The 54,810-nt window shown below is 69.1% G+C and carries 56 protein-coding genes and 1 other RNA gene (2 of these 57 cut by a window edge); 39 read left to right on the top strand and 18 right to left on the bottom strand.

The features are described from left to right. The 3 genes in view from rng to tldD are tightly spaced (at most 4 nt apart) and all read left to right on the top strand, a layout consistent with a single transcriptional unit that may run on beyond the window. Positions 1 to 1,190, top strand: the 3' portion of a protein-coding gene (gene rng, locus RAN53_RS06080) for a ribonuclease G (RefSeq protein ID WP_305795923.1). 274 nt of this gene lie to the left of the window's left edge; only the last 1,190 of its 1,464 coding nucleotides appear in the window; its start codon lies off the left edge, out of view; it ends in the stop codon at positions 1,188 to 1,190. 4 nt (positions 1,191 to 1,194) lie between these two features. Beyond that, complete coding sequence (locus tag RAN53_RS06075) at positions 1,195 to 5,028, top strand: YhdP family protein (protein ID WP_305795922.1); 3,834 nt, start codon at positions 1,195 to 1,197, stop codon at positions 5,026 to 5,028. Continuing rightward, on the top strand, positions 5,025 to 6,479 hold the full coding sequence (tldD, locus tag RAN53_RS06070; protein ID WP_305795921.1) for a metalloprotease TldD: 1,455 nt from the start codon (positions 5,025 to 5,027) through the stop codon (positions 6,477 to 6,479). Before RAN53_RS06075 ends, tldD begins: the two co-directional genes overlap by 4 nt. Before the next feature lie 102 nt (positions 6,480 to 6,581). On the opposite strand, the gene yjgA is transcribed toward tldD, so the two are convergent. Then, positions 6,582 to 7,118: a ribosome biogenesis factor YjgA gene (gene yjgA, locus RAN53_RS06065; protein WP_305795920.1), complete on the bottom strand. Its 537-nt coding sequence runs from the start codon at positions 7,116 to 7,118 to the stop codon at positions 6,582 to 6,584. Positions 7,119 to 7,230: 112 nt separating this feature from the next. Between yjgA and pmbA the strand changes: the two genes are divergently transcribed. Further along, on the top strand, positions 7,231 to 8,571 hold the full coding sequence (pmbA, locus tag RAN53_RS06060; protein ID WP_305795919.1) for a metalloprotease PmbA: 1,341 nt from the start codon (positions 7,231 to 7,233) through the stop codon (positions 8,569 to 8,571). On the opposite strand, the gene RAN53_RS06055 is transcribed toward pmbA, so the two are convergent. The 11 genes from RAN53_RS06055 to RAN53_RS06005 form a co-directional block, all read right to left on the bottom strand. Continuing rightward, the gene (locus tag RAN53_RS06055; RefSeq protein ID WP_305795918.1) at positions 8,568 to 8,837 is read right to left on the bottom strand and encodes an HPr family phosphocarrier protein; all 270 of its coding nucleotides are present in this window, start codon (positions 8,835 to 8,837) and stop codon (positions 8,568 to 8,570) included. The two genes, pmbA and RAN53_RS06055, sit on opposite strands and share 4 nt — an antisense overlap. A 2-nt stretch (positions 8,838 to 8,839) precedes the next feature. After that, positions 8,840 to 9,745: an RNase adapter RapZ gene (gene rapZ / locus RAN53_RS06050; protein WP_305795917.1), complete on the bottom strand. Its 906-nt coding sequence runs from the start codon at positions 9,743 to 9,745 to the stop codon at positions 8,840 to 8,842. Between the two features lie 34 nt (positions 9,746 to 9,779). Continuing rightward, positions 9,780 to 10,247, bottom strand: a complete 468-nt coding sequence (ptsN, locus tag RAN53_RS06045; protein ID WP_305795916.1) for a PTS IIA-like nitrogen regulatory protein PtsN — start codon at positions 10,245 to 10,247, stop codon at positions 9,780 to 9,782. 7 nt (positions 10,248 to 10,254) lie between these two features. After that, positions 10,255 to 10,563: a ribosome hibernation-promoting factor, HPF/YfiA family gene (gene hpf, locus RAN53_RS06040; RefSeq protein WP_213313052.1), complete on the bottom strand. Its 309-nt coding sequence runs from the start codon at positions 10,561 to 10,563 to the stop codon at positions 10,255 to 10,257. 100 nt (positions 10,564 to 10,663) lie between these two features. Beyond that, positions 10,664 to 12,079, bottom strand: coding sequence for an RNA polymerase factor sigma-54 (locus RAN53_RS06035; protein ID WP_305795915.1), 1,416 nt, complete (start codon positions 12,077 to 12,079; stop codon positions 10,664 to 10,666). A 142-nt stretch (positions 12,080 to 12,221) separates the two neighbouring features. After that, positions 12,222 to 12,947: an LPS export ABC transporter ATP-binding protein gene (lptB, locus tag RAN53_RS06030; RefSeq protein WP_305795914.1), complete on the bottom strand. Its 726-nt coding sequence runs from the start codon at positions 12,945 to 12,947 to the stop codon at positions 12,222 to 12,224. A gap of 8 nt (positions 12,948 to 12,955) precedes the next feature. Then, positions 12,956 to 13,489, bottom strand: coding sequence for a lipopolysaccharide transport periplasmic protein LptA (gene lptA / locus RAN53_RS06025; protein WP_305795913.1), 534 nt, complete (start codon positions 13,487 to 13,489; stop codon positions 12,956 to 12,958). After that, positions 13,486 to 14,070: an LPS export ABC transporter periplasmic protein LptC gene (gene lptC, locus RAN53_RS06020; RefSeq protein ID WP_305795912.1), complete on the bottom strand. Its 585-nt coding sequence runs from the start codon at positions 14,068 to 14,070 to the stop codon at positions 13,486 to 13,488. Before lptC ends, lptA begins: the two co-directional genes overlap by 4 nt. 4 nt (positions 14,071 to 14,074) lie before the next feature. Then, on the bottom strand, positions 14,075 to 14,632 hold the full coding sequence (locus RAN53_RS06015; RefSeq protein ID WP_305795911.1) for a KdsC family phosphatase: 558 nt from the start codon (positions 14,630 to 14,632) through the stop codon (positions 14,075 to 14,077). A 21-nt stretch (positions 14,633 to 14,653) separates the two neighbouring features. Then, positions 14,654 to 15,643, bottom strand: coding sequence for a KpsF/GutQ family sugar-phosphate isomerase (locus RAN53_RS06010; protein ID WP_305795910.1), 990 nt, complete (start codon positions 15,641 to 15,643; stop codon positions 14,654 to 14,656). Positions 15,644 to 15,675: 32 nt separating this feature from the next. Further along, complete coding sequence (locus RAN53_RS06005; protein ID WP_305795909.1) at positions 15,676 to 16,632, bottom strand: calcium/sodium antiporter; 957 nt, start codon at positions 16,630 to 16,632, stop codon at positions 15,676 to 15,678. 151 nt (positions 16,633 to 16,783) lie between these two features. Between RAN53_RS06005 and RAN53_RS06000 the strand changes: the two genes are divergently transcribed. The 9 genes from RAN53_RS06000 to hisD all read left to right on the top strand — a co-directional run bounded on the left by RAN53_RS06000 (position 16,784) and on the right by hisD (position 23,618). Next, complete coding sequence (locus RAN53_RS06000; protein ID WP_305795908.1) at positions 16,784 to 17,596, top strand: ABC transporter ATP-binding protein; 813 nt, start codon at positions 16,784 to 16,786, stop codon at positions 17,594 to 17,596. Next, the gene (mlaE, locus tag RAN53_RS05995; RefSeq protein WP_305795907.1) at positions 17,593 to 18,375 is read left to right on the top strand and encodes a lipid asymmetry maintenance ABC transporter permease subunit MlaE; all 783 of its coding nucleotides are present in this window, start codon (positions 17,593 to 17,595) and stop codon (positions 18,373 to 18,375) included. Before RAN53_RS06000 ends, mlaE begins: the two co-directional genes overlap by 4 nt. A 36-nt stretch (positions 18,376 to 18,411) precedes the next feature. Continuing rightward, positions 18,412 to 18,876, top strand: coding sequence for an outer membrane lipid asymmetry maintenance protein MlaD (mlaD, locus tag RAN53_RS05990; RefSeq protein WP_305795906.1), 465 nt, complete (start codon positions 18,412 to 18,414; stop codon positions 18,874 to 18,876). Positions 18,877 to 18,920: 44 nt separating this feature from the next. Further along, entirely contained in the window at positions 18,921 to 19,559 is a 639-nt protein-coding gene (locus RAN53_RS05985) for a phospholipid-binding protein MlaC (RefSeq protein WP_305795905.1), read from the top strand. Beyond that, positions 19,556 to 19,891, top strand: a complete 336-nt coding sequence (locus RAN53_RS05980) for a lipid asymmetry maintenance protein MlaB (protein WP_305795904.1) — start codon at positions 19,556 to 19,558, stop codon at positions 19,889 to 19,891. Before RAN53_RS05985 ends, RAN53_RS05980 begins: the two co-directional genes overlap by 4 nt. Positions 19,892 to 20,022: 131 nt before the next feature. Beyond that, positions 20,023 to 20,277 (top strand): BolA family protein, encoded by a 255-nt coding sequence (locus RAN53_RS05975; protein ID WP_305795903.1) that lies wholly within the window; start codon positions 20,023 to 20,025, stop codon positions 20,275 to 20,277. A gap of 14 nt (positions 20,278 to 20,291) precedes the next feature. Continuing rightward, positions 20,292 to 21,554, top strand: coding sequence for a UDP-N-acetylglucosamine 1-carboxyvinyltransferase (gene murA / locus RAN53_RS05970; protein WP_305795902.1), 1,263 nt, complete (start codon positions 20,292 to 20,294; stop codon positions 21,552 to 21,554). Between the two features lie 39 nt (positions 21,555 to 21,593). Then, complete coding sequence (gene hisG, locus RAN53_RS05965; RefSeq protein WP_305795901.1) at positions 21,594 to 22,247, top strand: ATP phosphoribosyltransferase; 654 nt, start codon at positions 21,594 to 21,596, stop codon at positions 22,245 to 22,247. A 51-nt stretch (positions 22,248 to 22,298) separates the two neighbouring features. Then, positions 22,299 to 23,618, top strand: coding sequence for a histidinol dehydrogenase (gene hisD, locus RAN53_RS05960; protein ID WP_305795900.1), 1,320 nt, complete (start codon positions 22,299 to 22,301; stop codon positions 23,616 to 23,618). Positions 23,619 to 23,706: 88 nt separating this feature from the next. On the opposite strand, the gene RAN53_RS05955 is transcribed toward hisD, so the two are convergent. Continuing rightward, positions 23,707 to 24,975, bottom strand: a complete 1,269-nt coding sequence (locus RAN53_RS05955; RefSeq protein WP_305795899.1) for a S1C family serine protease — start codon at positions 24,973 to 24,975, stop codon at positions 23,707 to 23,709. A 120-nt stretch (positions 24,976 to 25,095) separates the two neighbouring features. Here RAN53_RS05955 and RAN53_RS05950 point away from each other — a divergent pair, with 120 nt between their 5' ends. Then, positions 25,096 to 25,857 carry a Nif3-like dinuclear metal center hexameric protein gene (locus RAN53_RS05950; protein ID WP_305795898.1) on the top strand — a complete coding sequence of 254 codons (762 nt, stop codon included), beginning with the start codon at positions 25,096 to 25,098 and terminating at the stop codon, positions 25,855 to 25,857. Between the two features lie 68 nt (positions 25,858 to 25,925). Here RAN53_RS05950 and RAN53_RS05945 read toward each other — a convergent pair whose 3' ends face one another. Continuing rightward, positions 25,926 to 26,375: a YhcB family protein gene (locus RAN53_RS05945; RefSeq protein WP_305795897.1), complete on the bottom strand. Its 450-nt coding sequence runs from the start codon at positions 26,373 to 26,375 to the stop codon at positions 25,926 to 25,928. Positions 26,376 to 26,579: 204 nt separating this feature from the next. On the opposite strand from RAN53_RS05945, the gene zapE reads away from it, so the two are divergent. The 8 genes from zapE (at position 26,580) to RAN53_RS05905 (ending at position 32,875) form a co-directional block, all read left to right on the top strand. Further along, the gene (zapE, locus tag RAN53_RS05940) at positions 26,580 to 27,749 is read left to right on the top strand and encodes a cell division protein ZapE (protein WP_305795896.1); all 1,170 of its coding nucleotides are present in this window, start codon (positions 26,580 to 26,582) and stop codon (positions 27,747 to 27,749) included. Between the two features lie 146 nt (positions 27,750 to 27,895). Continuing rightward, positions 27,896 to 28,324 (top strand): 50S ribosomal protein L13, encoded by a 429-nt coding sequence (gene rplM / locus RAN53_RS05935; RefSeq protein WP_305795895.1) that lies wholly within the window; start codon positions 27,896 to 27,898, stop codon positions 28,322 to 28,324. Positions 28,325 to 28,337: 13 nt separating this feature from the next. Further along, positions 28,338 to 28,727, top strand: coding sequence for a 30S ribosomal protein S9 (rpsI, locus tag RAN53_RS05930; protein WP_305795894.1), 390 nt, complete (start codon positions 28,338 to 28,340; stop codon positions 28,725 to 28,727). Positions 28,728 to 28,944: 217 nt separating this feature from the next. Then, positions 28,945 to 29,544 (top strand): ubiquinol-cytochrome c reductase iron-sulfur subunit, encoded by a 600-nt coding sequence (gene petA, locus RAN53_RS05925; RefSeq protein ID WP_305795893.1) that lies wholly within the window; start codon positions 28,945 to 28,947, stop codon positions 29,542 to 29,544. Continuing rightward, positions 29,544 to 30,803: a cytochrome b gene (locus tag RAN53_RS05920; protein WP_305795892.1), complete on the top strand. Its 1,260-nt coding sequence runs from the start codon at positions 29,544 to 29,546 to the stop codon at positions 30,801 to 30,803. The genes petA and RAN53_RS05920 overlap by 1 nt, the downstream gene beginning before the upstream one ends. Next, positions 30,803 to 31,570: a cytochrome c1 gene (locus RAN53_RS05915; protein WP_305795891.1), complete on the top strand. Its 768-nt coding sequence runs from the start codon at positions 30,803 to 30,805 to the stop codon at positions 31,568 to 31,570. The genes RAN53_RS05920 and RAN53_RS05915 overlap by 1 nt, the downstream gene beginning before the upstream one ends. A gap of 139 nt (positions 31,571 to 31,709) precedes the next feature. Then, complete coding sequence (sspA, locus tag RAN53_RS05910) at positions 31,710 to 32,336, top strand: stringent starvation protein SspA (RefSeq protein ID WP_305795890.1); 627 nt, start codon at positions 31,710 to 31,712, stop codon at positions 32,334 to 32,336. A gap of 50 nt (positions 32,337 to 32,386) precedes the next feature. Beyond that, positions 32,387 to 32,875, top strand: a complete 489-nt coding sequence (locus RAN53_RS05905; protein ID WP_305795889.1) for a ClpXP protease specificity-enhancing factor — start codon at positions 32,387 to 32,389, stop codon at positions 32,873 to 32,875. 161 nt (positions 32,876 to 33,036) lie between these two features. Here the strand turns inward: RAN53_RS05905 and RAN53_RS05900 are convergent, their stop codons facing one another. Genes RAN53_RS05900 through RAN53_RS05885 form a run of 4 tightly spaced genes read right to left on the bottom strand, consistent with a single transcriptional unit; the run spans position 33,037 to position 36,336 of the window. Then, positions 33,037 to 33,618, bottom strand: coding sequence for a BON domain-containing protein (locus tag RAN53_RS05900; RefSeq protein WP_305795888.1), 582 nt, complete (start codon positions 33,616 to 33,618; stop codon positions 33,037 to 33,039). Then, complete coding sequence (locus tag RAN53_RS05895) at positions 33,615 to 34,208, bottom strand: phosphoheptose isomerase (protein WP_110281837.1); 594 nt, start codon at positions 34,206 to 34,208, stop codon at positions 33,615 to 33,617. The genes RAN53_RS05900 and RAN53_RS05895 overlap by 4 nt, the downstream gene beginning before the upstream one ends. Before the next feature lie 24 nt (positions 34,209 to 34,232). Further along, complete coding sequence (locus RAN53_RS05890; RefSeq protein WP_305795887.1) at positions 34,233 to 34,601, bottom strand: YraN family protein; 369 nt, start codon at positions 34,599 to 34,601, stop codon at positions 34,233 to 34,235. Then, positions 34,585 to 36,336, bottom strand: a complete 1,752-nt coding sequence (locus RAN53_RS05885; RefSeq protein ID WP_305795886.1) for a penicillin-binding protein activator — start codon at positions 36,334 to 36,336, stop codon at positions 34,585 to 34,587. Before RAN53_RS05885 ends, RAN53_RS05890 begins: the two co-directional genes overlap by 17 nt. Positions 36,337 to 36,387: 51 nt before the next feature. Here RAN53_RS05885 and rsmI point away from each other — a divergent pair, with 51 nt between their 5' ends. The 17 genes from rsmI to lpxC all read left to right on the top strand — a co-directional run. Further along, a complete protein-coding gene (gene rsmI, locus RAN53_RS05880) occupies positions 36,388 to 37,251 on the top strand; it encodes a 16S rRNA (cytidine(1402)-2'-O)-methyltransferase (protein ID WP_305795885.1) in 864 nt (287 codons plus the stop codon). A gap of 262 nt (positions 37,252 to 37,513) precedes the next feature. Continuing rightward, positions 37,514 to 37,866, top strand: an RNA gene (gene rnpB, locus RAN53_RS05875) — RNase P RNA component class A. 75 nt (positions 37,867 to 37,941) lie between these two features. Further along, a complete protein-coding gene (gene rsmH / locus RAN53_RS05870) occupies positions 37,942 to 38,895 on the top strand; it encodes a 16S rRNA (cytosine(1402)-N(4))-methyltransferase RsmH (RefSeq protein WP_305795884.1) in 954 nt (317 codons plus the stop codon). A gap of 60 nt (positions 38,896 to 38,955) precedes the next feature. Then, positions 38,956 to 39,279: a cell division protein FtsL gene (gene ftsL / locus RAN53_RS05865; RefSeq protein WP_305795883.1), complete on the top strand. Its 324-nt coding sequence runs from the start codon at positions 38,956 to 38,958 to the stop codon at positions 39,277 to 39,279. Then, the gene (locus RAN53_RS05860; RefSeq protein WP_305795882.1) at positions 39,276 to 40,997 is read left to right on the top strand and encodes a peptidoglycan D,D-transpeptidase FtsI family protein; all 1,722 of its coding nucleotides are present in this window, start codon (positions 39,276 to 39,278) and stop codon (positions 40,995 to 40,997) included. The genes ftsL and RAN53_RS05860 overlap by 4 nt, the downstream gene beginning before the upstream one ends. A 42-nt stretch (positions 40,998 to 41,039) precedes the next feature. Then, complete coding sequence (locus RAN53_RS05855; protein WP_305795881.1) at positions 41,040 to 42,542, top strand: UDP-N-acetylmuramoyl-L-alanyl-D-glutamate--2,6-diaminopimelate ligase; 1,503 nt, start codon at positions 41,040 to 41,042, stop codon at positions 42,540 to 42,542. Continuing rightward, complete coding sequence (locus tag RAN53_RS05850; protein ID WP_305796076.1) at positions 42,542 to 43,909, top strand: UDP-N-acetylmuramoyl-tripeptide--D-alanyl-D-alanine ligase; 1,368 nt, start codon at positions 42,542 to 42,544, stop codon at positions 43,907 to 43,909. The genes RAN53_RS05855 and RAN53_RS05850 overlap by 1 nt, the downstream gene beginning before the upstream one ends. A 9-nt stretch (positions 43,910 to 43,918) precedes the next feature. Continuing rightward, entirely contained in the window at positions 43,919 to 45,001 is a 1,083-nt protein-coding gene (gene mraY, locus RAN53_RS05845; RefSeq protein ID WP_305795880.1) for a phospho-N-acetylmuramoyl-pentapeptide-transferase, read from the top strand. Then, positions 45,001 to 46,413, top strand: coding sequence for a UDP-N-acetylmuramoyl-L-alanine--D-glutamate ligase (gene murD / locus RAN53_RS05840; protein ID WP_305795879.1), 1,413 nt, complete (start codon positions 45,001 to 45,003; stop codon positions 46,411 to 46,413). The genes mraY and murD overlap by 1 nt, the downstream gene beginning before the upstream one ends. Continuing rightward, entirely contained in the window at positions 46,410 to 47,633 is a 1,224-nt protein-coding gene (gene ftsW, locus RAN53_RS05835) for a putative lipid II flippase FtsW (RefSeq protein ID WP_305795878.1), read from the top strand. Before murD ends, ftsW begins: the two co-directional genes overlap by 4 nt. After that, a complete protein-coding gene (gene murG / locus RAN53_RS05830) occupies positions 47,630 to 48,718 on the top strand; it encodes an undecaprenyldiphospho-muramoylpentapeptide beta-N-acetylglucosaminyltransferase (protein WP_305795877.1) in 1,089 nt (362 codons plus the stop codon). The genes ftsW and murG overlap by 4 nt, the downstream gene beginning before the upstream one ends. Positions 48,719 to 48,731: 13 nt before the next feature. Then, positions 48,732 to 50,189, top strand: coding sequence for a UDP-N-acetylmuramate--L-alanine ligase (gene murC, locus RAN53_RS05825; RefSeq protein ID WP_305796075.1), 1,458 nt, complete (start codon positions 48,732 to 48,734; stop codon positions 50,187 to 50,189). After that, entirely contained in the window at positions 50,186 to 51,115 is a 930-nt protein-coding gene (locus RAN53_RS05820; protein WP_305795876.1) for a D-alanine--D-alanine ligase, read from the top strand. Before murC ends, RAN53_RS05820 begins: the two co-directional genes overlap by 4 nt. Beyond that, positions 51,112 to 51,837 carry a cell division protein FtsQ/DivIB gene (locus tag RAN53_RS05815; protein WP_305795875.1) on the top strand — a complete coding sequence of 242 codons (726 nt, stop codon included), beginning with the start codon at positions 51,112 to 51,114 and terminating at the stop codon, positions 51,835 to 51,837. The genes RAN53_RS05820 and RAN53_RS05815 overlap by 4 nt, the downstream gene beginning before the upstream one ends. Positions 51,838 to 52,031: 194 nt before the next feature. Next, positions 52,032 to 53,321, top strand: coding sequence for a cell division protein FtsA (gene ftsA, locus RAN53_RS05810; RefSeq protein WP_305795874.1), 1,290 nt, complete (start codon positions 52,032 to 52,034; stop codon positions 53,319 to 53,321). A 35-nt stretch (positions 53,322 to 53,356) separates the two neighbouring features. After that, entirely contained in the window at positions 53,357 to 54,535 is a 1,179-nt protein-coding gene (gene ftsZ, locus RAN53_RS05805) for a cell division protein FtsZ (protein WP_305795873.1), read from the top strand. Positions 54,536 to 54,647: 112 nt separating this feature from the next. After that, positions 54,648 to 54,810, top strand: the beginning of a protein-coding gene (gene lpxC / locus RAN53_RS05800; RefSeq protein WP_305795872.1) for a UDP-3-O-acyl-N-acetylglucosamine deacetylase. 749 nt of this gene lie beyond the right edge of the window; the window shows 163 of its 912 coding nt (coding positions 1-163); the start codon lies at positions 54,648 to 54,650; its stop codon lies beyond the right edge, outside the window.

Here is a 54,810-nt window from a genome sequence, read left to right as displayed (position 1 = left end):
AGGGGCAGGCGCTGGTGGTGCAGGTCACCAAGGATCCCATCGGCTCCAAGGGGGCGCGGCTCACCACCCATCTGTCGGTGCCCTCGCGCTATCTGGTCTACATGCCCGATGCGCCCCACCACGGGGTATCCCAGCGTATCGAGGACGAGCGCGAGCGCGAGCGCCTGCGCGGCCTGATCGAGGAGGCCCAGGCCCAGCAGAGCCTGGAGGTGACCGGCGGCTTCATCGTGCGCACCGCCGCCGAGGGGGTGGGGGTCCAGGAGCTGGCCGCCGACATGCACTTCCTGCTGCGGCTGTGTCGCAAGGTCAGCGAGCGCAAGGTGACTTCCTCGGCGCCCAGCGTGATCTACGACGACCTGCCGCTGTTCATGCGCATCCTGCGCGACGTGATGCGCGACGAGATCGAGAAGGTGCGCATCGACTCCCGGGAGAACTACGTCAAGCTGATCGAGTTCGCCGAGGAGTTCATGCCCGACGCCGTGGAACGCATCGAACACTACGCCGGCGAGCGGCCGATCTTCGACCTCTACAGCGTCGAGGACGAGATCCACAAGGCGCTGGGTCGCAAGGTGCAGCTCAAGTCCGGCGGCTACCTGGTGATCGACCCCACCGAGGCGATGACCACCATCGACGTCAATACCGGTGGCTACGTGGGGCACCGCAACCTCGAGGAGACCATCTTCAAGACCAACCTCGAGGCCGCCACCGCCATCGCCCGCCAGCTGCGGCTGCGCAACCTCGGCGGCATCATCATCATCGACTTCATCGACATGGAGGACACCGAGCATCAGCGCCAGGTGCTGCGCATGCTCGAGAAGTCGCTGGAGCGCGATCACGCCAAGACCAAGTGCACCGGGGTCACCGAGCTGGGCCTGGTGCAGCTGACCCGCAAGCGCACCCGGGAGAGCCTCGAGCAGACCCTCTGCGAGGCGTGCCCGACCTGCGCTGGCCGTGGCACCCTCAAGACCCCCGAGACGGTCTGCTACGAGATCTTCCGCGAGATCCTGCGCGAGGAGCGTGCCTACAGCGCCGAGACCTACATGGTGCTGTCGTCGCAGGCGGTGGTGGACCGCCTGCTCGACGAGGAGTCGGCGGCGGTGGCCGACCTGGAGGAGTTCATCGGCAAGCCGATTCGCTTCCAGGTCGAGACCCACTACTCCCAGGAGCAGTACGACATCGTGCTGATGTGAGCCCATGGCCGTGACCCGCCCGGTGATTCGCTGGACCCTGACCCTGCTGGCCGTGGTGCTGGCAGCGGTGGCGATGCTGACCCTGGTCGCGCGCCTGGCGCTGGGCCTGGCCGATGGGCTGGTGCCGCGGCTGGAGTCACTGCTCTCGGCGCGCTTCGCGGCCCAGGTGCGGATCTCCTCCCTGGAGGGCGGCCTGGCGCGCTTCGACCCGCATCTGCGCCTGGATGGCCTGACCCTGCGCACCCGCGAGGGTGACAGGCCGCTGCTTGACGTGCAGGCGGGCCGGCTGCGCCTGGACACCTGGCAGAGCCTGCGCGAGGGGCTGCCGGTGGTGGAGGATGCCCGCCTCGAGGGGGTGACCCTGCACCTCTACCAGACCCCCGAGGGGGGCTGGCATTGGCCCGACCCCGCCGACCTGCCCCCCGAGCTGCAGCCCGAGGGCGAGTTCGACCTGGAGCGCCTCGACTACTGGGTCGGGGTGCTGCTGCGCCAGCGCGCCTGGGCCGAGCAGGTGAGCGTGGTGCTGCATGGCCGCGAACGGCGCGTCGCCTTCGAGGCGCCGCGGCTGCTGATGACCGGCGACGCCCGTCGCGCCCACCTCGAGGGTGAACTGCGCCTGGTGGGCGACCCCGACATCGCCATGCAGGTGGTCCTGGAGGTGCTGCCGGGCCAGGTAGGGTTCCGCGACTTCGGCGCCGCTCTCCAGGCCGACATGCGCCTCGACAGCCTGGTGGAGCTGGCCGCGGTGCTGGGACGCAATCAGCCGCTGCGCCTCGACGAGGCGCGTGGCGAGGCGCGCCTCTGGGGGCGCTGGCATCGCGGTGCCCTGGCCGATGCCCGCCTCGCCCTGGACATCGAGCGGCTGGCGGTCAGCCACCGGGACGCGGCGGGAGAGCGCCATGACCTGGAGCTCGACGGCGTGACCGGGCGTGGCCAGTGGCTGAAGGGAGATAGCGGTTGGCAGGCCTGGTTCCAGGGCGACGCCGACAGCCCCGATGCCAGCGAGCCCGATGCCCCCGCGTCGCGCTGGGGCCCGGCCTTGCCCTATCGCTGGCACCTGAGCGGCGATGCCGAGGGCTGGTGGCTCAATACCAGCGCCTTCGACCTGGGGTCGCTGGCCGCCTGGCGCGACCGGGTCCCGCTGCCCGAGGCCCTGGCCCGGGTGGTGGACAGCCTCGACCCCCGCGGGCGGGTGATGGGCTTCGGCCTGGGCTTCCGGGAGGAGCAGTGGCAGGCGCGCGCCTCCCTGCGCGGGGTGGAGGCCTCGCCCTGGCAGCAGGCACCGGGCGGCGGGCCCCTCGACATGTGGGTGGAGGCCCGCGGGGGGAACGGGCTGGTGCGCTTCGTCGGCGACGACGCCGCCACGCTGCACTTTCCCGAGGTGTTCGCCGGCCCCATGGCGCTCGAGCACGCCTCTGGCGAGGTGCGCTGGGCCTATGACGGCCCGCGCAGCATGGTCAGTGGCCGCGACCTGCGGGTGGGCTGGAACGGTGCCGAGGTCAGCGGCGGTTTCGGCCTCTCCGTCGGCCGTGGCGCCCGGGGCGGCTTCGGCCTGACCCTGGCCCTCGAGGATGTCGATGCCGTGGAGACGCCGCTCGTTGAGTGGCTGCCGGTGGGCATCCTCGGCGATGAATTGCGCGACTGGCTCGCCGATGGCGTGGCCGGCCGGGTGCCCGAGGGCTCGCTGCGCCTGCATGTGCCGCTCTCCGGGGGCAGTGACGAACGTGTCGCGGCGAACTTCGGCCTCGACCTCGCCATCCGTGACGGGCGCCTGCCCATTGCCCCGGGCTGGCCGAGGCTGGAGGGCGTCGAGGGGCGGATGCGCCTCGACGACGGCGTCCTGGAGGCCGAGGTGAGCCACGCCGAGAGCCTCGGGGTGGAGGCGCACGACGGCCGGGTACGCCTGGCCGACGAGCGCCTCGAGGTGGAGGGCAGGCTGGCCGCCGAGGCCGCCGCGCTGCGTCGTTTCCTGCTGGCCATGCCGGTGGAGGGGATGGAGGCCCTGGATGCCTGGCAGGCCGAGGGGCATGCCGAAGGCACGCTCACCCTGGCGCTGCCCCTGGCCGAGCCCGCGGGCCTCGCGCTGGATATCGCTACCGAGGCCGCCTTCCCGCGCCTGGAGTATCGCCCCCTGGGGCTGGTCTTCCGCGACCTGGCGGGGCCGCTCGCCTGGCGTCAGCGGGGCGAGGCGGGCGGCCTCGAGGGTCGCCTGGAGGGGCGGGCACTGGGCGGGCCGGTGCGCGCCGATATCGATACCCAGGGCGGCGGGCTCGACCTTGCCGGCACGGCCGAGACGAGAGCGCTGCTGGCGCTGGGGGGCGTTTCCGCCCTGGCTGAGCGGCTGGCGGGCCGCCTCGACTGGCGCGGCCGCCTGGGCGTCGACGACGGCGTTTCGCTGCGCCTGGAGAGCACGCTCCAGGGGCTGGCCGCCGACCTGCCTGCCCCGCTGGGCAAGTCGGCGGGGGAGACCCGGCCGCTGCGGCTCGACATGGACCTGACCGAGGGGCGCCTGGAGGGGCGCCTGGGTGAGGTGCTGGCACTGCGCTGGCGGGCGCTGCCCGGTGGCGACAGCGGCCAGGGGCAGGTGTGGCTGGGTCGCCCGGCCTCCGGCAGCTGGCCAACGGGGGCGGGCTGGTGGGTCGACGCCTACCTGCCGAGGCTGTCACCCGCCGCCTGGGGCGAGTCGCTCTCCGGCCTGGTGGGCGCCGGCTCGGGAGCGGCAAGCGGCGCCCAGAATCTGCGCGAGGTGCGCCTGGCGAGTGACTGCCTGCAGCACGACGAGCGCTGTCTGGGTTCCTTCTACGCCACGGCACGCCCCCAATCCGGAGGCGGCTGGCGTCTGGCGCTGGATGGCAGCCTGCTGGAGGGGCAGCTCGATTACCGGCCCCGGCTCGCCGAGCCGCTGGACATCGGCCTGGCGCGGCTCTCCCTGGATGCACTGATGCCGGGCAACCGCGAGGTCGGCTCGCTGTTCGACGAGATCGCCACCCCGCCGGCGCCACAGTCCCTGCCCGGCTGGGTGGCTGATCTCCCCGCTGGTCGCCTGCGCGTCGCCGACATCGAGCGCGCCGGCCAGCGCCTGGGCCCCCTGACTGCCCGCTGGCAGGCCACGCCCGAGCGACTCAGTATCGCTCCCCTGGGCCTCACCCTTGGCGAGATCAGTGCCCGCGGCGAGCTGGTCTGGGAGGCGGCCGGCTCCGGGGCCAGCCTTACCCGTGCGCGTCTCGACCTGGATGGGCGCGACCTGGGCACGGCGCTGGAGCGCCTGGGGCAGGCGGCGGTGATCCGCAGCCAGGAGACCCGGGTCAAGAGCCAGCTGGCCTGGCCGGGGGCGCCCTGGCAGTTTGCCCTGGAGCGCTCACGGGGCAGCGTCGAGGCAGAGCTGCGTGACGGGCGTTTCGTCAACCTGCAGTCCACCCCGGCACGACTGGTGGGGCTGCTCAATATCGACAACCTGGTGCGACGCCTGCGCCTGGACTTCTCCGACGTGACCGGTCAGGGGACCGCCTTCGATCGTGTCAGTGGCGCGGCGACCCTGTATGGTGGCAGTCTCGAGACGCGGGGGCCGGTCGAGGTCGTGGGGCCCGCCACCCGCTTCTCCCTGGATGGCAGCGTCGAGCTGGCGCGGCGGGAACTCGACATGCGGCTGGGTGTCACGGTACCCGTCAGCCGCAACCTGCCGCTGGCCGCGGTGATCGCCGGCGCCCCGGTGGTAGGCGGGGCCCTGTTTATCGCCGACCGCCTGTTCGGTGATGCCATCGACAGCGTGACCCGAATTCATTATCGCGTGCTCGGTCCCTGGACCGCGCCGCAGATCTCAGTGGAAAGCGCCGAATGACCCAAGCGAGACACGCACTGCTAGACGAAGCCGCCGGTATCCTGCTGGCTCCCGGCGGCCTCTCCCTGGACGACCTGGACGCCGGCCTCGGCCACGCCCTGGGCCCGGGCATCGACTATGCCGACCTCTACTTCCAGCGCAGCTGGCATGAGGGCTGGGTGCTGGAAGACGGTGAGGTCAAGGAGGCCAGCTACAACATCGACGGCGGGGTGGGCGTGCGCTCCCTGGCCGGCGAGAAGACCGGCTTCGCCTACTCCAACCAGATCACCGCCGACGCCCTGGGCGAGACCGGGCGCACCGCCGCGGGCATCGTGCGCAGCGGCAGCCGCCTGACCCTGGGTGCGGCGGTCGCCGTCGCCCCCCAGGCGCGCTATGCCGGGGTCGATCCGCTCTCCGGCCTTTCCGCCGAGGAGAAGGTCGCCATGCTCAAGCAGGCGGATCGCGTGGCCCGGGCCGCCGACCCCTCGGTCAGCCAGGTCAGTGCCTCGCTCTCCGGGGTCCATGAGGTGGTGTTGGTGCGCGCCAGTGACGGCACCCTGGCGGCGGATATCCGTCCCCTGGTGCGCTTCAACGTCAGCGTGATCGCCGTGCGTAATGGCCGTCGCGAGCGTGGCAGCGCCGGTGGCGGTGGTCGCTATCCCATGTCGCGCCTGCGCGACGAGGGCGTGGCAGAGCGCTATGCGAAGGAGGCGGTACGCCAGGCGCTGGTCAACCTGGACGCCGTGGATGCGCCGGCCGGCCAGCTGCCGGTAGTGCTGGCGCCGGGCTGGCCCGGCATCCTGCTCCACGAGGCGGTGGGCCACGGCCTGGAGGGCGACTTCAACCGCAAGGGCAGCTCCGCCTTCGCGGGTCGCTTGGGGCAGCGCGTCGCCGCACCGGGCGTGACGGTGGTGGACGATGCCACCCTGGGCGATCGCCGCGGCTCTATGAGCGTCGATGACGAGGGCACCCCGGGTCAGCACACGCCGCTGATCGAGGATGGCATTCTCACCGGCTACATGCAGGACAAGCTCAACGCCCGGCTGATGGGCATGGCGCCCACCGGCAACGCCCGCCGTGAGTCCTTCGCCCACCTGCCCATGCCGCGCATGACCAACACCGTCATGCTGGCCGGACAGGACGATCCCGCCGATATCATCAAGAGCGTCAGGCGCGGCATCTATGCGGTGAGCTTCGGCGGCGGCCAGGTAGACATCACCTCGGGCAAGTTCGTGTTCTCGGCGAGCGAGGCCTACCTGATCGAGGATGGCCGGATCACCGCCCCGGTGAAGGGTGCGACGCTGATCGGCAACGGCCCCGAGGTGATGGGGCAGGTGTCGATGATCGGCCATGACATGGAACTGGACAGCGGTATCGGCGTCTGCGGCAAGGAGGGCCAGGGCGTGCCCGTGGGCGTCGGCCAGCCGACCCTCAAGATCGACGAGCTGACCGTGGGCGGTACTGCGTCATAAAGCTGTGGCCAGGTCGGGGTCAGACCCCGGCGGCGTCGATATGGCTGGTAAGGCGCACGATGATGGGCCTGCTGGCTCGGCCGGGGTCTGACCCCGGCGGCGCTATAGTCCGGCAATATCGCGGATCAGCTTGAACAGCTTGCGGGCGCTGGCCGGGGGCTTGCCCTTCTCGCGCTCACGCTGGGCGTTGCGGATCAGCTGACGCAGGGCCTGGCGGTCGGCGTCGGGGTAGTCGGCCACGAAGGCCTCCACCGCGGCGTCTCCCTCGTCGACGAGGCGGTCACGCCACTTCTCGAGGCGATGGAAGGCGTGGTCGCGGCGCAGCGTCTCCTGCTCGATCTCGTCATGGACGGCGCGGATCGCCTCGAGATCCTCGCGGCGCATCAGCTTGCCGACGTACTGCATATGCCGTCGCCGCCCCTCGTGGGAGCGGATGCGTGCGGTCTCCTCCACGGCGGCGAGCATGTCGTCGGAGAGCGGGAAGCGCGCCCGCTCACCGGGTGTCATGGCGATGATCTGTTCGCCCAGCGCCTGCAGCGCCTGCATCTCGCGCTTGAGCTGGGACTTGCTGGGGCGTTCGTCGTTGTCCGGCTGCTGAAGGACCTGGTCGAGCAGCTCGCGGGGAGATTCCTGGGACATGCCGCTTCCATCGGTTGGGGGCTGGGTGTCCCGACAGTATACCAGCCCGCTTCACCGGGCTGAGAATGAACATCACAGGCGCGGCCCGCGGGCCCGCCGAAGGAGGATAGAGATGACTCAGGCTTTCGATGCCGCCGCCCAGCAGAGCCAGCTGGAGAGCCGTTCCCGACAGGCAGTGGAGCTGGCCCGCAAGCTGGGTGCCGACGCCTGCGAGGTGGGCGCCAGCGTCGACCAGGGCGTCGGTGTCAGCGTTCGCGAGGGCGAGGTGGAGACCGTCGAGCTCTCCCGCGATCAGGGCATCGCGGTGACCGTCTATCTCGGGCAGCACAAGGGCAGCGCCTCCTCCACCGATGCCGGAGAGGCCTCCATACGCGCCGTGGTCGAGAAGGCCATCGCCATCGCCCGCTATACCGGCGAGGATCCCGCCGCCGGCCTCGCCGATGCCGAGCTGATGGCCACCCATCTTCCCGACCTCGACGTGCACCATCCCTGGGCGCTCTCCACCGAGGAGGCCATCGACCTGGCACTGGCCTGCGAGGCCGCCGGCCGCGGCAAGGCCGGGATCAAGAGCTCCGACGGGGCCTCGCTCTCCAGCGGCGAGGGGGTGCGGGTCTACGCCAACAGCCACGGCTTCCTGGGCAGCCAGCGCGGCAGCCGCCACTCCCTCTCCTGCATGCTGATCGCCGAGGATGCCGCCGGCATGCAGCGTGACTACGACTACACCAGTGCCCGGGACCCCCGTGACCTGCTGGCCCCCGAGCGGGTCGGCGAGAGCGCCGCCGCGCACACCCTGCGGCGCCTCGGCGCGCGGCGCCCGGCCACCGGACGCCTGCCGGTGCTCTTCGATCCGGACCTGGCCGCGGGGCTGGTCGGCTCGCTGATGGGCGCCATCGCCGGGGGCTCGCTGTTCCGTCAGGCCTCCTTCCTCTGCGACCGCCTCGGCGATGGGCTCTTCCCCGAGTGGTTCAGCCTGCAGGAGAAGCCCATGGAGATCGGCGCCATGGCCAGTTCGCCCTTCGACAACGATGGCGTTCAGACCCGCGACAATGTCTTCATCGACAAGGGGCGCCTGGCCAGTTACATGCTCTCGGCCTACAGTGCGCGGCGCCTCGGCATGCCGACCACCGCGAATGCCGGTGGCGCCCGCAACCTGCGCATCGCGGCACCGCTGGCATCACGCGATGAGCTGCTCGCCCGCATGGGGCGGGGGGTGCTGGTCACCGAGCTGATGGGGCAGGGGGTGAACGCCGTCACCGGCGACTACTCGCGGGGCGCGGCCGGCTTCTGGGTGGAGAACGGCGAGATCCAGTACCCGGTGGAGGAGTTCACGATTGCCGGCAACCTGGAGGCGATGTTCCGGGGGCTCTCCGGCGTGGGCAGCGATATCGATACCCGCGGCAGCATCCATACCGGCAGCTGGCTGATCGACGAGATGACCGTGGCCGGCGGCTAGTCATCCTCGTCGAAGCGGGCCTCGAACAGCGCCTCAACGGCGTCGAGGGCCGCCTCGGCGTCCTCCCCCTCGGCGCTGACGGTGAGCTGGGTGCCGCAGGGGGCGGCAAGCATGAGCAGTGACATGATGTTGTCGGCCTCACCCTGCAGGGGGCCATTGGCCACGCGGATGCGGGCCGTGAAGGGCTGGCAGCACTGCACCAGCCGGGTGGCGGCGCGGGCGTGTAGCCCACGCTTGTTGGTCAGGGTCAGCTTGCGTTGCGGCACGCTCAACGTCCTTGATGAGGTGTGGCGTCGGGGCCAGGCAGGGTGTCCTGGGTGCCCAGCTCGCGGTGGCGCAGGCGGACATGGGTCTGGCTCTGTGCCAGGCGCATCGCCAGTCGCTCGGCGATGTATACCGAACGATGCTGCCCGCCGGTGCAGCCGATGGCCACGGTCAGGTAGCTGCGATGGCTGGCCTCGTAGCTGGGTAGCCAGCGCGTCAGCCAGGCGTGGATGTCCTCGAGCATCGCCTGGACCAGCGGATATCCCTCGAGGAAGGCGACGATCTCGGGGTCCTGGCCGGTGAAGGGCCTCAGGCGCGGGTCCCAGTAGGGATTGGGAAGGCAGCGGGCGTCGAACACCAGGTCGGCATCGAGTGGCACGCCGCGCTTGAAGCCGAAGGATTCCACGGTCAGGGTCAGCTGCTCGGGGCGATGCCCGGCCACCTGGTCGGCGATGCGGCCGCGCAGCTCGTGCACCGACAGCCGCGAGGTGTCGATCACCAGGTCGGACAGGTCACGGATCTCGGCCAGCGCCTGCTCCTCGGAGTCGATTGCCTCGGCCAGCGTCATCTCGCTGCCCCGGGTCAGCGGGTGGCGGCGTCGGGTGGCGGAGTAGCGCTCGATCAGGATGCGCGCGTCGGTGGTCAGGTAGATCACCTGGCAATCGATGCCGCGTTCACGCACCTCCTCGAGCAGGCTGGGAAAGCGTTTCAGGGCCTGGGGCAGGTTGCGGGCGTCGATGCTGACGGCGATGGAGGAGCGCGGGGATTCGGGGTTGCCCAGCTCGTCGACCAGCGAGCCGAGCAGCATGGCAGGCAGGTTGTCGATGGCGTAGTAGCCGAGATCCTCCAGGGCCTGCAGCGCGATCGACTTGCCCGAGCCGGAACGGCCGCTGATGATCACGAGCTGCATGGGGATCTCCTGGTCGTCCTGGCCGAGCGGGTGCTCAGCCCTGTCGTCGAATGGCCTCGATAAGGCCCTCGTGGAGTTCTCGCTGGCTGGCACTGCGGCGCAGGCGAGTTCGGGTGTCAACGTCGTTCATGATGCCGGCCACCTGAGCCAGCAGGGTCAGATGGGCGGCGTCTGCCTCCTCGGGCACCAGCAGCATGAACACCAGGTCGACGGGCTCGCCGTCGATGGCATCGAAATCCACCGGCTCGGCCAGCTTCAGGAAGCCGGCGATGGGCGCCTTGCAGTGGGGGCTTCTGGCATGCGGGATGGCCACGCCATTGCCGATCCCCGTACTGCCCAGGCGTTCGCGGGCGATCAGCCGTGCGAAAACCTCCTGGCTGTCGAGGCTGGGTGTATTCTGGGCGATGAAGGTGCTGAAGAACTCCAGCACCCGTTTCTTGCTTCCCCCGGGCACATCGAAGAGGGTGCGCTCGGGGGGCAGGATGGTTTCGAGAGACGACATCGTGGACTCAGCGAGCGCCGGCGCCCTGGGCGCGGGCCTGGGCCTTCTCCTTGTGCTTGACCAGCTGGCGGTCCAGCTTGTCGGCCAGGGCATCGATGGCGGCATACATGTCGTTCTCTTGAGCCTCGGCGTGCAGGTCGGCACCGGCGGCATGCAGGGTGCAGGCGGCGGACTGTCGCTCCTTCTCCACCGACAGGGTCACCTGAACGTTGGTGATGTTGTCGTAGTGGCGCTCCACGCGCGTCAGCTTCTCGTTGACATAGTCACGCAGGGCATCGGTCAGTTCCACATGATGGCCGGTGATGTTGACTTGCATGACACGCTCCTTGCTCGTTGGTTGTGCTTCGATTGTAACCCTTTTTCCCGCCTTGCATACCCCCACCCAGCGGCGGGTTCGAGGGGCGCCTTGATCCCGGTCAGCGAAGCCGCCTGCGCTCGCTGGAGGAGGGGATGCCCATGGCTTCCCTATACTTCGCCACGGTCCTGCGCGCGACCTGGATGCCGGCCTCGTCGAGCAGGGTGACCAGCCGGCTGTCGGAGAGCGGCTTGCGAGGCGGCTCCTCCTGGATCAGCTTGCGGATGCGGGCGCGGATGGCGGTGCTGGAGTGGGCGTCGCCTTCGCCTTCGCCGCCGCCGACGTGGCTGGAGAAGAAGAACTTGAGTTCGAAGACCCCCCGCGGGGTGTGGATGAACTTCTGGGTGGTGACCCTCGAGATGGTGGATTCGTGCATCTCCACCGCCTGGGCGATGTCGGCCAGGATGAGCGGCTTCATCGCCTCTTCCCCGCGCTCGAGGAAGTCGAGCTGGCGGGCCAGGATCTCGCGGCCCACTCGCAGCAGGGTGTCGTTGCGGCTGGACAGGCTCTTCATCAGCCAGCGCGCCTCCTGGAGATGCTCCTTGAGGAACTGGTTGTCGTCGCTTCTGTCGGCGCGGCGCACCAGGGCCGCGTAATCGGGCTGGATGCGCAGTCGTGGCAGTGCCTCGGGGTTGAGTTCGACGTGCCAGCCACGCTGGTCGTGGTAGGCGACCAGGTCCGGGATCACATAGTCGTCGGTCACGCTGGCAAAGGCGCTGCCGGGGCGTGGGTCCAGGCCTCGCACCAGGGCGATGGTGGCATCCAGGGCGTCGTCGTCCAGCCCCAGGCGCCGCTTGAGCAGGCGTCGATCGCCGCCGGCCAGGGCCTCGAGGAACTGGCGAACCAGGCGTCGCGCCTGGGGCAGCAGCGGCGTGTCGTCGGGGAGGGCGCCGAGCTGCAGCTGCAGGCATTCGCGCAGGTCGCGGGCGAAGATGCCGGTGGGGTCGAACTGCTGCAGGCGCAGCAGCACCCGCTCCATCTCCTGGCTGCGCAGGTCGGCAAGCCCCTGTTGCCTCAGGCCGCCACGGATCTCGTCGAGGGAGGTGGCCAGGTAGCCGGCATCGTCCACGGCATCGATCAGGCTCTCGGCGATCTGCCGCGCCCGAGGATCGAGGTCGCTCATCGCCAGCTGCCAGGCGAGGTGACCCTGCAGGCTCTGGCTCTGGGCCTGGCGCTCGAAATCGGGTCCCTCGCCTCCGGCCGGCGCGCCCAGGTCCTGGTAGGTGTCGGACCAGTCGCTGTCGGTGGCGAGCTGTTCGGGAATCTCGCTTGCCCAGTCGTCGTCCGGGGTCTCCTGGGTGGCCTGTTCGCCGAACTCGTCGTCGAGCTCCAGCAGCGGGTTGCTCTCCATCGCCTGCTGGATCTCCTGGCGCAGGTCCAGGGTAGAGAGCTGCAGCAAAGCGATGGCCTGCTGCAGCTGGGGTGTCATGGTCAGCTGGGTGCCGACCCGCAGTTGCAGGGATGCCTTCATGGCCATGGCCGGCGTCCTCCTGGCGTGTCGGAAAGCCCTACCCTAGCCCCTGGCGTGGCATGGCGCAATACGATTTCAAGCAATAATCATGCCATTGGTGCGCCGCGCGGCGGAATATGAATATGGTGAGGCGCGTTACCGGCCGGGGTCACAGGCGGAAGTCTTCACCGAGGTAGACCTCGCGCACCCGCTGGTTGGCGAGGATCGACTCGGCGTCGCCCTCGGCGATGATCTTGCCGTCGCCGACGATATAGGCGCTGTCGCAGATGTCGAGGGTGTCGCGGACGTTGTGGTCGGTGATCAGCACGCCGATGCCGCGGGCCTTGAGCTGGCGGATGATGCCCTTGATCTCGCCCACCGAGATCGGGTCGACCCCGGCGAAGGGCTCGTCGAGCAGGATGAAGGCGGGTTCGGTGGCCAGCGCCCGGGCGATCTCCACCCGGCGCCGCTCGCCGCCGGAGAGGCTCATGCCCGGGTTGTCGCGGATATGGGTGACATGGAACTCCTCGAGCAGCTGCTCCAGGCGTGCGCGACGGCCCTCCCGGTCGAGATCCTTGCGGGTCTCGAGGATGGCCATGATGTTGTCGGCCACCGACAGCTTGCGGAAGATCGAGGCCTCCTGGGGCAGGTAGCCGATCCCCGCCCGGGCCCGTTCGTGCATGGCGGCGCGGGAGAGGTCCAGGTCATCGATGGCCACCGAGCCGGCATCGGCACGCACCAGCCCCACGATCATGTAGAAGGAGGTGGTCTTGCCGGCACCGTTGGGGCCCAGCAGCCCGACGATGCTGCCCTGGCGGATCGACAGGCCGATGTCCTGCACCACGCGGCGGCGCTTGTAGCTCTTGGCCAGATGACGGGCGTGAAGGGTCTTCATGGATTCCCTTACTGCTGTTCGGGCTGGAGGGTCATGCGGATGCGCTGGCTGCCCTCGACGCCCTCGGCGTCGGCACGGGCCTGCACCACGCGGCGGTCGAGGAAGTACTCCAGGTAGCCGCCCTCGAAGGTGTCGCCCCCCTGATGGAGCTCGGCGCGATCGACCAGCTCCACGCGGCGTTCGGCCACGTGATAGATGACGGTGCGTCCCCAGCCCTTGACGATCGGCTCGGCGGGGTCGGGCTGCTGCTCGAGGTAGGCCCGATCGCCGGTGGCGGTGGCCAGGGAGAGCTCACCGGCCGCGTTGCGGCGGATCTCCACCCGGTTGCCCGTCAGGCGCATGCTGCCCTGGCGGATATCCACGTTGCCGGTATACACGGCGGTGCCGGCGCGGTCGTCGAGGTCGAGGCGGTCCGCCTCGACCAGGATGGGCGCATCGGCATCCTGATTTTGAGGCTGGCTCTGGGCCTGGCTGGCCGGGGCGACGGCCAGCAGCGCCAGCAGCAGCGCACAGGCCAGTGAGGGGAGTAGGGGGCGCGTCATGGCGAGGACTCCTCGGCTGTCTCGGGCGGATGGTGGCCGCGCACATTGTCGGTCAGGCGGGCCCGGTTGTCATGGAGCCAGGCGTCGAAGCGTTCGCCGCGCATGCGCTGGGGCGGCTGGCGCAGCGTGGCCGGGGTGGTGCTCCAGGCATGACCGGTGTCGGCATCGTAGTGCAGCGTCTCGGTCTCGAGCACCCAGCGCTCGGCGGGGGCCCGCAGACGGGCGTCGCCATCGAGCAGCAGCGGGTTGCCCCCGGGGCCCAGCTCGCCGCTTTTGGCCTCGGCGAGCCACAGGCGACCCTCGCGGTCGTGGAGCCGGGCAAGCGGGGTTTCCAGGCGGGTCACGTCATCCACCGGGGTGTGGACCAGCCGCGGCGTGGTCACCCGCTGGTGGGGGCGGCCCTCGGCGTCGAAGCGGGTGAGGCGCGCGTTCTCGAGGTAGAAGTCGGGCTCGCCCGCGGCGTCGCGCGGCACCTGGCCGGTGGGGGTGGGGTCGCGCAGGTCGAGCAGCGCCAGGCCTCCGCCCAGCGTCAGCAGCAGCAGGGTCAGCCAGGTGCGAAAGCCCGGGCGCGGCAGGGCCATGGCCTCAGCCGGCCCCGTGCAGGTAGGTGTCGATCACCGCGTCCCAGTGGCCCTGGGCGCGCAGCAGGGTGTCGGCGATCTCGCGGGCCGCGCCCTGGCCGCCGCTGCGCTCGGTGACCCAGTCGGCATACTTCTGGATGTAGGCCGGTGCGTTGGGCACGCTGATGCCCACCCCGGCGCGGCGGATGGCGCCCACGTCGGGCATGTCGTCGCCGCAGTAGGCCACCTGGTCGAATTCCAGGCCCAGGCGCACGCTGAGCTCCCGCAGTACCGGCAGCTTCTTCTCGACGCCCTGGAAGACATGCTGGATGCCCAGGGCGGCGGCGCGGCGACTCACCGTGGGTGACTCGCGGCCGGTGATCAGCGCGACCTGGATCCCGGCACGCTTGAGCAGCTTGAGGCCGTGGCCATCCTGGACATTGAAGGCCTTGATCTCGATGCCGTCGGCCTGGAAGTAGAGCTGGCCGTCGGTGAGCACGCCATCGACGTCCAGCGCGAGCAAGCGGATGCGGCGCAGACGGTCGGTCAGCAGCGGATCCTGCAGGGGGGAGGTGTGGGTCATGGGGACTCCGTGTCGTTGAGGTCAGATCACGCCGCTGGCGAGCAGGTCGTGCATATGCAGGGCGCCCACCGGGCGACCCTCGTCATCGACCACGGCCAGGGCGGAGATGCGGTGGTCTTCCATCAGGCTTACCGCCTCGGCGGCCAGGGTCTCCGGGGAGACGCGCTTGCCGGGACAGGTCATGACTTCATCCACGGTGAGGTCGGTGAGGTCGTTGTGCTGGTCCAGGGTGCGACGCAGGTCGCCATCGGTATAGACCCCGGCGAGGTGGCCGTCGGGGGCCACCACGCAGGTGAAGCCCAGCCCCTGGCGGGTGATCTCCAGCAGGGCATCGCGCAGCGGGCTGCCCAGCGGCACCCGGGGCAGCCGATCGCCCGAGTGCATCAGGTCACCGACGCGCAGCAGCAGCCGCTTGCCGAGGCTGCCGCCGGGGTGGGAGAGGGCGAAATCCTCGGCGGTGAAGCCGCGCGCCTCGAGCAGGGCCACGGCCAGGGCATCGCCCATGGCCAGGGCGGCGGTGGTGGAGGCGGTGGGGGCCAGGTCGAGCGGACAGGCCTCGCGCTCGACCCCGACATCGAGATGCGCCTCGGCGTGGCGGGCCAGGCTCGAGGCAGGGCGACCGGTCATGCTGATCAGCGGCACCTTCATGCGCTTTAGCAGCGGCAGCAGGGCGGTCACCTCGGCGGTCTCGCCCGAGTTGGAGAGGGCCAGCACCACGTCGCCGGGGGTGATCATGCCCAGGTCGCCGTGGCTGGCCTCGCCGGGATGCACGAAGAAGGCCGGCGTGCCGGTGCTGGCCAGGGTGGCGGCGATCTTGCCCGCGATGTGGCCCGACTTGCCCATGCCGGTGACCACCACGCGGCCGTGGCAGGCCAGGATCAGTTCGCAGGCGCGGTCGAAGGCGTCATCGAGGCGCGCCACCAGGGCGCCGACGGCCTGCTGCTCGAGGCGCAGGGTGCGTCGGGCGCTGTCACGGAGGGCCGAGCCGGCCGGGGGGGTATCGGATGTCATGGGGTCGATTGTTGCCTGTTGCGCGGAATCACTCAAGAGCCACCGCCCAGACTGGCCGTGCCGAGCCAGATCAGGTAGCCGAAATAGGTGGCGGCCAGGGCCGCGCCCGGGAGTCGGCCGAGGTGGTTGCGACGATGCCACAGCAGCAGGGCGCCGAGCACCAGGGTCAGCACCAGCAGCAAGGGATAGTCACGCTCCCCGGCGGCGGCATCGGTGGCGCCCGGTGCGATCAGACCGGGTATCGGCAGCACCGCCAGCAGGTTGAAGAGGTTGGAGCCGATGATGTTGCCGATGGCCAGGTCATGGTGGCGCTTGAGGGCGCTGGCCACGCAGGCCACCAGTTCGGGCAGGCTGGTACCGATGGCGACGATGGTCAGGCCGATGACCAGCTCGCTGACCCCCATGCTGCGGGCCAGCTCGCTGGCCCCCCACACCAGGCCCCGGGAGCCGGCCACCATCACCGCGAGCGTCACCACCAGCCACAGCAGTGCGCGCGGCAGGGTCATGTCCGGGATCTCCTCGGCGACGGCGTCCTCGGCATCCGGGGTGTCGGCGCGGAACAGCCACCACAGGCTGAACACCAGCAGGGCGATGAGCAGTGCGGCATCCATGCGCCCCAGGTGGCCGTTGGCCAGGGCATAGCCGGCAAGCCCGGTGGCCCCCAGCAGCAGCGGCAACTCGCGACGCACGATGGAGAAGCGCACCGGGATCGGCACCACCAGCGCGGTGATGCCCAGTACCAGGCCGATATTGGCGATGTTGGAGCCCAGGGCGTTGCCGGTGGCGAGGTCGGGGATGCCGTCCAGGGACGCCATCAGCGAGACCACGATCTCCGGGGCCGAGGTGCCCAGGGCGACGATGGTCATGCCCACCAGCAGGGTGCTCATGCCGGCGCGGCGGGCGGTGGCGGCCGCCGCGCCGACGAAGTGGTCGGCGCTCCACAGCAGGGCCACGAGGCCCAGGGCGACGGCGAACAGGGGAAGCAGCATGGGGTCTCGACTCGCTTGACTGTCAGTGTCGGAAGGGCGCCATTAAACGTGCTGGCCAGCGGCGGTGCAAGCCGCCGGGCGGCATCGGGCTGGCGCCCGGCAGGGCAGTTAGGATACGATGTTCGATAATTTTACTGGGATGGCTGAGCCAATGAGTGACACTCCCTTCGTGGCGGTGGAGGGGCTGCATTTCTCGCGTGGCGACAAGGAGATCTTCCGCGGCGTCGACATGACGATCCAGCGAGGCGGCATCACCGCCATCATGGGCCCCAGCGGCAGTGGCAAGACCACCCTGCTCAAGCTGATCGGCGGCCAGCTCCTGCCCGATGCCGGGCGGGTGCTGATCGAGGGTCAGGACGTGCATCGCCAGTCGCGCAAGGCGCTGTTTTCCATGCGCCAGCGTATGGGCATGCTGTTTCAGAGCGGGGCGCTGTTCTCCGACCTCAGCGTGTTCGAGAACGTGGCCTTCCCGCTGCGGGTGCATACCGACCTGCCGGGCGCCATGGTCCGCGACCTGGTGCTGATGAAGCTCGAGGCGGTGGGGCTGCGCGGTGCCCGGACGCTGATGCCCTCGGAGCTCTCCGGGGGCATGGCGCGCCGGGTGGCGCTGGCCCGGGCCATCGCCCTGGATCCGGAGCTGATCCTCTATGATGAGCCCTTCGTCGGCCAGGATCCGATCTCCATGGGCGTGCTGGTGCAGCTGATCAAGCGCCTAAACCAGGCCCTGGGGCTGACCTCCATTGTGGTCTCCCACGACATCAAGGAGACCCTGACCATCGCCGACTACGTCTACGTGATCGCCGATGGCCAGGTGATGGCCCACGGCACGCCCAAGAGCCTCGACGTTGACCAGGATCCTCGGGTCAGCCAGTTCGTCCACGGCGAGCCGGATGGGCCGGTCCCCTTCCACTACCCGGCGGTGGACTTCGTCAGCGACATGCTCAGCCCGGGAGGCCCTCGATGATTCAGCGAATTCGCCGTCTGGGGCGCCGCGGCTGCGACCTGCTCGAGGCCTTCGGTCGCGCCGGTATCTTCCTGGCCCAGTCCGCCGTGGGGCTGCCGAGTCGCGAGGGACTCTACCTCTGGGTGCGCCAGATGCACTTCGTCGGTGTGCTGTCGCTGGCCATCGTGCTCGTCTCGGGGCTGTTCATCGGCATGGTGCTGTCGCTGCAGGGCTATACCATCCTGGTGGACTTCGGTGCCGAGGATGCGCTGGGTCAGATGGTGGCGCTATCGCTGCTGCGTGAGCTTGCCCCGGTGGTGGCGGCACTGCTGTTCGCCGGGCGTGCCGGCTCGGCACTGACCGCCGAGATCGGCCTGATGAAGGCCACCGAGCAGCTGACCAGCATGGAGATGATCGGTGTCGACCCGCTGCGTCGAGTGGTGGCGCCGCGCCTGTGGGCCGGCTTCGTGTCCCTGCCGCTGCTGACCGTAGGCTTCGGTGTGGTGGGCATCTACGGCGGCTACCTGGTCGGGGTCGACTGGCTGGGCGTGTTCGAGGGCTCCTACTGGTCCAACATGCAGGCCAGCGTCGATTTCATCGACGACGTCGGCAACGGCATCATCAAGAGCCTGGTGTTTGCCGTGGTGGTGACCTGGATCGCGGTTTTCCAGGGCTATGACCTGGTGCCCACCTCGGAGGGCATCTCGCGGGCCACCACCCGTACCGTGGTCTATTCCTCGCTGGCCGTGCTCGGCCTCGATTTCGTGCTGACCGCCGTGATGTTCGGCGGCCTCGCCTGAGCGGCGAACGATCGCCCTGATGTGTGGAGATATTAGATGAAGCGCAGCAAAACCATGGAACTGGGGGTGGGGCTGTTCATGCTTGCCGGCATCCTCGGCCTGGTGTTCCTCGGCCTGCGGGTCAGTGGCATGACCCTGCAGGCCCCCAGCGATACCTTCCGCCTGGAGGCCAACTTCGCCAATATCGGCGGCCTCAAGCCCCGGGCGCGGGTCACCATGGCCGGGGTCACGGTAGGGCGCGTGGCGGCCATCGAGCTCGATACCGACTGGTATGATGCCCGGGTGGTGCTCGAGCTCGACGATGACCTGGAGGGGCAGCTCTCCCGGGACACCACCGCGGCGATCCTGACCTCGGGCCTGCTCGGCGAGCAATACGTGGGCCTTTCCGTGGGCGGTGATCCCGAGACCCTGGCCGACGGCGATACCATCCGCGATACCCAGTCGGCCCTGGTGCTCGAAGAACTCATCCAGCAGTTCGTGTCAAACATGGTCAGCGACTAGCCGCTGACCGCCCCCTCATCGACCCCTGACATGGAGACGTGGACATGATCCGTTCCCCCCTGCCCCTGGCGGCACTGCTGCTGAGCCTGCTGTTCAGCCTGGCCGTGCAGGCCGCTCCCGAGCGCACCCCCGACCAGGTGATCCGCCATAGCGTCGAGACGCTGACCGGCCAGATCGAGGGCCGGCGCGACCACTTCGCCAACAACATGGACGAGCTCGAGGCGCTGGTCGACGACAGCCTCGAGGATATCGCCGACTTCCGCTACATCGGCGCCAGCGTGATGGGGCGCTACTTCTCCAACGCCACTCCCCAGCAGCGCTCGCGTTTCGTCGAGACCTTCCGCCAGACGCTGATCGACACCTACGCCAAGGGGCTGGTCACCTTCGACTACCGCGAGCTGCGCGTACTCGATGCCCAGCGCGCCCAGCGCCACGAGGATCAGGCCAGCGTCGACATGGAGGTGGTGGCCGAGGATGGTGCCGTCTACCCGGTCAGCTACTCCCTGCGCCTCACCGGTGGCGAATGGCGGGTGGTCAACGTGATCGTCAACGGCATCAACCTGGGGCTGACCTTCCGCAACCAGTTCGATCAGGCGATGCGTGACAACGCTCGCGACTATGATGCCGTGATCGACGGCTGGTCGCCCGAGGTGGGCGTCGAGGAGCTGGAGCAGGGCGCGTGAGCGACCTGCTTGCACGCGATGGCCTGCGCCTGGAGGCCTCTGATGCCGGCCTGGTGGTGTGCGGTGAAGTGGGCTTCGAGCATGCCGCCGAACTCGCCGAGGCGGGCAGCCGCTGGCTCGCGGCGCGCCGCTCGGGCGAGGCCGTGAGCTTCGATCTGCGCGGCGTCGCCGGGGTCAGCAGTGCGGCCCTCTCCGTGCTGCTGGAGTGGGCCCGTGCGGCGAGCCGTGCCGGGCTCGTCCTGGAGCGGGTGCACCTGTCGGCGTCCCTCTGGCGCCTCACCGACCTGGCCGGCCTCGAGCGTCTGCTGCCGCTCGAGGCGGCGGGCGAGTAGCCGGGGCGATCGCCAAGCGCGGTGCTTTTCATTACCATGGGCCATCCCCATTGCCTGTCGACGACGAGGTGCCTGTCGTCGGCGGACCCGTTTCAGTACTGCCATTTCAGGACTACAAGGAGTGCCTCACCATGCAACCCAGTGACGTCAAGGGGCTGCTCGAGTCGCGCATCGACGGCTGCGATTTCCACATCCAGGGCGAGGGCTGCAACTTCCAGGTGGTGGCCGTGGGCGAGGTATTCGCGGGCCTGTCGCCGGTCAAGCGCCAGCAGCTGATCTATGGCGCGCTCTCCGACGAGATCGCCTCCGGCGCGCTGCACGCGGTGAGCATCAAGACCTATACCCCGGCGCAGTGGCAAGACGCGCCGGAGAACCCCCGCGCCTGAGACCCCTACCCTCCATGGACAAGTTGATCATTACCGGCAACGGGCCGGTCGATGGCGAGGTATGGGCCAGCGGCGCCAAGAATGCCGCCCTGCCCATCCTGTGTGCCACCCTGCTGGCCGACGAGCCGGTCACCATCGGCAACCTGCCGCATCTGCAGGACATCACCACCACCCTGGAGTTGCTCGGCCACCTGGGGGTGGAGCCGGTGATGGGCGAGAAGATGACCATCCAGCTCGACGGTTCCCAGGTGACGCATTGCGATGCGCCCTATGAGCTGGTCAAGAAGATGCGCGCCTCGATCCTGGTGCTGGGCCCGCTGGTGGCGCATTTCGGCCACGCCGACGTCTCCCTGCCGGGGGGCTGCGCCATCGGGTCGCGCCCGGTGGACCTGCACCTGCGTGGCCTCGAGGCCATGGGGGCGGAGATCCGCGTCGAGGCCGGCTATATCCGTGCCCGGGTGGAGGGGCGGCTGAAGGGGGCCACCATCTTCTTCGATACGGTCACGGTGACCGGCACCGAGAACCTGCTGATGGCGGCGGCGCTGGCAGAGGGCACCACGGTGCTCGAGAACGCCGCCCGGGAGCCGGAGGTGGTCGACCTGGCCGAGCTGCTGATCAAGATGGGCGCCAGCATTCGCGGCCATGGCACCGACACCATCACCATCGAGGGCGTGCCGCGCTTGCATGGCGCCTACCATGACGTGATGCCCGACCGCATCGAGACAGGCACCTTCCTGGTCGCCGCCGCACTCTCACGCGGTCGCGTCAGGGTGCGGCGCACCCGCGCCGATATCCTCGAGGCGGTGCTGGCCAAGCTCGAGGAGGCCGGCGCCGAGATCACCACCGGCGACGACTGGATCGCGCTGGACATGCACGGCAAGCGCCCGCGGCCGGTCAACATCCGCACCGCGCCCTATCCGGCCTTTCCCACCGACATGCAGGCCCAGTTCGTGGCCATGAACGCGGTGGCCGACGGCACCTCCCGGGTGGTGGAAACCATCTTCGAGAACCGCTTCATGCACGTCCAGGAGCTCAATCGCATGGGCGCGAAGATCGCCCTGGAGGGCAACACCGCGGTGATCGAGGGAGTCGAGAAGCTCTCCGGCGCCCCGGTGATGGCCACCGACCTGCGCGCCTCGGCGTCGCTGGTGATCGCGGCGATGATGGCCGAGGGGGAGACCCTGGTCGACCGCATCTACCATATCGATCGCGGCTACGAGTGCATCGAGGAGAAGCTGCAACTGCTGGGCGCACGCATCCGTCGCGTACCGGGCTAGCCCCTATCTTGATCAATGCGAGATGACCAAGGCGAGAGCATGAGCAAACAACTGATCGTGGCCCTCTCCAAGGGCCGTATCCTGGACGAGACCCTGCCGCTGCTGGCCGACGCCGGCGTCGAGCCGGCGGAAGACCTGGGCAGGAGCCGCAAGCTGCTGTTCGATACCAACCTGCCCGACGTCAAGCTGGTGGTGATCCGTGCCACCGACGTGCCGACCTATGTGCAGCTGGGCGCCGCCGACCTGGGGGTGGCGGGCAAGGACGTGCTCCTCGAGCACGGGGCGACGGGGCTCTACGAGCCGCTGGACCTGGAGATCGCCCGCTGCCGGCTGATGACCGCCGGCATCACCGGCGCCGAGCCGGCCCGCGCCCGGCGCCGGGTGGCCACCAAGTTCGTCAACGTCGCCCGGCGCTGGTATGCCGAGCAGGGGATCCAGGCCGAGGTCATCAAGCTCTACGGTGCCATGGAGCTGGCGCCGCTGATGAACCTGGCCGACGAGATCGTCGATATCGTCGATACCGGCAATACCCTGCGCGCCAACGGCATGGAGCCCCGCGAGCTGATCGCGCCGGTCTCCACCCGGTTGGTGGTCAACAAGGCGGCGATGACCATGAAGCATGCGCGTATCAAGCCGCTGCTCGAGCGCCTCGAGCAGGCGGTGACCGCACGTCGCGAGGGCGTCGCGGGCTGAGCGCCCGCGTTGGACCCGACCGGACAGTCCCGACACGATATGGATGCTGCCATGACCGATACCACTGCCCCCTCAGGAATCGCCCGCCTCGCCACCACCGACGCCGACTTCACGGCACGGCTCGACCACCTGCTGGCCTGGGAGGGGGTCTCCGACGGCGAGGTCCAGGCGCGGGTCGCGGAGATCCTCGCCGCGGTGAAGGATCGCGGCGACGCCGCCCTGGTGGAGGCCAGCAACCGCTTCGATCGCCTCTCGGCATCCAGCATGGCCGAGCTGACCCTCAGTGCGCCGCGCCTGCGCCAGGCCTACGAGGGGCTGCCCGACGAGCAGCGCGAGGCCCTGGCCCAGGCCGCCGAGCGCATCCGACTCTACCACGAGCGCCAGAAGCCCGAGTCCTGGCACTACACCGAGGAGGACGGCAGCGTGCTTGGCCAGCAGGTGATGCCACTCGATCGTGCCGGCATCTACGTGCCGGGCGGCAAGGCGGCCTATCCCTCCTCGGTGTTGATGAACGCGATTCCCGCCCATGTGGCCGGCGTCCGCGAGATCATCATGGTGGTCCCCACCCCGGATGGGGTGCTCAACGAGCTGGTGCTGGCCGCGGCGCACCTCGCCGGGGTCGACCGGGTGTTCACGGTGGGGGGCGCCCAGGCCATCGCCGCCCTGGCCTACGGCACCGAGACGGTGCCGCGGGTCGACAAGATCGTCGGGCCGGGCAATATCTACGTGGCGACGGCCAAGCGTGCGGTGTTCGGCCAGGTGGGCATCGACATGATCGCCGGCCCCTCGGAGATCCTGGTGGTCTCCGATGGCGGGACCGACCCCGAGTGGCTGGCCATGGACCTCTTCTCCCAGGCCGAGCACGACGAGGACGCCCAGGCGATCCTGGTGGGCTGGGATGACCAGCACATCGACGCCGTGGAGGCCGCCATCGACCGCCTGCTGCCGACCCTGGAGCGCCAGGCGATCGTCCGCGAGTCGCTCTCCCGGCGCGGGGCGCTGATTCGTTGCCGCGATCGCGCCGAGGCGATGACGCTGATCAATCGCATCGCGCCGGAGCATCTCGAGCTCTCCGTGGCCAACCCCGAGGGCTGGCTTCCCGAGGTGCGTCACGCCGGCGCCATCTTCATGGGTCGCTATACCGCCGAGGCGCTGGGGGACTACTGCGCCGGTCCCAACCATGTGCTGCCCACCTCGGGCACCGCACGCTTCTCGTCGCCGCTGGGGGTCTACGACTTCCAGAAGCGCTCATCGATCATCCACTGCTCCGCCGAGGGGGCGTCCGAGCTGGGGCGGGTGGCCTCGGTGCTGGCTCGCGGCGAGTCGCTTACCGCCCATGCGCGCAGCGCCGAGTACCGCATCAAGACGTGATCGACCGACGTGGCTCGACGCAGAGGGCCCCGTCGGATGGCGGGGCCCTCTGCGTCGTGGGGAGCGTGGGGGCGGCGTGGGCGAGTGGCTACTCGGGGTCGCGCAGCTCGGGGGGCGGCCGCTCGCCGACCTCTACCGTCAGTTCCAGCTCCTCGCCGCCGCGTACCACGGTGAGCGGCAGGCTGTCGCCGGGCTCCACCGCGGCGATGTCGGACATCGTCTCCCGGGCGTCGAGGATCGGCCGGCCCTCGATGGAGAGCAGCACATCCCCGGGGCGCAGGCCGGCCTGGTCGGCGGGTCCTCCCGGCACCACCCCGGCGATGATCACGCCGCGCGGCGCCTGCAGGCCGAAGGAGGCGGCCAGTTCCGGGTTGAGCTCCTGGGCCTCGACCCCCAGCCAGCCACGGATCACGCGCCCCTGAGTGACCAGTTCCTCGAGGATATTGCGCGCCAGGTTGGCGGGGATGGCGAAGCCGATCCCCTGAGAGCCACCCGAGCGCGAGAAGATCGCGGTATTGATGCCCACCATGGCCCCGTCGGGGCTGATCAGCGCGCCCCCGGAGTTTCCCGGGTTGATGGCGGCATCGGTCTGGATGAAGTCCTCGTAGGCGTTGAGCCCCAGGTGGCTGCGGCCGGTGGCGCTGATGATGCCCATGGTGACCGTCTGGCCGACCCCGAAGGGGTTGCCGATGGCCAGGGCCACGTCGCCGATGGCTACCTCGGCGGAGTCGGCCAGCTCGATCACCGGCAGGTCGTCGAGCTGGATGCGCAGCACGGCGAGGTCGCTCTCCGGGTCGGTGCCGATCACCTCGGCCAGGGTCTCGCGGCCGTCGCGCAGGGCCACCTGGATCTGGTCGGCGCCGCCGATCACGTGGTGGTTGGTCAGCACATAGCCCTCTTCGCTGACGATGACGCCCGAGCCGAGGCTCGACAGCATGCGCTGTCGCGTCGGCATGTCGTCGCCGAAGAACTGGCGGAAGAAGGGGTCCGACATCAACGGGTGCTGGTCGCGTTCGACGACTCTGGAGGAGTAGATGTTGACGACCGCCGGGGCGGCGCGCTCCACCGCGGCGGCGTAGCTGGCCGGCCCCTGCTCGCGGGCGAGCGGCGGTGCCTGGCGCAGTGCCGGTGCGGGACGCTCGGCCTCGTCGCTGGGGGCCGCGACATCGGGGGAGACCGCCAGCGGCTCGCGCAGGATCGGGGCGGGCGCCGCCGGGGAAGACGGCTCGCCAGCATCGCGGCCGGTGAGCCGCGGGAAGGCGTTGAGCAGTACCACGGCGAGCAGCACCCCGATCAGCACCGGCAGCAGGTAGGGAGCAAGGGAGCTAAGGCGATGGCGCGGCGGTCGGTACGGCATGCGGGACTCGGTTCTCGTCTGGGCGGTCGCGTCGGGGCTGTAACGGTCGCCGGCGCTCGCCGGTGACGGTTACAATCGGCGCATGGTAACACCTTCATTCCACAGCGTCCGGAGGAGACGATGACTCATCGCGACACCCTGGTGGCCGCCTGCGAAAGCAAGCTGCAGCCCGAGCGCTTCAAGGACTACACCGTCAATGGCCTGCAGGTGGAGGGGCGTGACGAGGTCAGGCGGGTGCTGAGTGGGGTCACCGCCTGCCAGGCGCTGCTCGACGAGGCGCTGGCCTGGGAGGCCGACCTGGTGCTGGTCCACCATGGCTATTTCTGGAAGAACGAGCCGGTGGCCATCACCGGCATGAAGCGGCGCCGGCTGCAGACCCTGCTGGCCCATGACATCAGCCTGCTGGCCTATCACCTGCCACTGGATGCCCATGCCGGGCTCGGCAACAACGCCGAACTTGGGCGTCGGCTGGGCTTCACGGTGGAAGGGTGCGCCGACGGCGAGTTGGGGGAAGGGCTCCTCTGGCTGGGGGCGCCGCCGTCGGTGATGGATGCAGGGGCGTTGGCCGACCACGTCGGTGAGCGTCTGGGGCGCGAGGCGCTGCTGGTGGAGGCGCCGTGCGCTGGCCCCGTCCGACGGGTGGCCTGGTGCACCGGCGGGGCCCAGGACATGATCACCGCGGCGCGGGAGGCGGGAGCCGATGCCTTCATCTCCGGGGAGATCTCCGAGCGCACTACCCACCTGGCCCGCGAGCTGGGCATCCACTATCTGTGTGCCGGCCACCACGCCACGGAGCGGGACGGCGTGCGGGCGCTGGGCGAGTGGCTGGCCGGCGAGTTCGGCCTCGAGCACCGTTTCGTGGATATCGACAACCCGGCGTGAGGCCCGGAAACCACAACGCCCCGCCGGTTGGGCGGGGCGTCGAGGGTCTAGCGAACCTGTCGTTCGGCTCAGTAGCGGGGGGCCTCGGGCTCCCGGCTGGCGTCGTCCTTGAGGCCGAAGTCCTCGGAGAGGGTGCCGCCTGAGCCGTCGGCATAGTCACGGGGCGTCGGCAGGGCCTCGTCGTCGATCTCGTCGGCGGGGGTCGTGGGCTCTTCCACGGCAAGACCCGGGCGGCCCCTGGTGCGCCCGCCGAGGGCGCCGGCATCCTCGGCGAGGCGTGCGGCGAGTGCCTCGCTGTCCCGGCGCAGCGTTTCCGCCAGTCGGCTGACCTCGTCGAAGTGCTCGTCGAGGCCGTCGCGCAGGGCCGCGAGTTCCCGGTCGCGTTCGGCGAGGCGCTGGCGCAGGCGCTGCATGCCGTGGGCGCCGGCGTTGAGCAGGTGATAGCCCAGTGCCCCCAGGCCGATACCGGCCAGCAGGCAGGCAATGGCCAGAATCCAGTTGATGTTGCTCTCGTCCACGTCGGTCTCCCTGCGGCGGTGAACGATCCAGCGGCCGGCGTTACGGCGGGCGGATCCGGTGATGGGGCGGTGGCCCCGGCGCGCACCATTATAGGGTCTAGCGCCGCCGCCGGGTCAACGCGGACGGGCCCCGGCGATGCGCTTCGTTGTTCAGGCGCGTATAATATGCAGCCTGTCGAAGCCGCAACAGGCCGTTTTCGCCCCATGAGTGCCGCACATCGAGACGTTCGTCCCACCCCCATGGCCCGCTATCGGGCCGACCTGGAACGTGACGACTTCCAGTACGATGCCGCCCAGGAGCAGGCCGTGGCGCATCTGCAGCGACTCTACGAGGAGCTGCTCGCGACGCCACCCGCGCCGCCGCGCCCCGCTGCCACGGGCGCTGGCCTGGTATCCCGCGTGGCCGGACTGTTCGGCAAGCGTGCACCCCGCGAAGCCGAGGCCCCGGTGCTGCCGGAGATCCGCGGGCTCTACTTCTGGGGCGGTGTCGGGCGCGGCAAGACCTACCTGGTGGACGCCTTCTACGAGTCGCTGCCCTTTCCCGAGAAGATGCGCACCCACTTTCACCGCTTCATGCAGCGGGTGCACAACGAGTTGGAACACTACAAGGGCGAGAAGAATCCGCTGCGCCTGATCGCCGCGAAATTCGCCGCCGAGGCCAGGGTGATCTGCTTCGACGAGTTCTTCGTCAAGGACATCACCGATGCCATGATCCTGGCCAACCTGCTCGAGGCCCTGTTCGAGCGCGGCGTGGTGTTGGTGGCGACCTCCAATATCGTGCCCGGCGAGCTCTACAAGGATGGCCTGCAGCGCGCGCGTTTCCTGCCGGCCATCGACCTGCTCGAGCGCCACTGCGAGGTGGTCAACGTCGACTCGGGAATCGACTACCGGCTGCGCGCCCTGGAGCGTGCCGAGATCTTCCACTCGCCCCTCGACGCGGCCGCCGAGGTGGAGCTGGCGCGCAGCTTCCGCGAGATCGCCGGCCAAGACGGCGAGGTCGACGTGCCGCTGGAGATCAACCACCGGGTGCTGCACGCCCGCCGGCTCCACGACGACGTGGTGTGGTTCGAGTTCCGTGAGCTCTGCGACGGTCCGCGCAGCCAGAACGACTATATCGAGCTGGCCCGGGAGTTCCACTCCGTGCTGGTCTCCAACGTGACCCGCATGAACGGGGCGACGGATGATCAGGCCAGGCGCTTCATCAACATGGTCGACGAGTTCTACGATCGCGGCGTCAAGCTGCTGATGTCCGCCGAGGTGCCCGCCGAGGCGCTGTATGCCGACGGGCGCCTCGAGTTCGAGTTCCAGCGCACCCTGTCGCGGCTGCAGGAGATGCAGTCCCACGACTACCTGGCGCTGCCCCACAAGCCCTGAGCGGCATTGCCTTGTGGGCCCTGCTCATGTAGACTTCGCGCGCTCTACCCGTTGCCTTCGCCTGTCGATGGCAACCAAGAAGAATAGGGATGGTTGCATGCCGGCTGATCGGCTGATAACCCAATACACTTGATTGGTGAGATTCCATGAAGACGTTCACTGCCAAACCGCAGTCCGTCGAGCGCGACTGGTACGTCGTCGACGCCACGGACAAGACGCTGGGCCGTCTGGCCACAGAGATCGCTCGTCGCCTGCGCGGCAAGCACAAGCCGGAGTTCACCCCGCACGTGGATACCGGCGACTACATCGTCGTGATCAACGCCGAGAAGGTGAAGGTCACCGGCAACAAGGCCAAGGCCAAGACCTACTATCGCCACACCGGTTATCCCGGTGGCCTGCGTTCCATGACCTTCGACAAGATGCTCGATCACGCTCCCGAGCGTATCATCGAGAGCGCCGTGAAGGGCATGCTGCCGAAGGGCCCCCTGGGCCGCGCCATGTACACCAAGCTCAAGGTCTACGCCGGCGCCGAGCATCCGCACGCCGCCCAGCAGCCGCAAGAACTGAACCTCTGAGGGAATCTTCGCCATGACACAGCAGTATTACGGTACCGGGCGCCGCAAGACCTCTACCGCCCGCGTCTTCCTGAAGCCGGGCACCGGCAAGATCACCGTCAACAGCCGTGAGCTGGACCAGTACTTCGGTCGCGTCACCGGTCGCATGGTGGTTCGCCAGCCCCTCGAGCTGACCGAGACCCTGGGCCAGTTCGACGTCTACGTGACCGTCAAGGGCGGCGGTGGCTCCGCTCAGGCCGGCGCCATCCGCCACGGCATCACGCGTGCGCTGATGGTCTACAACGAAGACTTCCGTGCGCCGCTGCGCGAGGCGGGCTACGTGACTCGTGACGCGCGCCAGGTCGAGCGTAAGAAGGTCGGTCTGCGCAAGGCGCGCCGCCGTCCGCAGTTCTCCAAGCGCTGATCGCCAGCCGCCTTGGAATGCTCAACGCCCGGGTTTATCAACCCGGGCGTTTCTTTTTCTAGGTCAACAATTTGTGTTCAGCATGCCACCTTAGTCACGGTCCTTTTCCTTGTGCGGGGCGGCTCGATTTCTTAACATGTACCGCATTTGGTGTCCGTGTTCGCGGGGATGATGCCCGTGATGGATCAACGGGTAAGCTGATGGGAGAAACCTTGAAATGGCAGATAACGGCGTGAACAAGGGTCGGCGCCGTTTCCTCGTGGGTGCCACCACCGTTGTAGGTGGGGTTGGTGCCGTCGGGGTTGCGGTCCCCTTTGTGGCTTCCTGGCAGCCGAGTGCCAGGGCGAGAGCGGCGGGTGCGCCGATTCAGGCCGACGTGTCCAAGCTGGAGCCGGGTCAGCAGATGACCGTGGAGTGGCGTGGCAAGCCGGTATGGATCGTGAACCGTACTCCGGAGATGATCGAGCGCACCGAAAGTGTCGATGTTTCGCGACTGGCCGACCCCGATTCGGAAGTGCCCCAGCAGCCCGCCTATGTGACGGGACCGCTGCGGGCCATCAAGCCCGAGATCGGTGTGTTGATCGGCATCTGTACCCACCTGGGCTGCTCGCCTCTGTTCAAGCCTGATCCCGATGCCGACGATGTGGGCACCGACGAGTGGCCGGGCGGCTACTTCTGCCCCTGTCATGGTTCGCGCTTCGACCTGGCGGGCCGGGTGTTCCGCAACGTGCCGGCTCCCACCAACCTGGAGGTGCCGCCTTACCGCTTCGAGACCGACGACATCATTGTCGTTGGCGAAGACGAGGAGACTGCCTGATGGGTAACCCGAACAAGCCGATGGCGGAGAAGGGGGTCATGCGCTGGGTGGATGAGCGCTTCCCCGCGACGCAGATGTGGCAGGAGCACCTGTCCAAGTATTACGCCCCGAAGAACTTCAACTTCTGGTACTTCTTCGGCTCGCTGGCGCTGCTGGTGCTGGTCAACCAGATCCTCACCGGCATCTGGCTGACCATGAGCTACAACCCCACCGCCGAGGGCGCCTTTGCCTCCGTCGAGTACATCATGCGCGACGTGGAGTGGGGCTGGCTGATTCGCTACCTGCACTCCACCGGTGCCACGGCCTTCTTCGTGGTCGTCTACCTGCACATGTTCCGCGGCCTGCTCTACGGCTCCTACAAGGCGCCCCGCGAACTGGTGTGGATCTTCGGCATGGCGATCTACCTGGCGCTGATGGCCGAGGCCTTCATGGGCTACCTGCTTCCCTGGGGCCAGATGTCCTACTGGGGTGCCCAGGTCATCATCTCGCTGTTCTCCGCCATTCCGGTGATCGGTCCCGACCTCACCCAATGGATCCGCGGTGACTTCCTGATCTCCGGTATCACCCTCAACCGCTTCTTCGCCCTGCACGTGGTGGCCCTGCCCATCGTGATCCTGGCGCTGGTGGTGCTGCATATCATCGCTCTGCACGAGGTCGGCTCCAACAACCCCGACGGCATCGACATCAAGCAGAAGAAGGATGAGACCGGCAAGCCGCTGGACGGCATTCCCTTCCATCCGTACTACACGGTGAAGGATATCGTCGGCGTGGCGGTGTTCCTGTTCGTCTTCGCGGTGGTGATCTTCTACTTCCCCGAGGGGGGCGGCTACTTCCTCGAGAAGCCCAACTTCGAACCGGCTAACCCGCTGAAGACGCCGAACCATATCGCGCCGGTGTGGTACTTTACGCCCTTCTACGCGATCCTGCGCGCGATCAACTTCTCGTTGTTCGGCCTCGACGCCAAGCTTCTCGGCGTGATCTGCATGGGGGCGGCCATTGCGGTGCTCTTCGTGCTGCCCTGGCTTGACCGCAGCCCGGTGCGCTCCATTCGCTACAAGGGCTGGATGTCCAAGGTGATGCTGACGCTGTTCGCCATCAGCTTCGTGATCCTGGGCGTGCTCGGGGTGTTGCCGGTCACCGAAGGGCGCACTCAGCTGTCACAGCTGTGCACCGTGATCTACTTCGCCTTCTTCCTGCTGATGCCGCTCTACACCAAGCTGGAGAAGACCAAACCCGTTCCGGAAAGGGTGACTGGCTAATGAAAAAGCAACTGTTCGCACTGCTCTTCGCGCTGGTGCCTGTCACGGCGATGGCCGCGGGAGGCGCAAGCGTCCCGCACTCCATGACACCGGACCTCCAGGACAAGGCGTCGCTGCAGAACGGCATGCAGCTCTATACCAACTACTGCATGGGCTGCCACTCCCTCGAGCACCAGCGCTTCGCGCGGGCCGCCGAGGACCTGAACATGCCCCAGGACCTGGTCGAGGAGAACCTGATCTTCTCCTCCGACCTGGCCTTCAACGACCAGATGCATATCGCCATGAACAGCGGTGATGCCGAGGCCTGGTTCGGGGCGCCGCCGCCCGACCTGACCCTGGAGTCGCGCCTGCGCGGCACCGACTGGATCTACTCCTACCTGCTCTCGTTCTACAAGGACCCGAGCACCGGTACCGGGGTGAACAACACCGTCTTCCCGCTGGTGGCCATGCCCAACGTGCTGGAGCCGCTGCAGGGGGTGCAGGAGATGGTCTGCGCCGAGACCGACCGCCCGGTGGAGGGCGCCGAACTCGATCCGCTGACCGGCAAGTATCAGTCCTGCGAGACCCTGCAGGTCACCCAGCCGGGTGAGCTGGAACCCGAGGAGTTCGAGGAAGCGGTCTACGACCTGACCAACTTCCTGGCCTACGTCGGTGAGCCCTCCAAGCTTCAGGCCCAGGCCCTGGCGCCCAAGGTGCTGATCTTCATCTTCATCTTCGGTGTCATCGCCTACCTGCTCAAGCGCGAGTACTGGCGCGACATCCACTGATCCACCGCGGGTGGACACTGCGGGGGCGCACGGCCATCGGCCATGCGCCCCCGCGACGTATGTGCCGGGTGAGACGCTCCCCCGCGGAGCGCTGCCCGCGTGCTATCATAGCCGTTCGATTTGATGCGAGGATTGTTTCATGGGTGTAGTGGCCAAGCGGTCGTCGATGATCTTCTATTCCGGGGGTGCCGATCACTTCAGTCATCGGGTGCGTATCGTGCTCGCCGAGAAGGGTGTCGCGGTGGACATCGTGGACGTCACCCAGGACCAGCCCCCCGAGGAGCTCGCCGACCTCAACCCCTACAACAGCGTGCCGACCCTGTTGGATCGTGATCTGGTGCTGTATGAGTCCAAGGTGATGATGGAGTACCTGGACGAGCGCTTCCCGCATCCTCCGCTGCTGCCGGTCTACCCGGTGGCGCGTGCCCAGAGCCGCCTCTGGATGCATCGCATCGAGCGCGAGTGGTGCCCGCTGGTGGAGCAGATCGAGCAGGGGGCCAAGAAGGAGGCGGACAAGGCGCGCAAGGAACTGCGCGAGAGCCTGGTGGGTATCTCGCCCATCTTCGAGGACATGGCGTTCTTCATGAGCGAAGAGTTCACCCTGGTGGACTGCTGCCTGGCACCGATCCTGTGGCGCCTGCCGGCGCTGGGCATCGAGCTGCCCGAGAAGCAGGTGGGCCCGCTGCTCGGTTACATGGAGCGGGTCTTCGAGCGTGATGGCTTCAAGGCTTCGCTGAGTGAGCGCGAGCGCGAGATGCGCAGCTGATACACTTCCGGTCGCCTGCGGGCGGCCGTTCAACGGAGGAGGGCCAGACGATGGATTCCAGTCGTCCCAACCTATCCAGTCGCCCCTACCTGGCCAGGGCCCTGTTCCAGTGGCTGCTGGACAACGATCTCACCCCGCATATCGTGGTCGATGCGGAGCATCCCGAGGTCGAGGTCCCGCGGCAGTTCGTGCAGAACGGTCAGATCGTCCTCAACCTGTCGCCGACCGCGGTACGCGATCTCGCCATGGAGAACGACGCGATCAGCTTCGGGGCCCGCTTCGGGGGCCAGCCCATGCGGGTGATGGTGCCGAGCGACGCCCTGGTGGCCATCTATGGTCGCGAGAATGGCGTGGGCATGGTCTTCGGCCATGAGCCGGTGATGCCACAGCCCGTCGACGCCGGCGACGAGGAGGCGCCGACGCTGACCGAGGTGGAGAGCGGCGACGACGCCACGCCAGAGGAGACCCCCCCGGCCGCGGATGGCGAGGGCAGCCGCCGCCCGCCCAGGGGCAAGCCCTCGCTACGTGTGATCAAGTAGCGTGTGATCAAGTAGCGTGTGATCAAGTAGGTCCGATCAGGCGCTGACAACGCAGAACGGCAGGCCCTCGGGCCTGCCGTTCTGCGTTGGGGGCTTGTCGCGGTGCCCGTCGGGCACGCCGGTCAGTCGAGCCCGTCAGTCGAGCCCGTCAGTCAAGCCCGTCAGTCAAGATAGTCGAATACCTTGACGATGCGCTGCATGCCGCCCAGCTGCGAGACCGCCTGGACGATGCGTTCGGCCTCGGCGCGGGTCACGATGCCCATCAGGTAGACGCTGGCGTTCTCGGTGATCACCCGGATGCGGCTCGCATCGATGCGCTCGTTGGCCGCCAGGTGGGTGCGGATACGCGTGTTGAGCCAGGTGTCGGCGAGCCGCTGGCTGGCGGGCAGGTTGCCGGCGATGGTGAGTTCATTGTGAATGGTGCGCACGTTGCGTACCTCGCTCGCCACTTCGTTGGCCAGGGTCTTGAGCTCCTCGCTGGGGACCTGGCCGGTGAGCAGCACCACGCCATTGTAGCTGTCGACGTTGATCCTGGCATCGCCCAGGCGGGCGTCGGTGCGGCCCAGGTTGTGGCTGATCTTGGTCTCGATGCTCTGATCCTCGACCTGGGTGCCGGCGGTGCGCTTGCCGTAGTTCTCGTCGATGGTGCCCTGGTGCGTCACGCTGGTCACGGTGGTGCAGCCGGCGAGGCTCAGGACGGCGGACAGCAGCAGCGCGCTGAACAGGGGGGTGCGTGTCGTCATTCACTTGCTCCAAAGAGTTGTTCGTCGATCAGGTCGCAGAGGCAGTGGATCACCAGCAGGTGGACCTCCTGGATGCGCGCGGTGGAGGTCGCCGGGACGCGGATCTCGCAGTCGTCCTGGCCGAGCAGCGAGGCCATGTTGCCGCCGTCGCGTCCGGTCAGGGCCACCACCGTCATGTCGCGGTCATGGGCGGCCTGGATGGCCTGGATGACGTTGGCCGAGTTGCCGCTGGTGGAGATCGCCAGCAGGATGTCGCCGGGCTGGCCCAGGGCGCGCACCTGCTTGGAGAAGACCTCGTTGTAGCTGTAATCGTTGGCGATGGAGGTCAGGGTCGAGGTGTCGGTGGTCAGGGCCAGGGCGGGCAGGCTGGGCCGCTCCCGCTCGAAGCGGTTGAGCAGTTCCGAGGAGAAGTGCTGGCTGTCGCCGGCGCTGCCGCCGTTGCCGCAGGCCAGGATCTTGCCCTCGCTGACCAGGCACTGGACCATCATCTGGCTGGCTACCTCGATGAAGGGCGGCAGCACTTCGCTGGCGTAGGTCTTGGTGTCGATGCTGGCGTTGAAGTGGCCGAGAATGCGCTGCTGGAAATCCATGCTGAGTCGGGTTCCTCTGGCGAGTTAGTAGGCATCGAAGGCGTTGACCACCCACTGGATGTCGAGTTCGGGGGGCAGGCCGGTCACGGCCACCACATCGAAGCGGCAGGGACATGATAGCCGGTTGCGCTGGAGATAAAAACGCGCCGCCCGGACCAGGCGGCGCTGCTTGGTGGTGGTGATGGTCTCGAGGGGGTGGCCGTGGCGGATGTCGGCCCGGTGGCGCACCTCGACGAAGACCAGGGTCTCGCCGTCACGCATCACCAGATCCAGCTCGCCACCCTTGGCGTGCTGGTTGGCGGCCACCGGCGTCAGGCCGCGCTCGACCAGCCAGGCCGCGACGAGGCGCTCGATGGCCTCGCCGCGGGCCCGGGCGTCACGGGGACCGCTCATCACCGAAGAGTCCGGGAATCAGCACCGGCTGAGGGACGCCGTTGACGAACCGGGCCCAGGGCAGCAGGCGCTGGATGCGGCCGTCGGGCCCCGGCCGCAGGGTGCCGGTGGCCCCGAACAGCTCGCTGCCCGAGAGCAGCTGGAACTGGGGCAGCCGCAGCGCCAGCTCGAGGGCGTCGACCCCCATGGCGTTGAGGCGGAACAGATTGGGATCCGACTCCTCGCGCAGGGCACGGTAGCTCGCGGTGAAGGGCAAGGCGTCTTCGCCGCCCACGGCGGCATCGGGAATCTGCCAGGGGATGTCGAGGAACAGCACGTCATCCAGGTCGGCGTCGAGGCGCGGGTTGAGCCTCCCGCTGAACAGGTGCGAGGTGGCATACACCGGCAGGTCGGGGGCGCCGTAATAGTCCAGGGTAGGCGGCACCTGGCGCGCGTAGTCGGGCAGCGCCAGCATGAACAGCGCGTCCGGGCGCGCCTCGGCGATGGTGCGGCGGGTGCTCTCGGTGGCGGAGGCGCCGGGATTGTAGCGTACCGCCCGGGTGACCTCGCCGCCCTGGGCGCGCCATTCGTCCCAGAAGGCCTCGCCGACGCGGCGCCCCCAGTCGTTATCGGGTACCAGCAGGGCGGCGCGGCGGTGGCCGTCGCGCCAGGCCCGCTGGGCGGCCTGTTGGGCCTCGTCCTCGGCGGATAGGCCGTACTGGAAGAGGCCCTCGGGGTTATTGCCGCTGGCCGTTCCGTAGTTGAGTGCCAGGGTCGGCAGCGGCACCCGGTCGCGGCGCTGGAGCTCGCTGACCCGGTCCTTGTCGAGGGGGCCGATCACTACCTGGGCGCCGCGATTCTCGGCCTCCCGGTAGAGCGACTCGAGGTCGCCCGAGGTGCCATCGATGAAGCTCAGGCGGACGTCGGCACCGTTCGACAGGCGATGGTGAGCACGAATGCCGGCGGCGACGGCCTCGGCGATTCGGGCCAGGGGGCCGGATTCGGGCAGCAGTACGGCGATATGCTGCACCTCCTGGCCGCTGAGTTCGCGCAGCGCCAGCAGGTCTGCCGGCAGTCGGCGGGCCGCCGGGTGGCGCTGGTTGCGGCTGCGCCAGTCATCCAGGCGCAGGAACAGCCGCTCGATATCGCCACCGCCGCTGCGTACCGTCTCGCTCAGCTCGACCCAGCCGCGGGTCAGCGCACCTCCCTGCTCGCCGAGCCGGGTCAGCCGGCGCCCGTCGAGCCCCCCTAGGGCGCGCCAGATGGGGTCGTTGAGCGCCTCATCGTCGGATTCTGCCTGCACCGCCAGCAGCGCCACGGCCGCGTCGAAGGGTTCATCCACCTCGAGCAGGGCCAGACCCCGCTGCTCGCGCAGGGCCAGTGCCTGGCCACGATTGAGTTCGAGGCCGTCGAGGTCCTGGGTGGCACGGATCACCGCCTGGGGGTCGCCTTCGCTCTCGCCGAGATCGGCCAGCAGCAGCGCCCAGCGTGCCCGCTGCTCGCCGGCCAGCCGCGCATCGTCGATATTGCGGGCGATCTCGAGTGCCTGGGTACGTTCCCCCTGGCGTGCTAGGATGTCTGCCGCATCCAGCCGTGTGCGGGCCGCCTGGGTCGGTTCCTGCTGCTGGGCCTGCTCGAGCAGGCTCGTGGGATCGTCATCGGGGACGCGCTCGATGATGCCCGGCTGGTAGGCGCAGCCGGCCAGCAGCAGCGCGAGGAGCGCAGTGGCCAGCAGGCCGCGTGTGAGTGTGAGCATGAATCCTTCCTTTCTTCATCCGTCGTACCGGGAGCCCGCCGAGGAGGCGACGTGTCAGAACCGAACTCAGCGTCATTGTACGTGGTCGCCACGCCGATTGGGAATCTGGCCGACCTGAGTCCGCGTGCCGCCGCGGTGCTCGGCGAGGTGGCGCTGGTCGCCGCCGAGGATACCCGGCACACCGCGCGATTGCTGCGCCATCTGGGTCTGCAGGTGCCCCTGCTGTCGCTCCACGAGCACAACGAGGCGGCACGGATCGAGCGCGTCGATGCGCACCTGGCCGCCGGCGAGTCGATTGCCCTGGTCTCCGATGCGGGTACGCCGCTGATCAGCGATCCCGGCTTCGTGCTGGTACGCGAGTTGCGTGCCAGGGGGCGACACATCGTGCCGCTCCCCGGTGCCTGCGCGCTGGTGACCGCGCTTTCGGCCGCGGGGCTGCCTACCGACCGTTTCACCTTCCATGGCTTCCTGCCGGCCAAGGGCGGGGCGCGCCGAGCGCAGCTCGAGGCCCTGTCGGCGCGCACCGAGACCCTGGTCTTCTACGAATCGCCACACCGCATCCGCGATACCCTGGCCGATATCGGCACGGTGTTCGGTGAGCGTCGCCTGGTGCTGGCACGGGAGTTGACCAAGGCCTTCGAGACTTTCCTGTCGGGCAGTGCCGCCGAGCTTTCCCGGTGCATGGAGGAGGACCCCAACCAGGCCCGCGGTGAGTTCGTGGTGATGGTGGCCGGTGCGCCGCCTCGCGAACAGGGTGCCGGCGCTCAGGTGGAGGGGGAGGCGCTGCTCGCCGCGCTGCTGGCCGAGGGCGTCGGCGTCAAGCAGGCCGCAGCGGTGGCGTCGCGGCTGCTGGGGGGCGCCAAGAAGGCCTGGTATGCCCACGCCCAGACCCTCAAGGACGAGGCTTCCCGCTGAGGAAAGGTGGCTTGGGGCCGTTCCGTCGGCAAGCCTGCGAGGGGGCGCTGTAACCCTGTCCTTGGGCGCTACTGATGCCCTTCTGCGCTCTCGCGTCCCGCTCCGCTTGCAGGTCCGGTGCTGGCCATCCATGGCCAGCCCGTTCGGAGCACTGCTCCTCACCCCTGGCATAGGACCCCCTCTTCGGCTTGCCCCCGGCGCCCCTCGCGTTGGAATGCACTGCTTGTTGAGAGGGTGTCGGGGCACTGGTATCCTTGCCGCGGGAGTCGGCCAGACAGTCGCCGCCGGAGTGATCCGGGGGAGGAAAGTCCGGGCTCCACAGGGCAGAGTGCCAGGTAACGCCTGGGCGGCGCGAGCCGACGGAAAGTGCAGCAGAGAGCAGACCGCCTACGTCTCCCTCGGGAGGCCGGTAAGGGTGAAAGGGTGCGGTAAGAGCGCACCGCGCGCCTGGTAACAGTGCGTGGCACGGTAAACCCCACTCGGAGCAAGACCAAATAGGAACCCGCTGGCGTGGCCCGCGCCGGGTTCGGGTAGGTTGCTCGAGGGTCGTGGTGACGCGACCCCTAGATGAATGACTGTCCTCGACAGAACCCGGCTTATCGGCCGGCTCCCCCTTTTTCAGTGTCAGAGTTGTTCAGTTTCAGACCGGCGGCGGAACTCTCCGTCGCCTTACCGTGGATCGAGAAGCCCATGCCGTCCGCCCCTGATACCCCTCCGCAGGGTTTTCGCCACGCCAGCGTGCTGCTCGACGGTGCGGTCGATGCCCTGGTCCACGATCCCGATGGCGCCTACCTGGATGGCACCTTCGGCCGCGGCGGCCACTCCCGGGAGATTCTCGCGCGTCTCTCGCCCCGGGGCCGTCTGCTGGCCATCGATCGTGATCCTCAGGCGGTCGCCGAGGCAGCCGCCATCGAGGATTCGCGCTTCGCCATCCAGCGTGCCGAATTCGCCCGCCTCGGCGAGGTCGCCGAGGCGCATGACCTGCACGGCCGCCTGGCCGGCGTGCTGCTCGACATCGGCGTCTCATCGCCTCAGCTCGACGATCCCGAGCGCGGTTTCAGCTTCCTGCGTGACGGTCCGCTGGACATGCGCATGGACCCGACCCGGGGCGAGAGCGCGGCGGGCTTCATCGCCCGGGCCGGCGAGGCCGAGCTTGTGCGGGTGTTCAAGGAATACGGCGAGGAGCGCTACGCCCGGCGCCTGGTCAGGGCCATCCTCGAGCGGCGCAGCGAGCGACGCTTCGAGCGCACCGCCGACCTGGCCGAGGTGGTCAAGACCGCGCACCCCGCCTGGGAGAAACACAAGCACCCCGCCACCCGGGTGTTCCAGGCCCTGCGCATCCAGGTCAACGGCGAGCTCGAGCAGCTCGACGCGGCGTTGGAAGCGTCCCTGGAGGCCCTGTCGCCGGGGGGGCACCTGGTGGTGATCAGCTTCCATTCCCTGGAGGATCGCCGGGTCAAGCGCTTCATCCGGCATCACGTGCGGGGCGACACCCACCTGCCGCGGGGTATCCCGATTCGCGACGAGCAGCTCGAGCGCCGCCTCGAGGCGGTCGGCAAGGCCCGGCGGCCCGGGGAGGCGGAGGTCAAGGAGAACCCCCGCGCGCGCAGTGCGGTGATGCGAGTGGCGCGCAAGCGCTATTGAGCATGGGATACATCATGCGTCATTACATGCGTCATTACATGCGTCATTGAAGGAGTCGGCATGACACAGGGACGGTCGTTTACCGCACGCCTCGCCTGGCCCTCGGCGCTGCGCCTGAACCCGCCGGCGCTGCTGGTGATGCTGCTGCTGGTCGCCTGCCTGGCGAGCGCCCTGGCGGTGATCGCCATCAGCCACCTGACCCGCGAGGAGTACGCCGCCCTGCAGCAGCTCGAGCGCGAGCAGCAGCAGCTGCAGACCGAGTGGGGACAACTGCTGCTCGAGGAGAGTGCCTGGTCGTCGCCGGCGCGGATCGAGCGCCTGGCCGTGGAGCGCCTGGAGATGCGCCTGCCCGGCGTGGATGAGGTGGAGGTGATCCGGCGATGAGCACCGAGGTTCGCAGCGGCGTCTCGCCGCGCCATCCACCGCCCGGTGCGCCCATGGGGCGGCTGCGCTATGTCGTGATGCTGGGGCTGGTGCTGCTCGGGCTGGGGTTGCTGGTGGGGCGCGTGGTGATCCTGCATGTGGTCGACCGTCCCTTCCTCCAGGGGCAGGGCGACGCACGCACGCTGCGCACCGACTCGCTGCCCGCCCACCGCGGGATGATCGCCGACCGCCACGGCGAGCCGCTGGCCATCTCCACCCCGGTGGTGACCCTGTGGGCCAATCCCCAGGATGTGCCCGACGACCCCATTCAGCGCGTCCAGCTGGCCTCGGCGCTGGGCATGGAGCTGGAGGCCTTGAACGAGCGCCTGGCGCGCTATGCCGAACGCGAGTTCATGTACCTGCGCCGCCAGTTGACCCCCGAGGCGGCCCAGCGGGTCCTCGACCTGCGCGTGCCCGGCGTCTATGGCCAGGACGAGTACAAGCGCTACTATCCGGCCGGCGAGGTGGCCGCCCAGCTGGTGGGCGTGACCAACGTCGATGACGTGGGCCAGGAGGGGCTCGAGCTTGCCTACCAGCCCTACCTGGCGGGTACCCCCGGGCTGCGGCGCGTGCTCAAGGATCGCCGCGGGCGCCTGGTGCGTGACCTCGAGGTGCTGCGCGAGGCCAAGCCCGGTGGCGAGCTGACGCTATCCATCGACCAGCGTCTCCAGTACATGGCCTACCGCGAGCTCAAGGCCGCGGTGGCCGAACACGATGCCGACGGTGGCGTGGTGGTGATGCTGGATGCTCGCACCGGCGAGGTGCTGGCCATGGCCAACCAGCCCTCCTACAACCCCAACAACCGAGCCGGCCTCGACCCCCAGGGGCTGCGCAACCGCGCCATCGTCGACCCTTACGAGCCCGGCTCGGTGGTCAAGCCCCTGGCCATGGCGGCGATGCTCGATGCCGGCGACCTGTCTCCCGCCACCGTGGTGGATACCTCCCCCGGGTGGATGCGCATCGATCGCTTCACCATCCGCGACGTACGCAACTACGGCGAGCTGGATCTCGCCGGCATCCTCGAGAAGTCCTCCAATATCGGCATGTCCAAGCTGGTGCTGCGCTATGACGAGCCGGTGGTGCCCCGGCTCTATCGCCGCCTGGGCTTCGGCCAGGCACCGGGCACCGGCTTTCCCGGCGAGGCGACCGGGGAGGTGCCGTCCCCGGTGCGTTGGTCGAGCAGCCAGTGGGCGGCGCTCTCCTACGGCTACGGGCTCTCGGTCACGCCGCTGCAGCTGGCCAGCGCCTTCACCGCCATCGCCAACGACGGCCGCCTGCTGCCGCCGTCGCTGCTGCGCCTGGATGCGCCCGTCGCGGGGGAGCAACTCATCGCGCCCGCGGTCGCCCGTCGGGTGCTGGCGATGATGGATGAGGTCGTCGAGCCGGATACCGGTGCCCGGCGCGCCGAGGTGCCGGGCTATCGGGTCGCCGGCAAGACCGGCACGGTGCGCAAGACCGGCGCCGGCGGCTACCAGGAGAACGCCTATCGCGGCTTCTTCGTGGGCATCGCCCCGGTCAGCAACCCGCGCATCGTGGCGGTGGTCATGATCGACCATCCGCGCGGCGACTCCTACTACGGGGGGGCGGTGGCGGCGCCGGTGTTCTCGCGGGTCGCCGGGAGCGCCCTGCGCCTGCTCGATGTGCCCCCCGACCAGCGTGACGTCCCGGAGACCGAATGATCATGCTCCCCTGTCAACCGACCGCCTGAAGCGAGCCCTGCCATGTCGATAACGCTGTCCCGCCTGGACGCCATCCTGTCGCGGCTCTGGCCGGATCACGAGTTCGCCCCGCATGCCGAGGGGGAGACCCGCTTGCAGACCGACAGCCGGCAGGTGGCAGCGGGCGATGTGTTTGTCGCGGTACCCGGCGTCACGGTGGATGGGCGCGACTTCATCGACACGGCCCTGGCCGGCGGCGCGACGCGGGTGCTGTGCCACTCGGGTGACGGCCGCGGCTGCCTCGATGACCCCCGGGTGGTACCGCTGGCGGGGCTGCGCGAGCGCCTGGGGGAGCTCGGCCGCCTGCTCTATGGCGTGCCCGAGTCCCTGGCGCTGGTCGGGGTCACCGGCACCAACGGCAAGAGCTCGGTGACCCATTACATCGCCGAGCTGAGCCAGGCGCTGGGCGTCGATGCCGCGGTGATCGGTACCCTGGGCCATGGCCGCCCCGGCGAGCTGGTCGACACCGGCCTGACGACGCCGGGGCCCCTGGCGCTGCAGGCATCGCTTGCCGAGCTCGCCGGCGACGGCGTCACGCGGGTGGCCATGGAGGTCTCCTCCCATGCCCTGGAGCAGGGGCGCCTCGAGGGCTGCCGGGTGCAGGCCGCGGTGTTCACCAACCTGAGTCGCGACCATCTCGACTACCACGGCAGCATGGCCGCCTATGCTGCCGCCAAGGCGGGGCTGTTCCGGCGGGCCGAGCTCGAGCTCGCCGTGGTCAACGGCGACGACCCCCTGGCCCGGCTGATGCTGGCCGGCCTGCCCGCCGGCGTGCGTGTGCTGGCCACCGGGCATGACGAGGCGGTGACCCTGCGCGTGCTGGAGCGCTTCCCCCATGCCACCGGGCAGCGGGCCCTGGTCGCCACCCCCCAGGGCGAGCGCGAGCTGTCGCTGCCGCTGGTGGGCCGTTTCAACCTCGACAACGTGCTGCTGGCCATGGCCACGCTGCTCGGCCTGGGTCACGACCTCGAGGCGCTCTTCGAGGCGGCGGCGCACCTCGCGCCGGTGCCCGGGCGCATGGAGATCCTGGCGTGGCCCGGGGCACCCACGGTGGTGATCGACTACGCCCATACCCCGGATGCCCTGGACAACGCCCTCGCGGCGCTGCGCGACCACCTGCCCGGGCGTGGCCGGCTGTGGTGCCTGTTCGGCTGTGGCGGCGATCGCGATCCCGGCAAGCGTGCTCCCATGGCCGCCGCCGCCGAGCGCCATGCCGACCGCCTGGTGGTCACCGACGACAATCCCCGCGGCGAGGCGCCGGCCTCCATCCGCGAGCAGATGCTGGCCGGTCTGAGCGAGGCGGCTCGCGAGCGGGCCTGGGATATCGCCGGGCGCGGGGCTGCCATCCGCCGCACCCTGGGCGAGGCGGGCCCCGACGATGTGGTGCTGATCGCCGGCAAGGGTCACGAGGCCTACCAGGAGATCGCCGGCGTGCGACACCCCTTCGACGACCGTGAGGTGGCCGTGCAGGCGCTGGCGGCTCGCGGCAAGGAGGAGGGGGCGTGATGAATCGCTGCGGGCTGTCCAACCTGGCCGAGGTGGCCGAGGCCCTGGGGATCGCAACCCCGGCCGATGACCTGCCGGTCGAGGCGATCGTCACCGATACCCGCAAGGTGGCGGCGGGGGCGCTCTTCGTCGCCCTGCGCGGCGAGCGCTTCGATGCCCATGATTTCCTGGCCGAGGCCCGCGAGGCGGGGGCCGTGGCCGCCGTGGTCGAGCGGGCGGTGGATGTCCCGCTGCCCCAGCTGGTAGTGGCCGACACCCGCCTCGCCCTGGGGCTGCTGGGCCGAGCGCGTCGTCGCGCCTGGGGTGGCCCGGTGGTGGCGGTCACCGGCAACAGCGGCAAGACCACCGTCAAGGAGTTGCTGGCCGCTATTCTCGGCCGCCGGGGGCCGGCCCTGGCCACCCGTGGCAATCTCAACAACGATTTCGGGGCGCCGCTGACCCTGCTCGAACTGACCCCGGCCCACCGCCAGGCGGTGGTGGAGCTGGGGGCCAACCACCTGGGCGAGATCGCCTGGACGGTGAACCTGGCCGAGCCTCGAGTGGCAGTGATCACCAACGTCACCGGTGCCCATGTCGGCGAGTTCGGGGGCATGGGCCGTATCGCCCAGGCCAAGGCGGAGATTCTCGCCGGCCTGCCCGCGGACGGCGTGGCGGTGCTCAATCGCGACGACGCCTACTTCGCCACCTGGCGCCGGCTGGCCGCCCCGCGGGAGGTGCTGGACTTCGGGCTGGGGGAGGGCGCCAGGGTCACGGCGCGCTCACTGGTCGCCGACGCCCTCGGACGCTATGCTTTCACGCTTGTCGTCGACGGCCACGAGCTCGGCGATGTCAGGCTGCGGCTGATGGGACGCCACGGCGTGGCCAATGCCCTGGCCGCGGCGGCCGCGGCCCTGGCCATGGGGGCCTCCGCCAGCGATGTGCTGGCAGGCCTCGCGGCGGTCGAGCCCATGGCCGGCCGCCAGGCCGTGGTGGCCGGCATCCGCGCCACGCGAATCATCGATGACAGCTATAACGCCAACCCCGGTGCGGTGAAGGCCGCACTCGAGCTGCTGGGCAGCCTGCCAGCGCCGCGCTGGTGCCTGCTGGGCGCCATGGGAGAGTTGGGAGAGGCGTCCGCGGCGTTGCATGCCGAGATCGGGCGCCACGCACGGGAACTGGGGATCGACTTCCTGGGCACCCTCGGCGAGGCGGCACGCCCCGCCAGCCATGCCTTCGGCGAAGGCGGGTGCCATTTCGACGGCCGCGAGGCGCTGGTGCGCCACGCGCTGGATCATCTTCCCCCCGGCGCCAGCGTGCTGGTCAAGGGGTCGCGGAGTGTCGCCATGGAGCAGGTGGTGGCGGCACTGCGCGAGGACACAACACGGTGAACGTGATACATGCTTCTCTATCTGGCTGAATTTCTGGCGCAGTACTTCAGCGCCTTCAACGTCTTCGAGTACCTCACCTTGAGGATGATCCTCGCCACCATCACCGCCCTGGTGCTCTGCCTGTGGCTCGGTCCGGTGATGATTCGCCGCCTGGTCGAGGGGCAGATCGGCCAGGCGGTGCGCGACGATGGTCCCCAGTCGCACCTCTCCAAGGCGGGCACCCCGACCATGGGTGGCGCCATGATCCTGATGGCCATCGCCGTCAGCACCCTGCTGTGGGCGGACCTGGCCAACCACTACGTGTGGGTCGTGCTGGCCGTGACCCTGGGCTTCGGTGCCATCGGCTGGGTCGACGATTACCGCAAGGTGGTGGAGAAGAACCCCCGCGGCCTGCCGGCCCGCTGGAAGTATCTCTGGCAGTCGTTGATCGGCCTAGCGGCGGCGGTGCTGCTCTATGTCACCGCCGCCTCGCCGGTGGAGACCAGCCTGATCGTGCCGCTGTTCAAGGAGTTCGTGCTGCCGCTGGGCCTCTTCTACGTGGTGCTCACCTACCTGGTGATCGTCGGTAGCTCCAATGCCGTCAACCTCACCGATGGCCTCGATGGCCTGGCGATCATGCCCACCGTGCTGGTGGCCATGGGGCTGGGGATCTTCGCCTATGCCAGCGGTAATGCGGTGTTTGCCGAGTACCTGCAGATCCCGGGGATTCCCGGGGCGGGTGAGCTCGCCGTGTTCTGTGCCACCATCGCCGGTGCCGGCCTGGGCTTTTTGTGGTTCAACACCTATCCGGCCCAGGTGTTCATGGGCGATGTGGGGGCGCTGGCCCTGGGCGCGGCCCTCGGCGTGGTGGCGGTGATCGTGCGCCAGGAGATCGTGCTGTTCATCATGGGCGGCATCTTCGTGATGGAGACCGTCTCGGTGATCCTGCAGGTGGCGTCCTACAAGCTCACCGGTCGTCGCATCTTCCGCATGGCGCCGCTGCACCACCACTACGAGCTCAAGGGCTGGCCGGAGCCGAGGGTCATCGTGCGCTTCTGGATCATCACCGTGGTGCTGGTGCTGATCGGGCTGGCCACCCTCAAGGTGCGCTGATGCAACGCGACGCTACCGCCACGCCCGCGCCCCGCATTCCGGTGCCCCGTGGCACTACCCTGGTGGTGGGGCTGGGACTCTCCGGTCGCGCGATCTGCCGCCATCTGGCGCGGCGCGGTGTGCCCTTCATGGTCGCCGACACCCGGGAGGCGCCGCCCGGGCTCGACGACTTTCGCGCCACCCATCCCGGTGTCGCGGTGCACCTCGGTCCCCTCGAGGCGCTCGACCTCGAGGCGGTCGAGGAGGTGGTGCTGAGTCCCGGCATCGACCCGCACACGGCGGGGCTCGAGGCGCTGGCCGGCCGGGTCAACCCCGCCACCGGCGAGCCTCGGATGGTCGGCGAGATCGCGCTGTTCGTGCGCGCGGCGACGGCCCCCATCGCCGCCATCACCGGCTCCAATGCCAAGTCCACCGTGACCACCCTGGTCGGCGAGATGGCGCGTGAGGCGGGGGTCAGGGTGGCCGTGGGCGGCAACCTGGGGACCCCGGCCCTGGACCTCCTCGACGAGGTGCCCGACGCCGGCCTCTTCGTGCTGGAGCTCTCCAGCTTCCAGCTCGAGACCACGCCGCGGCTGGGCGCCGAGAGTGCCGCCTTCCTCAATCTCTCGGAGGACCACCTGGACCGTCATGGCGACATGGCCGGCTACCGGGCCGCCAAGCTCGCCATCTTCCGCGGCGCCCGTCACGCCGTGGTCAATGCCGACGACGCCCTGACCTGGCCGACGGGGGAGGTGCCCGTCGTCGACCGCTTCACCACCGGGCAGCCCCAGGGCGACGACTGGGGCGTGGCCGGCCGTGCCGATGGTGACTGGCTGATGCAGGGCGAGTCGCCGCTGATGCCCGTCGCCGCCATGCGCCTGGCCGGCCGTCATCACCAGGCCAATGCCCTGGCGGCCCTGGCCATGGGCCATCGGCTCGGCTTGCCGCTGTCGGCCATGCGGGCGGTGCTCGAACGCTTCCCGGGGCTGCCCCACCGCAGCGAGCTGGTCGCCGAGGCGGGTGGCGTGCGCTGGATCAACGACTCCAAGGGCACCAACGTGGGCGCGACCCTGGCGGCCATCGCCGGGCTCGGGCCCACCCTCGACGGCCGACTGATCCTGCTGGCCGGTGGCGTGGGCAAGGGCGCCGACTTCACGCCCCTGGCCGAACCCCTGGCGCGTTTCGGCCGCGAGGCGATCCTGTTCGGCGCCGATGCCGGGCGCCTCGAGGCGGCTCTCGCCGGGCGGCTGCCGGTCACCCGGGTCGTCGACCTGGCCACGGCCCTGGCGCGGGCCGCGACCATCGCCCGGCCGGGAGACGCCGTGCTGCTCTCGCCGGCCTGTGCCAGCCTCGATCAGTTCGCCAACTACCAGGTGCGTGGCGACGCCTTTCGCGACTGGGTCCACCGCCACCTGGCGCAGGAGGGAGCATGATCCGACTGGCCCGACTCCGTGAGGGACTCTCGACCCGTGACCACCCCGTCGACGGCTGGCTGCTGGTGGCCGCCCTGGCACTGCTGCTGGTCGGTTGGGTGATGGTCACCTCCGCCTCCACCGGCGTGGCGGCCAGCCTCACCGGCAACCCCTGGTACTTCAGCATTCGTCACGGCATCTTCCTGCTGGTGTCGATCACGGTGGCGACCGGCGTGCTGCGCGTGCCGCTGGGCTGGTGGAAGGCCAACGGGCCCCTGCTGCTGCTGCTGGGAGTGCTGCTGCTGGCGCTGGTCCTGCTGGTGGGGCGCGAGGTCAATGGCAGCAGGCGCTGGCTGTCGATTCCCGGGGTGCCCTTCAATGTCCAGGCCTCGGAATTCGCCAAGCTGTTCCTGATCGTCTATCTGGCCGGCTACCTGGAGCGCTTCCTGCCCCAGGTGCGTCGCCACTGGGGGGCCTTCCTGCGCCCGCTGGTGGTGCTTGGCCTGTTCGGGGTTCTGCTGATCCTCGAGCCAGACTACGGCGCCGTGGTGGTGATGACCGGCTGCGTGATGGGCATGCTGCTGATGGCCGGTGCGCCCTGGGGCCGCTTCCTGCTACTGGCGCTGCTGGTGGCGGCGGGTGGCGCCCTGCTGGCCATCGCCGAGCCCTACCGACTGGCGCGGCTGACCAGTTTCGTCGACCCCTGGGCCGACCAGTTCGCCAGCGGCTACCAGCTGACCCAGGCGCTCATCGCCTTCGGCCGCGGCGGCTGGCTGGGCGTGGGGCTGGGCAACAGCGTCCAGAAGCTCTTCTACCTGCCCGAGGCGCATACCGACTTCGTGTTCGCCGTGCTGGCCGAGGAACTGGGGCTGCTGGGCGCCGTCTGTGTCATCGGGCTGTTCGCCCTGTTGGTGTGGCGTGCCATGGCGGTTGGGCGTCGCGCCGAGTTGGCGGGCCGGTCATTCTCCGCGTATCTGAGCTATGGCATCGCGCTGGTGATCGGCGCCCAGGCCTTTATCAATATCGCGGTGAGCAGCGGCATGCTGCCCACCAAGGGGTTGACCCTGCCGCTGCTCAGCTATGGCGGCTCCAGCCTGCTGGTATGTACCTGCATGGTGGCGATGCTGCTGCGTGTCGATATCGAGACGCGGCGTGAACAGCGGCGCCGCTCCCCGGCGGCCCCGCGCCCGGTGGCGGCCGTCGGCTCGCCCACGCTGGCCAGACAAGGAGTCGAGCCATGAGCGAATCCAACCCTCGCCGGGTCCTGGTCATGGCCGGCGGTACCGGTGGCCATGTGATCCCCGCGCTCTCCCTGGCCCGTGGCCTGCAGGCCCGTGGCGTGGAGGTGGCCTGGCTCGGCAGCCCGCGAGGCATCGAGAACCGCCTGGTGCCGGAGGCGGGCATTCCCCTCCATCGCATCGCCGTGGCCGGCCTGCGCGGCAACGGCGCGGCCGGCTGGCTGCTGGCGCCCTTCAACCTGACCCGGGCGGTCTGGCAGGCGTGGCGGGTGATCCGCGAGTTCGACCCCCAACTGGTGGTGGGACTGGGTGGCTTCGCCAGCGGCCCCGGTGGGCTCGCCGCCTGGCTGTCGCGGCGCCCGCTGGTGATCCACGAGCAGAACGCCGTGGCCGGGCTCACCAATCGTGCCCTGGCGCGGCTGGCGCGGCGGGTCTATGCGGCCTTCCCCCAGGCCTTCCGGGGTCGCGGAGAGGTGATCGGCAACCCGGTGCGCGATGAGATCGCCGCCCTGGGCGAGGCCCCGCACGGCGCCGCCGAGATGGCCGGGCGTCCGCTGCGCCTGCTGGTGGTAGGTGGTTCCCTGGGCGCCCGGGCATTGAACGAGGGCCTGCCGGCGGCCCTGGCCCGGTTGCCCGAGGCGCTCAGGCCCCAGGTTCGCCACCAGGCGGGTCGCGACAAGGATGCCGTGACCCGGGAGGCGTATGCCGAGCAGGGGGTGGCCGCCGAGGTGGTGGCCTTCATCGACGACATGGCCGCGGCCTACGCCTGGGCGGACCTGGTGGTGTGCCGGGCCGGCGCCCTGACCGTGGCGGAGCTCGCCGCCGCGGCCAAGCCGGCGCTGTTCGTGCCCTTCCCGCATGCCGTGGACGACCACCAGACCGCCAACGCCAGGGCGCTGGTGGAGGAGGGCGCCGCCGAGCTGCTGCCCCAGAGAGAACTCAGCGCGGCGACGCTGGCCGACCGGCTGGCGGCGCTGCTCGACCCCGACACCCTCGCCACCATGGCGTCGCGGGCCCGTGCCTGCGCCCATCTCGACGCCGTCGAGCGCCTGGTGGCCGGCTGCATGGAGACAGGTTTTGAGCGATAGCAGATCACATCCGATGCCCGGCCAGGCCGAGCCCAACCGCCATGGTCGCGGGCTGGGCATGCGCCGTATCCGCAACATCCACTTCGTGGGCATCGGTGGTGCCGGCATGTGCGGCATCGCCGAGGTGCTGGCCAACCAGGGCTACACCGTCAGCGGCAGCGACCTGCGCGAGTCGCCGGTGGTCGCCAGGCTGCGCCGCTGCGGGATCCGCGTGGCGATCGGCCACGCCGCCGAGCACGTCGCCGGCGCCGACGTGGTGGTGGTCTCCACCGCGGTGGACGAGACCAACCCGGAGATCGTCTGGGCCCATGAGCATCGCGTGCCGGTGGTGCGGCGTGCCGAGATGCTCGCCGAGCTGATGCGTTTCCGCCACGGCATCGCCGTGGCCGGGACCCATGGCAAGACCACCACCACCAGCCTGACCGCGACACTGCTCGGCGAGGGCGGCCTCGATCCCACCTTCGTGATCGGCGGCCGGCTGACCAGTGCGGGCACCAACGCACGGTTGGGGGAAGGCGACTACCTGGTGGCGGAAGCCGACGAATCCGATGCCTCCTTCCTGCACCTGCAGCCCATGGTCTCCATCGTCACCAATATCGACGCCGACCATATGAGTACCTACGGCGGCGACTTCGAGAGGCTCAAGGGCACCTTCCTCGAGTTCCTGCACAACCTGCCCTTCTACGGACTGGCCATCCTGTGCATCGACGACGAGCACGTCCGCGGCCTGCTCGACCGCGTCAGCCGCCAGTTCGTCACCTACGGCTTCAGCGAGGATGCCGATTACCGCGTCGAGGACTTCGTCCAGGCCCAGGGCGAGGTACGCTTCACCGCTCGGCGTCCCGGCGAGCTGGCCCCCCTCGAAGTGAAACTGGCCATGCCGGGGCGTCACAACGCCCTGAATGCCCTGGCCGCGATTGCCGTGGCCAGCGATGCCGGCGTGGATGATGACGCCATCCTGCGTGGCCTGTCAGGCTTCCAGGGGGTGGGGCGCCGCTTCCAGGTCCACGGCCAGTTCCCGGCCCCGGGAGGGGAGGGCGAGGTGATGCTGGTGGATGACTACGGTCATCATCCCCGCGAGGTGGAGATGGTGATCCAGGCGGTGCGTGCCGGCTGGCCCGAGCGGCGCCTGGTGATGCTCTACCAGCCCCACCGCTACACGCGCACCCGTGACCTCTTCGAAGACTTCGTTAGGGTGCTGGGCGGCGTCGACACCCTGCTGCTGCTCGACGTCTACAGTGCCGGCGAGGCGGCGATCCCCGGCGCCGAGGGACGCACCCTGGCCGGCTCGATCCGCCAGCGCGGCGCCGTCGACCCGATCTTCGTCCAGGACAAGGCAGAGCTGCCCGAACTGCTCGGCCGCGTGCTCAGGCCCGACGATATCCTGATTACCCAGGGGGCCGGTGATATCGGTGGGATCTCTCTGGCGCTGGCCGAGGCGGCGCTGAGACTCGAGGAGGTGACGCTATGAGCCTGGTGACTGAACTGGGGCGCGTGGCGGTGCTCTTCGGCGGCAGTTCCGCCGAACGTGAGGTATCGCTGAAGAGCGGGCAGGCGGTGCTATCGGCGCTCACCCGCGCGGGTGTCGACGCCATCGGCTATGACCCCGCCGACGGCGGCCTGGTGGGGCTCGAGGCGCTGGCGCCGGATCGCGTGTTCATCGCCCTGCACGGGCGTGGCGGCGAGGACGGCACCCTGCAGGGGGCGCTCGAGCTGCTGGGCATCCCCTACACCGGCAGCGGGGTGCTGGCGTCGGCGCTGGGCATGGACAAGCAGCGGACCAAGCTGGTGTGGCAGGCGCTCGGCCTGCCCACTCCCGAGGCGGAGATGCTGGGACCGGAAGCCGACTGGCAGGCCGTGGTCGACCGCCTGGGGCTGCCGCTGATCGTCAAGCCGGTTCACGAGGGCTCGACGCTTGGCATCAGTGTGGTGGAGAGCGCCGAGGCGCTGGCCGAGGCCTACCACGAGGCGGCGCGCTTCGACGCCCGGGTGATGGCCGAATGCTTCGTGAAGGGGGAGGAGTACACGGTGTCGTTGCTCGGCGACATGGTGTTGCCGACGATCCGCGTGGAGGCGGCCGGCGGCTTCTATGACTACGAGGCCAAGTACCTCTCCGACGAGACCCGTTACCACCTGCCCTGCGGGCTGGAGGAGGGTGCCGAGGCCGAGCTGGGTGAGCTGTGCCGGCAGGCCTTCGCCGCGGTGGACGGCGAGGGCTGGGGACGCGTCGACGTGATGCGCGATGCCCAGGGACGCTTCTGGCTGATCGAGGTCAATACCTCACCGGGCATGACCGACCATAGCCTGGTCCCCCAGGCCGCGGCCCATGTCGGCATCGACTTCGAGGCGCTGGTGCTGCGCATCCTTGCCACCACCCTGGAGAGCCGTCCGGCATGAGCCAGCGCGGTGGATGGCTGGGCGTGATGCTGCTGGTGGTGCTGTTCGGTGCCGGCGGCAGGGCGCTGTGGCTATGGCTCGACCGCCCCCTCGAGCGGGTCTCGATCGGCGGTGACCTTGCGCATGTCAGCGCCGACTACCTGCGCAGCGAGCTGACGCCGCTGCTGCGTGGCCATACCTGGCTGTCGGTGGATGTCGCGGAGCTCCGCGAGCAGGCCCTGGCGGTCGACTGGATCGCCGAGGCGCGGGTCAGCCGCGAATGGCCCAATGCCCTGACCCTCGAGCTGGTGGAGCAGGTGCCGGTAGCGCGCTGGAACGACGACTACCTGCTCAATCCCGAGGGAGAGCCCTTCGCCACCGGCCCGGTGTCGCCTCCCGGCGACCTGCCCGACCTCGCCGGTCCCCGCGGAAGTGGTGCCGAGGTGCTCGCCTACCATGAACGTCTCGCCACGCGCTTCGCCGAACTGGGGCTCGAGCTGACCCAGCTGCGCCTGGAGCCGCGGGGCGCCTGGCGCTTCCAGCTCGATGACGGCGTCTGGGTGATGCTGGGTCGCAGCGACCGCGAAGGGCGCCTTGCGCGTCTGACCGCGGCCTGGCGTCGACAGCTCGAGGAGCAGGCGTCGCATATCCGCTACATCGACCTTCGATACCCCAATGGCGTGGCGGTGGCATGGCACGGTGAAAGCGACCCTCTCGAGCAGGATGACGGGGAGGAGGGCTGAGCCCTTTTTCCGGCGAAACACGCATGGCAAAGGGCATGCGCCTGTTTCTTTCACGCCAAAATGGCCGTATCGTGGAAGGGCTTTTTCGTCCCGGGGTGGAGGAATACGCTCAGTTGTTCCTATAATTGCCCTCAGGTTCATTTTCGTGTTGCAGGCCCATCAAGCGGGCCAGGTTCGAGGAGACTCCCCGACTCATGGCAGGTCCATCCAATGCGTCCAATATGGTAGTCGGGCTGGATATCGGAACGTCCAAGGTGGTGGCGATCGTGGGGCAGCCCACCGATGACGGCGGCATCGAGATCGCCGGTATCGGCTCGCATCCCTCCCGCGGCATGAAGAAGGGAGTGGTGATCAACATCGAGTCCACGGTGCAGTCGATCCAGCGCGCCGTGGAAGAGGCGGAGCTGATGGCCGGCTGCGACATCCATTCGGTCTATGTGGGGGTCGCGGGCAGCCATATCAGTTCCATGAACTCCGATGGCGTGGTGGCGATCAAGGAGCGCGAGGTCACCCCCTCGGATATCGACCGGGTGATCGATTCGGCCCGCGCCCGGGCCATCTCCGAAGGGCAGCGGGTGTTGCACGTGCTGCCCCAGGAGTTCGCCATCGATGCCCAGGGTGGCATCCGCGAGCCGCTGGGCATGTCAGGTGTGCGCCTCGAGGCGCGCGTCCATCTGGTCACCGCGGCCCTCAACGCGGTGCAGAACATCGAGAAGTGCGTGCGGCGCTGCGGGCTGGAGGTCGACGCCATCATCCTCGAGCAGCTCGCCTCCAGCATGGCGGTGCTTACCGAGGACGAGCGCGAGCTCGGGGTGTGCATGGTGGATATCGGTGGTGGCACCACCGATATCGCCGTGTTCACCGAGGGGGCCATCCGCTACACCGCGGTGATCCCCATCGCCGGCGACCAGGTGACCAACGACATCGCCATGGCGCTGCGTACGCCGACCCAGCACGCGGAAGAGATCAAGGTCAAGTACGCCTGTGCGCTGACCCAGCTGGCCGCCAGCGACGAGATGATCAAGGTGCCCAGCGTCGGCGACCGCCCGGCCCGCGACCTCTCCCGCCAGGCCCTCGCCGAGGTGGTCGAGCCGCGCTACGAGGAGCTCTTTACCCTGATCCGCGACGAGCTGCGCCGCAGCGGTTACGAGGATCTGGTGGCCGCCGGGGTGGTGCTGACCGGCGGTACCGCCCGCATGGAGGGCGTGGTGGAGCTGGCCGAGGAGATCTTTCATATGCCGGTGCGCATCGCCTGCCCGCAGAACGTGCGGGGCCTGGCCGATGTGGTCCGCAACCCGATTTATTCGACCGGAGTCGGTTTGTTACATTACGCTCTGCAAGAGACACGGCAGGGGCACGGCCGACAGGCACAGGGCAGCGTGATGTCCGCACAGTCCCGACGCGAGGACTCGGCACGCCGCGACGACAGGGAAGCACTCTCGGCGCTGACGAGGCTCAAGGGCTGGTTGAAAGGAAATTTCTGACAGGATCGCCAGCGGCGGTTCAGGAGACGGGGCAAATGTTCGAACTGGTAGATAGCGCACCCTCAAGCAGCGCGGTCATCAAGGTGATCGGCGTGGGCGGCGGCGGCGGCAATGCCGTCAACCATATGGTCGAGAGCAACATCGAGGGCGTGGAGTTCATCTGCGCCAACACCGATGCCCAGGCCCTCAAGCGAGTGGCGGCCAAGACCGTGCTCCAACTCGGCAACGAGATCACCAAGGGACTGGGGGCCGGTGCCAACCCCGATGTGGGGCGACAGGCGGCCATGGAAGACCGCGAGCGCATCGCCGAGCTGCTCGAAGGCGCCGACATGGTGTTCATCACCGCCGGCATGGGTGGCGGCACCGGCACCGGTGGTGCCCCCGTGGTGGCGCAGGTGGCCAAGGAGCTGGGCATCCTCACCGTGGCGGTGGTGACTCGCCCCTTCCCCTTCGAGGGCCCCAAGCGCATGCGCGCCGCCGAGGAGGGCATGCGCGAGCTCTCCGAGCACGTCGATTCGCTGATCACCATTCCCAACGAGAAGCTGCTCTCGGTGCTGGGCAAGAGTGCCAGCCTGCTCTCCGCCTTCAGCGCCGCCAACGACGTGCTGCTGGGGGCCGTGCAGGGGATCGCCGAGCTGATCACCAGCCCCGGTATCATCAACGTCGACTTCGCCGACGTGCGCACCGTGATGTCCGAGATGGGCATGGCGATGATGGGCACGGGCAGCGCCACCGGCGAGAATCGCGCCCGTGAGGCCGCCGAGAAGGCCATCCGCAGCCCGCTGCTGGAAGACATCGACCTGCACGGCGCCCGCGGCATCCTGGTCAACATCACCGCCGGCCCGGATCTCTCCATCGGCGAGTTCAACGATGTGGGTGCCACCGTCCAGGAGTTCGCTTCCCAGGACGCCACCATCGTGGTCGGCACCTCCATCGACATGGATCTGACCGACGAGCTGCGCGTCACCGTGGTGGCCGCCGGTCTCGAGGGCAGCCAGAAGAAGGCGACGAGCCGCGAGAGCAGCAAGCGGGTCGAGGCGGGTGGCGACTACCGCCGCAGTGCCCAGTCGGGCATCGCGGCGCGTCAGTCCTCCGCGGCAGCGGCACGCGCCGAGCCCGAGGAGGCCCCCAAGCCCCGTGCCGAGAAGCGCCGCTCCCAGGAACTCGATGACTATCTCGATATTCCGGCATTCCTGCGCCGTCAGGCCGATTGAGGCGGGCTATCGGGGCCATGCGCCTTGCCGAACGAGCTTTCTTTGTTGAAACGCTCGTTCGGTGTTATAGTGAACAGTGTTTGATAATCCGATAACCGCCTGGCCACTGCTCATGATCAGACAACGCACCCTGAAGAACGTCATCCGCGCCACCGGCGTCGGCCTGCATTCCGGCAAGAAGGTCTACATGACCCTGAGGCCGGCGCCCGTGGATAGCGGTATCATCTTCGTGCGCACCGACCTGGATCCCGAGGTGCAGATTCCGGCCCGCGCGG

The sequence above is a fragment of the Halomonas sp. SSL-5 genome (assembly GCF_030708455.1).
Taxonomy (GTDB): Bacteria; Pseudomonadota; Gammaproteobacteria; order Pseudomonadales; family Halomonadaceae; genus Halomonas.
This window is presented reverse-complemented; position numbering and strand designations above follow the sequence as displayed.

Bases quoted from the DNA above. Each gene is read 5' to 3' on its own strand.
- sspA (WP_305795890.1), top strand. From the start codon at position 31,710: ATGGGTGTAGTGGCCAAGCGGTCGTCGATGATCTTCTATTCCGGGGGT.
- lptB (WP_305795914.1), bottom strand. From the start codon at position 12,947: ATGAAGACCCTTCACGCCCGTCATCTGGCCAAGAGCTACAAGCGCCGC.
- zapE (WP_305795896.1), top strand. From the start codon at position 26,580: ATGAGTGCCGCACATCGAGACGTTCGTCCCACCCCCATGGCCCGCTAT.
- RAN53_RS06005 (WP_305795909.1), bottom strand. From the start codon at position 16,632: ATGCTGCTTCCCCTGTTCGCCGTCGCCCTGGGCCTCGTGGCCCTGCTG.
- RAN53_RS05900 (WP_305795888.1), bottom strand. From the start codon at position 33,618: ATGACGACACGCACCCCCCTGTTCAGCGCGCTGCTGCTGTCCGCCGTC.
- ptsN (WP_305795916.1), bottom strand. From the start codon at position 10,247: ATGTCGTCTCTCGAAACCATCCTGCCCCCCGAGCGCACCCTCTTCGAT.
- lptC (WP_305795912.1), bottom strand. From the start codon at position 14,070: ATGGCCCTGCCGCGCCCGGGCTTTCGCACCTGGCTGACCCTGCTGCTG.
- RAN53_RS05860 (WP_305795882.1), top strand. From the start codon at position 39,276: ATGAGCACCGAGGTTCGCAGCGGCGTCTCGCCGCGCCATCCACCGCCC.
- murG (WP_305795877.1), top strand. From the start codon at position 47,630: ATGAGCGAATCCAACCCTCGCCGGGTCCTGGTCATGGCCGGCGGTACC.
- rapZ (WP_305795917.1), bottom strand. From the start codon at position 9,745: ATGCAGCTCGTGATCATCAGCGGCCGTTCCGGCTCGGGCAAGTCGATC.
- ftsA (WP_305795874.1), top strand. From the start codon at position 52,032: ATGGCAGGTCCATCCAATGCGTCCAATATGGTAGTCGGGCTGGATATC.
- tldD (WP_305795921.1), top strand. From the start codon at position 5,025: ATGACCCAAGCGAGACACGCACTGCTAGACGAAGCCGCCGGTATCCTG.
- hisG (WP_305795901.1), top strand. From the start codon at position 21,594: ATGAGCAAACAACTGATCGTGGCCCTCTCCAAGGGCCGTATCCTGGAC.
- RAN53_RS05915 (WP_305795891.1), top strand. From the start codon at position 30,803: ATGAAAAAGCAACTGTTCGCACTGCTCTTCGCGCTGGTGCCTGTCACG.
- rplM (WP_305795895.1), top strand. From the start codon at position 27,896: ATGAAGACGTTCACTGCCAAACCGCAGTCCGTCGAGCGCGACTGGTAC.
- RAN53_RS05905 (WP_305795889.1), top strand. From the start codon at position 32,387: ATGGATTCCAGTCGTCCCAACCTATCCAGTCGCCCCTACCTGGCCAGG.
- RAN53_RS05850 (WP_305796076.1), top strand. From the start codon at position 42,542: ATGAATCGCTGCGGGCTGTCCAACCTGGCCGAGGTGGCCGAGGCCCTG.
- murC (WP_305796075.1), top strand. From the start codon at position 48,732: ATGCCCGGCCAGGCCGAGCCCAACCGCCATGGTCGCGGGCTGGGCATG.
- mlaD (WP_305795906.1), top strand. From the start codon at position 18,412: ATGAAGCGCAGCAAAACCATGGAACTGGGGGTGGGGCTGTTCATGCTT.
- rpsI (WP_305795894.1), top strand. From the start codon at position 28,338: ATGACACAGCAGTATTACGGTACCGGGCGCCGCAAGACCTCTACCGCC.
- mraY (WP_305795880.1), top strand. From the start codon at position 43,919: ATGCTTCTCTATCTGGCTGAATTTCTGGCGCAGTACTTCAGCGCCTTC.
- ftsL (WP_305795883.1), top strand. From the start codon at position 38,956: ATGACACAGGGACGGTCGTTTACCGCACGCCTCGCCTGGCCCTCGGCG.
- RAN53_RS05815 (WP_305795875.1), top strand. From the start codon at position 51,112: ATGAGCCAGCGCGGTGGATGGCTGGGCGTGATGCTGCTGGTGGTGCTG.
- RAN53_RS06015 (WP_305795911.1), bottom strand. From the start codon at position 14,632: ATGACCCACACCTCCCCCCTGCAGGATCCGCTGCTGACCGACCGTCTG.
- hpf (WP_213313052.1), bottom strand. From the start codon at position 10,563: ATGCAAGTCAACATCACCGGCCATCATGTGGAACTGACCGATGCCCTG.
- RAN53_RS05890 (WP_305795887.1), bottom strand. From the start codon at position 34,601: ATGAGCGGTCCCCGTGACGCCCGGGCCCGCGGCGAGGCCATCGAGCGC.
- RAN53_RS06010 (WP_305795910.1), bottom strand. From the start codon at position 15,643: ATGACATCCGATACCCCCCCGGCCGGCTCGGCCCTCCGTGACAGCGCC.
- RAN53_RS05885 (WP_305795886.1), bottom strand. From the start codon at position 36,336: ATGCTCACACTCACACGCGGCCTGCTGGCCACTGCGCTCCTCGCGCTG.
- hisD (WP_305795900.1), top strand. From the start codon at position 22,299: ATGACCGATACCACTGCCCCCTCAGGAATCGCCCGCCTCGCCACCACC.
- RAN53_RS06035 (WP_305795915.1), bottom strand. From the start codon at position 12,079: ATGGCCATGAAGGCATCCCTGCAACTGCGGGTCGGCACCCAGCTGACC.
- petA (WP_305795893.1), top strand. From the start codon at position 28,945: ATGGCAGATAACGGCGTGAACAAGGGTCGGCGCCGTTTCCTCGTGGGT.
- RAN53_RS05920 (WP_305795892.1), top strand. From the start codon at position 29,544: ATGGGTAACCCGAACAAGCCGATGGCGGAGAAGGGGGTCATGCGCTGG.
- RAN53_RS05950 (WP_305795898.1), top strand. From the start codon at position 25,096: ATGACTCATCGCGACACCCTGGTGGCCGCCTGCGAAAGCAAGCTGCAG.
- ftsZ (WP_305795873.1), top strand. From the start codon at position 53,357: ATGTTCGAACTGGTAGATAGCGCACCCTCAAGCAGCGCGGTCATCAAG.
- RAN53_RS05820 (WP_305795876.1), top strand. From the start codon at position 50,186: ATGAGCCTGGTGACTGAACTGGGGCGCGTGGCGGTGCTCTTCGGCGGC.
- ftsW (WP_305795878.1), top strand. From the start codon at position 46,410: ATGATCCGACTGGCCCGACTCCGTGAGGGACTCTCGACCCGTGACCAC.
- yjgA (WP_305795920.1), bottom strand. From the start codon at position 7,118: ATGTCCCAGGAATCTCCCCGCGAGCTGCTCGACCAGGTCCTTCAGCAG.
- rsmH (WP_305795884.1), top strand. From the start codon at position 37,942: ATGCCGTCCGCCCCTGATACCCCTCCGCAGGGTTTTCGCCACGCCAGC.
- RAN53_RS05985 (WP_305795905.1), top strand. From the start codon at position 18,921: ATGATCCGTTCCCCCCTGCCCCTGGCGGCACTGCTGCTGAGCCTGCTG.
- murD (WP_305795879.1), top strand. From the start codon at position 45,001: ATGCAACGCGACGCTACCGCCACGCCCGCGCCCCGCATTCCGGTGCCC.
- RAN53_RS05975 (WP_305795903.1), top strand. From the start codon at position 20,023: ATGCAACCCAGTGACGTCAAGGGGCTGCTCGAGTCGCGCATCGACGGC.
- RAN53_RS06000 (WP_305795908.1), top strand. From the start codon at position 16,784: ATGAGTGACACTCCCTTCGTGGCGGTGGAGGGGCTGCATTTCTCGCGT.
- lptA (WP_305795913.1), bottom strand. From the start codon at position 13,489: ATGACGCGCCCCCTACTCCCCTCACTGGCCTGTGCGCTGCTGCTGGCG.
- RAN53_RS05855 (WP_305795881.1), top strand. From the start codon at position 41,040: ATGTCGATAACGCTGTCCCGCCTGGACGCCATCCTGTCGCGGCTCTGG.
- RAN53_RS05955 (WP_305795899.1), bottom strand. From the start codon at position 24,975: ATGCCGTACCGACCGCCGCGCCATCGCCTTAGCTCCCTTGCTCCCTAC.
- RAN53_RS06075 (WP_305795922.1), top strand. From the start codon at position 1,195: ATGGCCGTGACCCGCCCGGTGATTCGCTGGACCCTGACCCTGCTGGCC.
- mlaE (WP_305795907.1), top strand. From the start codon at position 17,593: ATGATTCAGCGAATTCGCCGTCTGGGGCGCCGCGGCTGCGACCTGCTC.
- pmbA (WP_305795919.1), top strand. From the start codon at position 7,231: ATGACTCAGGCTTTCGATGCCGCCGCCCAGCAGAGCCAGCTGGAGAGC.
- RAN53_RS05895 (WP_110281837.1), bottom strand. From the start codon at position 34,208: ATGGATTTCCAGCAGCGCATTCTCGGCCACTTCAACGCCAGCATCGAC.
- murA (WP_305795902.1), top strand. From the start codon at position 20,292: ATGGACAAGTTGATCATTACCGGCAACGGGCCGGTCGATGGCGAGGTA.